Consider the following 56,975-nt stretch of genomic DNA (forward strand, 5'->3'; position numbering starts at 1 on the left):
CATCGTCATCGGCTGGATCACGGGCGCCGTGTCCGGTCGCGACGCGACCTCCCTGATCAAGGAGACCGACCCGCGACGCAACTTCGTCGAGGCGTCGAAGAGCTAGACGCACCCACGGACGCACGGGAGGCGCGGTGCCAGCTGGCACCGCGCCTCCCGTGCGTACGTGCTGCGTTCGCACCGTGCTGTGTTCACGATCTGGTGCGGTGTTGCGTGTTCGGTGCGCGCTTGCAGCGCCGCACGGAGCGCGGAACCTCGCACGGGTTGGGGAGGTGTGCGCGGAGGACGCCCTGAGCGCAGCGATGGCGGCACTCGCCGGGAAGACACAACAGAAAATGCCCCCCGACCGAAAGGTCAGGGGGCACGCATTTCCTGTGTCCGAGAGGGGACTTGAACCCCTACGCCCTAATACGGGCACTAGCACCTCAAGCTAGCGCGTCTACCAATTCCGCCACCCGGACAGGGTGTCTGGTGTCTGTTTCCCGGGGCGAACCCGGCGTTCCTGCCGAGAGAAGACACTAGCACGGGTCTGAACGCGCGATGAACACGGGAGCGCATCCCGGGCGAGTCCTCGGTGTGCCGTCCCGGCGTCGGGGTCGGTGTCGACCGATACCGTGGAGCCATGACGAACCCGGAGCCGTCCGAGCACCAGTCCGTGTCCGAGCTCGAGGCGACCGCGGCGATCGCCCGCGACCTCATCCGCATCGACACGACGAACTGGGGCGAGGGGAAGTCGCGCGGCGAGGCCGAGGCGGCCCACTACGTCGAGGACAGGCTCCGAGCGCTGGGTCTCGAGCCGCAGTTGTTCGAGTCGGAGCCGGACCGGGTGAGCGTGGTTGCGCGTGTCCCCGGGCGGAACCGTGACAAGCCGGCGCTCGTGGTGCACGGGCACCTCGACGTGGTGCCGGCGGATCCGGCGAACTGGTCGGTCGACCCGTTCGGCGGCGTCGTCAAGGACGGTTCGCTGTGGGGCCGCGGTGCCGTGGACATGAAGAACATGGACGCGATGATGCTGACGTCGCTGGCCGACGTCATCGAGCAGCACGGTGCGCCCGAGCGTGACCTGGTCATCGCGTACTTCGCCGACGAAGAGGCCGGGGGAGTCCTGGGTTCGCACCACGTGGTCGACCAGCATCCGGAGGTCTTCGCGGGAGCGTCGGCGGCGATCAGCGAGGTCGGCGGGTACTCGATCACGCTCGGTGACCGTCGCGCCTACCTGCTGCAGACCGGCGAGAAGGCGCTCATGTGGGTGAAGCTGATCGCGCGCGGTACCGCTGCCCACGGCTCGCACGTGATCCGCGACAACGCCGTCACGAAGCTCGCAGCGGCGGTCGCCCGGATCGGCAGCGAGGAGTGGCCCGTTCGGCTCTCGGCCACGACGGACGCGATGGTCGCCGAGGTGGCGCGGTTCCTCGGCGTCGACCCGACGGTGACCGGTCCGGACGAGGTCGCGCTGGCCACCGGGTCGGCGTCGCGGTTCATCCACGCCGCGCTGCACACCACGTCGAACCCGACGGTGCTGACCGCGGGCTACAAGCACAACGTCATCCCCGACACCGCCGAGGCGCTGGTCGACATCCGTTGCCTGCCGGGCGATGAGGAGTCCGTGCTGGAACGGGTGCGGGAGCTCGCCGGACCCGAGGTCGAGGTGGTCATGTCGTTCCGCGACATCGGCCTCGAGCAGGACTTCGGCGGCCCCCTGGTCGACGCGGTCCGCGATGTCCTGGGGCGGCACGACCCGGGCGCCCCGGTCCTGCCGTACCTGCTGTCCGGCGGCACCGACAACAAGGCGCTCTCGACGCTCGGCATCGCCGGGTACGGGTTCGTGCCGTTGCAGCTGCCCGCCGGTGTGGACTTCCCGGCGATGTTCCACGGGGTCGACGAGCGGGTGCCGCTCGACTCGCTCGCGTTCGGCCGGCGGGTGCTGGGCGACCTGCTCGCGACGTACTGATATTGTTCGTGGTCGCCGTCGTGGCGGTGCCCTGACCGACCTCCCCCCGAAAGGCCCGTGCGATGCACATCCTCGAGGCGATCTTCCTCGGCTTCGTCCAGGGGCTCACCGAGTTCCTGCCCGTGTCCTCCAGCGCGCACCTGCGCATCGTCGGGCTGTTCCTGCCCGACGCGAAGGACCCGGGTGCGGCCTTCACCGCCGTGACGCAGCTCGGCACCGAGACCGCGGTGCTCATCTACTTCTGGAAGGACATCACCCGGATCATCGGGCGGTGGTTCCGGTCGGTGGTCAAGCGTGACGTGCCGAAGGGCGACCCCGACGTCCGCGTCGGCTGGCTGGTGATCCTCGGAACGATCCCGATCGGGGTCGCCGGGCTCCTGCTCAAGGACTCCATCGAGACGACGTTCCGGTCGCTCTGGATCGTCGCGATCGTCCTCATCGTGTTCGGTGTCGTCCTCGGGGTGCTCGACCGGGTCGGCCGCAAGGAGCGCCGGATCGAGCAGATGACGTTCCGCGGCGGTCTGCTCATCGGCCTGGCGCAGATGCTCGCCCTGGTGCCCGGGGTGTCCCGTTCCGGTGCGACGGTGTCGATGGGGCTCGCCCTCGGCTACACCCGTCCGGCGGCCGCTCGGTTCGCGTTCCTGCTGGCGATCCCGGCGGTGTTCCTGTCCGGGTTCTACGAGGCCGCGACGAGCCTCGGTGACCACGGATCGCCGTTCGGACTCGCCGACACGCTCATCGCCACGGTCGTCGCGTTCGTGGTCGGGTTCGTCGTGATCGCAGCGTTCATGAACTACATCAGCAAGCGCAGCTTCATGCCCTTCGTCGTTTACCGGATCGCACTCGGTATCGTGCTCATCGTGTTGTTGTCGCTCGGAGTGATCCAGCCGTGAGGGCCTGGCAGGCCCCATCCGTCCCCGACGTCCCCGGCGCCGCGCCCCGACCGGTCGTCCACGACACCGCCACAGGCAAGCCGGTGGACCCCGCCCGCGACGAGGACCGTGCCGCGCTGTACGTCTGCGGCATCACACCGTACGACGCCACGCACCTCGGTCACGCGGCGACGTACCTGGCGTTCGACACCCTCGGCCGCGCCTGGCGCGACGCCGGGCTCGACGTCGAGTACGCGCAGAACGTCACCGACGTCGACGACCCGCTGCTCGAGCGCGCCGCTCGCGACGGGATCGACTGGCGCGAGCTCGCTGCGTCCCAGGTCGACCTGTTCCGTCGCGACATGGAGTCGCTGCGGATCCTGCCGCCGGACGACTTCGTGGCCGTGACCGACGAGGTCGAGCGGGTCGCCGAGGCCGTGTCGTTCCTGCAGGAGACCGGCTACGCGTACGAGGTCCCGACCGACGACGCCGAGGGCGACGACCTGTACTTCGACGTCAGCCGGCCCACCGACGCGTGGACCCTCGGCGACGAGAGCGGCCTCGACCGCGAGACCATGCTGACCCTCGCCGCCGAACGCGGCGGTGACCCCGACCGTCCGGGCAAGCGCGACCCGCTCGACCCGTTGCTGTGGCGCGCCGCGCGGGACGGCGAGCCGGCCTGGGACACCGAGATCGGCCCCGGACGCCCCGGCTGGCACATCGAGTGCAGCGTCATCGCCGGCGACCGCCTCGGTCTGCCGATCAGCGTGCAGGGCGGCGGGAGCGACCTCGTGTTCCCGCACCACGAGATGAGTGCCGGGCACGCTGCGGCCCTCGCCCACCAGCCCCTCGCGAACGCGTTCGTGCACACCGGGATGATCGCCTACCAGGGCACGAAGATCTCGAAGTCGCTCGGCAACCTGGTCACCGTGCGTGGCCTGCTCGACGATGGCGCCGACCCCCGGGCGATCCGACTCGCGCTGCTGTCGCACAAGTACTCCGACGACTGGGAGTGGTTCGCCACCGAGCTGACGAGTGCCGAGACGCGGCTCGCGGGCTGGGACGCCTGGGCCTCCGGAGCATCGGCCGGGCACGCCGACGACGCGGCCGACGTCGCCACGCGCATCCGTGCGCGGGTGTCGGACGACCTCGACACGCCGGGGGCGGTCGCAGCGGTGGACACGGCGATCGCGGGCGGCACGGCGTGCACTCCCGAGCTCGTCGACCTGATCGACGCGCTGCTCGGCATCCGCCTGGCCTGAGCTCGGTCGCGACCTGTCGCGTGCGTGCCGCCGAGGGGTCAGGAACCGTCGCCGAGGCGGGCCGCAGCCGACAGTTCGCGACCAGTCGCCGGAGGTGAGTGGTGTGTCGTGACCGTTCGCGGCCGCCGGACGGGAGGCTCGTGGCGGGTCAGCCCCGTGCCTCCCGTCCGCGGAGTGGTCGCGACGCGTCGCGTGCGCGCCGCCGAGGGGTCAGGAACCGTCCCCCAGGCGGGCCGCAGCCGACAGTTCGCGACCACCCGGCGGACGCGAGCGGCGTGTCGTGACCGCACACCCCACGACGGACAGGAGGCACGGTGCCAGCCGGCACCGTGCCTCCTGTCCGTCAGTGGGTGACGGCTACTGCTGGGGTCGCCAGGGCCCCTCGCCACCGGCGGTGCCGCCGTCCTTGCCGTCCTTGCGCTCCCGGCGACGGAGGTACTGCTCGAACTCCTGCGCGATGGCGTCGCCGGAGGCCTCGGGGGAGTCGACGGTGTCGCGTGCCTGCTCGAGCTGCCCGATGTACGACGCCATGTCCTCGTCGTCGGCGGCGAGGGCGTCGATGCCCTCCTCCCACTCGGTGGCGTCGTCGAGTAGCGACCCGCGGGGCACCGTGACGTCCGTGAGCTCCTCGATCTTGTCGAGCAGCGAGAGCGTGGCCTTCGGCGAGGGGGAGTTGTGCACGTAGTGCGGCACGGACGCCCAGAGCGAGAGCGTGGTCAGCCCCGCCTTGTCCATCGCGTCGGCGAGGACACCGAGGATGCCGGTCGGCCCCTCGTACGAGGACTTGTCGACGTCGAAGGCAGCGCGGACGCCGGCGTTCTCACTCGACACAAAGACCGAGATCGGTCGGGTGTGCGGGACGTCGGCGAGCATGGCGCCGACGAAGACGACGGCGTCGATCGAGTAGACGTCCGCCAGGTCGATGATCTCCGAGCAGAAGCCACGCCAGGTGCGCGAGGGCTCGGGGCCGACCAGCACGAACACGTCGCGGTCGGTGGGGGAGCCGGTGGCGCCGATGACCGGACGCCCTTCGGCTCCGGGGCCGTGCAGCACGATCCGGGGCCACTGCACGCCGCGGTTGCCGTCGTCGTCGGTGCCGACGGTGGGCCGGTTGAACTGGTAGTCGACGTACCGCTCGCCGTCGAGCTCGCGGAGTTCGTCGAGGCCGAGCGACTCGACGATGCGACGCGCCAGACCGCTCGCGGCCTCGCCGGCGTCGTTCCAGCCCTCGAAGGCGACGACGAGCAAGCGGCCGTCGCTGAAGGGGGAGTGCTGTGGCACGGAGCGGACCTCCTGGTGGTGGAGCGGAGCGGGGCGGGAGCGATGCCCCCGGCCGGACACGATTCAGGCATCCACTGTAGGCCCAGGGGGTGCCGGCGGACGTGCGCGTCCGCGCCCAGCGGAACGGCCCCGGTAGACTCGTCGCCCGTGACCGCGCATCCTCCTGCCCTCGTCCCGCCCGCAGCCGTGCTGTGGGACATGGACGGCACGATCATCGACACCGAGCCGATCTGGCAGCGGTCCCAGGTGGACCTGACGACCCGGTACGGCGCCGAGTGGACGGAAGCGGACGGCCTGTCCCTGGTGGGCAGCGGCCTCGAGCGCTCTGGCGAGCTCCTGCGCGCCAAGGGCGTCGACATGGAGGTCGAGGAGATCATCCAGTGGATGACCGACTACGTGATGGAGCACCTGCGCGACGGCGAGCTGCCGTGGCGTCCGGGTGCCCGTGAGCTCATCGAGGAGCTGCACGCCCGCGGCATCCCCACCGCGCTGGTGACGATGTCCCGGCGCAAGATGGCGCTCGTCGCCGCCGAGGCCCTGGGCGAGCGCGGCTTCCGCGTCGTCGTGGCCGGTGACGACGTCGACCGCCCGAAGCCGTTCCCGGACGCCTACCTGTCCGCCGCCGCGCAGCTCGGCGTCGAGCCCACCGCGTGCGTTGCGATCGAGGACTCCGCCACCGGAGTCGCGTCGGCCGTCGCCTCCGGCGCCGTCACGGTCGCCGTCGAGCACATCGTCCCGCTGTCCGAGATCGCCGGCGGCGACGTGCACCTGACCACCCTGGCGGGCGTCGACGTCGACCGGCTGGTCGAGTTGACGACGCCGGCACTGGCCGCACGGGCTGGAGGCGCGGTGCCGGACCCGGCGCACGCTGCGGACACCGAAGGGGTCACCCGATGAGCCACACCGACGACGCACGCGACTTAGCGGACGCGAGCAGCGCCTCCAGTCCGACCGCGGACCCGACCGCAGCCCTCCCGCACACCGCGGGCGGGGCACCACACACGCCGCCGCGCGGCCCGTTCCGGGCCGGCGACCGCGTGCAGCTCACCGGTCCGAAGGGCAAGCTCACGACGCTGTCCCTCGAGACCGCCGGTGAGTACCACACGCACCGCGGGGTGCTCCGGCACGACGACGTCATCGGCCAGCCCGACGGCTCGGTCATCCGGGCGAGCACCGGCGACGAGTACCTCGCGCTCCGTCCGCTGCTCAACGACTACGTGATGTCGATGCCGCGTGGTGCGGCGATCGTCTACCCGAAGGACGCGGCGCAGATCGTGGCCTTCGCGGACGTCTTCCCCGGGGCCCGCGTGGTCGAGGCCGGTGTCGGCTCGGGGGCGCTGTCGCTGTTCCTGCTCCGCGCGATCGGCCCGACCGGGCAGCTGCAGTCGTTCGAGCGCCGCGAGGAGTTCGCCGCGATCGCCAAGGGCAACGTCGGCACCTTCCTGGGTGCTGTCCCGGACAACTGGTCCGTCACCGTCGGTGACCTGGTCGAGTCGCTGCCCGACGCGACCGAGCCGCAGAGCGTCGACCGCGTCGTGCTCGACATGCTCGCGCCGTGGGAGTGCGTGGACGCCGCAGCCGACGCCCTCGTGCCCGGCGGACTCATCGTCTGCTACGTCGCGACCGTCACGCAGCTGTCCCGCACGGCCGAGGCGCTGCGCGACACCGGACGCTTCACCGACCCGATGCCGAGCGAGACCCTGGTGCGCACCTGGCACGTCGAGGGGCTCGCCGTCCGCCCGGACCACCGCATGGTCGGGCACACCGGGTTCCTGATCACGGCACGACGCCTGGCCGACGGCACGGTCCTGCCGAACCTGAAGCGCCGAGCGGGCAAGGCCGAGTTCTCGGACGAGGACATCGAGGCGTGGACCCCGGGAGCCGTGGGCGAGCGGGCGACGAGCGACAAGAAGCTCCGCAAGGTGGCCCGGCAGTCGGCGGCGCAGGCGCGCAAGGTCGCGGCGGCCGAGGCATCGTCGGCGGTGGTTCCGTCGGATGCCGCCGTGGCTCCGTCGGGGGCCGACGGGGTTCCGTCGGATGCCGCTGGGGCTCCGTCCGGGGCCGCCGAGGACGAACGGTAGGCTGACGGCGTGCCCGTCCTGCATCGAACGGAAAGAGGGTCCGTGCGCACCATCCCCGCACTCCTGGTCACCATCGGTCTCGCGGTGTCCCTCACCGCCTGCGCCTCGAACGGTGCCGGCACCACGCCCGCGAGCTGTGCCGCTCCCGGTGCCGCTTCCGAAGCGGTGACCGCCACCGGCAAGTTCGGCTCGGAGCCGAAGGTCACCGTGCCGAAGGGCCTCACCACCAAGGGCACCCAGGTGTCCGTGCTGAAGCAGGGCACCGGTCGCACCATCGACGACGGCACCCCCGTCCTGGTCGAGTACACCCTGGTCGACGGTTCCACCGGCCAGGTCGCCCAGACGAGCGGCTACTCGGGCCAGACCGCGCCGATCACCGCGGGCGCGAGCAACTACGGGGCCCTCGGCGACTCGCTGCAGTGCGCCCACGTCGGCGACCGCCTGGCGGTGGCCCTGCCGAAGAGCGCCCTGAGCAGCACCGGCGGCGCCGCTGGTACCGACTCGTCCAAGAAGACCGAGGACGCCGTGATCGCCGTCATCGACGTCAAGCGGGCGTTCGACGCCCGAGCCACCGGCACCCCGCAGCTCGCCGGCGACAAGATGCCCGCCGTCGTGCTCGCACCGTCCGGTGCCCCCGGCATCACGATCCCGTCGTGGAGTGCCCCGAAGTCGAACGAGACGCACCTGCTCCGCAAGGGCGACGGCCGCGAGCTCACCGCGAAGGACACCGCGGTCATCAAGTACACCGCCGTCACCTGGGGTGCCGACCCGTCCGTCGTCGGCTCCAGCTGGACCGACGGTTCCGGCGCGCAGGCGGTCCCGCTCACCAAGGGCCAGGTCGACGAGGGCGTCCGGAACGCGATCGTCGGGCACCGCGTCGGTGACCAGGTCCTGGCGATCGTCAACCAGCAGGGGACCGCGAACGCCTACGTGATCGACGTCCTCGGAGCGATCTCGAACTGACCTCCTCCGACCGTCCACGGACCGCGGCGCGGGTGCACTCCGGTGCACCCGCGCTGCCGTAGGATCGGCTCGTGCCAGCGACCCGTGTGCCCCGTGTGCCCGCCGAGGAGCGGCTGTTCAGCCTCGTGCTCGCGCTGCTCTCGACGGAGTCCGGGCTGACCAAGGCCGAGATCCTGGCCAACGTGCAGGGGTACCGGCAGCGGTTCTCGACCGGTGGCGACAACGCCTCGCTCGAGCGTCAGTTCGAACGCGACAAGGACGACGTCCGCGAGCTCGGCATCCCGCTCGAGACCATCGAGACGCCGGGTGCCGCGGGCAACAACCAGACGCTCCGCTACCGGATCCCGAAGGGCGAGTACGACCTGCCCGTCGACGTCCGGTTCACCCCGGACGAATCCGCGCTGCTGTCCCTGGCCGCGATGGCGTGGCGCGAGGGCGCACTGTCCGCCGACTCCCGCCGCGGCCTGCTGAAGGTGCGCTCGGCGGGTGCCGAGGACGACGACGGTGCCCTGCAGCTCGGGGTCGACGCCTACGCCCCGCGGCTCCGCGCCCGGGACGCCTCGTTCGAACCGCTCCGCTCCGCGCTCGACCGCGGCGCAGCCGTCCGCTTCGACTACATCACGCCCGGGCAGCACGAAGCCCGCCGGCGTGAGGTCGCCCCGCTCGCCCTCGTGCAGCACGGCGGTCGGTGGATGCTCGCCGCCCACGAGTTCGCGACCGACTCCGACAAGAACTACCTGCTGTCCCGGATCGTCGGACCCGTCACCCAGTACGCGGTCGGACAGCACACCGCGCCCGTCGGCGCGGGGGAGCGCACCCTCGCCGAGCTCGAGCGGATCTGGGCCGAGCGCACCGCACGCATCGCCGTGGCACCCGGGTCCGACGCCGAACGCCGACTCACCCGTCGCCGCGACACCGAGACCGACGCCGACGGCGGGCTCGTGCTGCACCACGTCGACCCACAGATCCTGGCCGAGGAACTCGCAGCATTCGGTCCCGAGGTCCGGGTGCTCGAGCCGGCCGACCTGCGGGCACGGGTCGAAGAGCGCCTCCGCGCGCTCGTGCGCGACCACACCGCCGACGACCGTGCCGCAGCCCCCGGAGAGGACCCCGTTCGTGGCTGACGCCCAACCCCTGCAGGCGCAGGACAAGCTCGCCTTCCTGCTCGCCCTGGTGCCGTACCTGATCGACCGCGAGCGTGTCTCGGTGGCCGAGGCCGCTCGGCACTTCGGGGTGCCAGAAGCCCGCATCCGCCGCGCCGTCGAACTCATCGCGGTGTCGGGGGTCCCGGGCGAGACGATGCAGTACCAGCACGGTGACCTGTTCGACATCGCGTGGGACGACTTCGACCAGAACGACATGATCGTCCTGACCAACCTGGTGGCGATCGACGACTCGCCCCGCCTGTCCGCTCGCGAGGCCTCGGCACTCATCGCCGGCTTGCAGTACCTGTCCGCGCTGCCCGAGGCCGCAGACCGCGACGCCATCCGCGCCCTCATGGCCAAGCTGTCCCGCGGTGCCGGGGGAGCGGCGTCGACCGTCGCCGTCGGGCAGGACCTGCACGACGTCGCCCTCGCCACCATCCGCCGGGCCATGTCGGACGGCCGCGGTCTGGTCTTCGAGTACGCCGGACCGCGCACGCAGGGCAGCACCCGACGGGTCGACCCGCTCCGCGTCGAGTCGATCGACACCGACTGGTACCTGCGCGCGTGGGACCTCGACCGGCAGGCGCTCCGGACGTTCCGGCTCGACCGGATGTCCGAGGCCCGTGTCGACGACCGTCCCGCCGAGAAGACGATCGACCAGGTCGTCATCCCGGACACGCTCTTCCAGCAGGCCGCCGACGACGTCATCGTCACCGTGGAACTCGACTCCACGTCGCTGCCGTTGGTCGCCGACTTCCTGGCCGACACCGCCGACGCGCCCGACACCGACGGGCGTGTGCGCATCCGGCTCGCGGCGTCGCACGGGTTCGACGGGGTGGTCCGGCTCGTCGCGGGGTTGCCCGGCCGCGCGGTGGTGCTCGACCCGCCCGCTGCCCGTGACGCCGTGCGCGACTTCGCCGCCGCGGCCCTCGCCGCCGGCTGACGTCCGCCCCGGGGTCTCCGTCGGTCGCTTCTCGCCCGATCTCGCCAGGTGTGCCCGTTCCCGCTCGGTGGGCCGCGGGTGCCTGGTCGTTCCGGGCGTACCTGGTGCGTTGATCCGACCAGGTACGTCCGATCTCGCCAGGTACGCCCCGTTGCGCCCGCCCAACCGGCCACCCGCCGAACCCGCTCGGCCCGCCCGCACCCCCCGCACCCCGCCCACGCCGACCCCCGGCGGACTGTCGGTCCCGACCCCGTAAGATCGACCACATGGCTTCGACGACCGCGCGCGGGCGAGCGAAGCGGCAGGGGCGCCAGAAGACCGACGCCGAAGGCCGCATGTCGCTCGGGCAGCACCTCATCGAGCTGCGCAACCGCCTCTTCCGCGCAGTGGTGGCGATCGTCATCGGCGCGGTCGGTGGATGGTTCCTCACCCCGTGGGTGCTCGACTCGCTGCGGGCACCGGTGACCGAGCTCGCCAAGGTCGGCGGGCACACCGCCGAGCTGAACTTCCCGATGATCACCGGGGCGTTCGACCTCAAGCTGCAGATCGCGATCACCATCGGTGTCGTCATCGCGAGCCCCGTCTGGCTGTACCAGATCTGGGCGTTCATCGTGCCGGCGCTGATCCGGCGTGAGCGGCAGTACGTGTGGGGCTTCCTCGGCACCGCCATCCCGCTGTTCTTCGCCGGGTGCTACTTCGGGTGGTACATCCTGCCGCACGTGGTCGGCATCCTCGGCAGCTTCGTGTCCAGCCAGGACACCTCGATCGTCGATGCGAAGGCGTACTACGACTTCGTCATCAAGCTCATCGTCGCGGTGGGCATCGCCTTCGTCCTGCCGGTGTTCATCGTCCTGCTGAACTTCGTCGGCGTTCTGTCGGCCGCCGCGATCATCAAGAGCTGGCGCGTCGCGATCCTCTGCATCCTGGTCTTCTGCGCCATCGTGACCCCGAGCGCCGACGTCATCTCGATGTTCCTGCTCGCCGTCCCGATGGTGGTGCTCTACATCGCAGCGTGCTTCGTCGCCTGGATCCACGACCGCCGCGTGGCCAAGCGGCAGGCGAAGCTCGACGAGGAGTACGGCCTGTGAGCGGCACGAGCGCAGCCGAGCGCTTCGCCGCGGCCAAGGTGCGCAACCGGTCGCGCAACCTCGAGCTCTTCCGGACCGACCTGCGGTTCGACCTCGACCCGTTCCAGTTCGCGGCCTGTGACGCGCTCGACCAGGGCCGCAGCGTGCTGGTCGCCGCCCCGACCGGTGCAGGCAAGACGATCATCGCCGAGTTCGCCATCTGGCTCGCCATGCGGCAGCCGACGGCGAAGGTGTTCTACACGACCCCGATGAAGGCGCTCAGCAACCAGAAGTACGCCGAGCTCGTCGACGTCTACGGCGAGTCCGAGGTCGGCCTGCTCACCGGCGACACCAACGTCAACCCCCGCGCCCGCGTCGTCGTGATGACGACCGAGGTGCTGCGGAACATGATCTACGCCGATTCGGACCTGCTCGACGACCTCGCCTGGGTGGTCCTCGACGAGGTGCACTACCTGGCCGACCGGTTCCGCGGTGCCGTGTGGGAAGAAGTGATCCTGCACCTGCCGACCGAGGTCCGCCTGGTCTCGCTCAGTGCCACGGTGTCCAACGCCGAGGAGTTCGGCGACTGGCTGCAGACCGTCCGTGGCGACACCGACGTCATCGTCTCCGAAGACCGCCCGGTCCCGCTCGAGCAGCACGTCCTGGTCGGCTCGAAGATGGTCGACCTGTTCGACTCGAGCGGCGCAGCGGCGACGAACCGTGTCAACCCCGAACTGCTCCGCATGGTCGGCGGCGGCGCACGGAGCGAGCGGAACGGCGGCGGACACCGCGGTCGTCGTGGTCGCGGGGGCTACCCCGAGCGCCGTGGGCCGCGCACCGAGAAGGTGCACCGCGAGCAGATCGCGCACATGCTCGACGAGCGGATGCTGCTGCCCGCGATCTTCTTCGTGTTCAGCCGCAACGGTTGCGACCAAGGCGTCCGGAACGTCCTGCGGTCAGGGCTGTCGCTGACGACGGTGCCGGAGCGCAACGAGATCCGTGAGACCGCGGAGTACCACTGCCGCACCCTGCCGGACGAGGACCTCGCAGTGCTCGGCTACTGGGAGTTCCTGGAAGGCCTCGAGCGCGGGGTCGCGGCGCACCACGCCGGCATGCTCCCCGCATTCAAGGAGGTCGTGGAGAACCTCTTCCAGCGCAAGCTGCTGAAGGTCGTCTTCGCCACCGAGACCCTGGCGCTCGGCGTGAACATGCCGGCGCGCACCGTCGTGCTCGAGAAGCTCGAGAAGTTCAACGGCGAAGCGCGTGTGCCGATCACCCCGGGGGAGTACACCCAGCTCACCGGTCGTGCCGGTCGTCGCGGGATCGACGTCGAGGGGCACTCGGTCATCCAGTGGACCGACGGACTCGACCCGCAGGCCGTGGCGTCGCTGGCCAGCCGTCGCACGTACCCGCTCAACTCGTCGTTCAAGCCGACCTACAACATGGCGGTCAACCTGATCGACCAGTTCGGCCGGCAGCGCACGCGCGAGGTCCTCGAGACGTCGTTCGCCCAGTTCCAGGCCGACCGGTCGGTGGTCGACCTCGCCCGCAAGGTCCGCTCGCAGCAGGAGTCGCTCGACGGCTACCAGCAGGCGATGCAGTGCCACCTCGGCGACTTCACCGAGTACTCGGCGCTCCGCCGAGAGCTCTCGGACCTCGAGCGCACGAACGTCCCTGGGGGTCGAGAGGCATCGCACGGCGCCCGCCAGGAACGCCAGGCCGCGATCACCGCGGTCCGCCGTCAGCTGCAGCGCCACCCCTGTCACACCTGCCCGGAACGCGAGGCCCACGCCCGCTGGTCCGAGCGCTGGTGGAAGCTCAAGCGCGCCAACGACAAGCTCGTCCAGCAGATCCGGTCCCGCACGGGCGCCGTCGCGACGACGTTCGACCGGGTCACCGAGGTCCTGCTCGAGCTCGGCTACCTGGTGGACGGCGGCAACGGTGAAGCCACCGTGGCAGCCGGCGGCCGTCGTCTGCAGCGGATCTACGGCGACCGCGACCTGCTCGTGGCCGAGTGCCTCGAGGCGGGTGTCTGGAAGGACCTCACCCCGGCGCAGCTCGCCGCCATGGCCGCGACGATCATCTACCAGCCCCGTCGCGAGGACGCGCCCGGCACCGAGCACGCGCTGCCCCGTGGTGCGTTCCGCCCGGCGCTCGACGAGACCCTGACGATCTGGTCACGCCTCGACGACATCGAGCGTGCGGCACGTCTGGCCGGCTCGCAGCCGCCCACCCCGGCGATGGCGGTCGGCATGTTCCGCTGGGCCTCGGGCTCGGCGCTCGACGACGTCCTCCGGACCCTCGACCTGCCCGCCGGCGACTTCGTGCGCTGGTCGAAGCAAGTCATCGACCTGCTCGACCAGATCCGGAACGCCGGCGACGACGACCTGGCCCAGACCGCGAGACGTGCGACGGACGCGGTCCGCCGCGGCATCGTCGCCTACGCAGCGGTCTGACAGGAGGCACGGTGCGGGTTCCGGAGACGACTGTGCGCGGGCTGCCCACGCGCGTCGGCCGCGGGGCGGCCGCGATCGGCCCGTTCGCCGCGTTGCCGCTGGGCACCGCGCTACCACTGGCCGTCATCGGCGGGATCCTGTTCGCCCTCGCGTTCCCGTCGCCCGGGTGGTGGTTCCTGGCCTACCCGGCGCTCGCCTGCATGCTGCTCGCGGTGATGGGGCAGCGTGCACGGCGCGCGGCGTGGATCGGCTACCTCGCCGGTGCGGCGTTCTGGATCCCCGCGATCTCGTGGGCCGGCCGCTACCTGGGCCCGGTCCCGTGGTTCGCGCTGGCGCTGTTGGAGGCCGCGTTCTTCGCCCTCGGCAGCGTGGCCATCGCCCTGGCGTACCGCTGGGTCGCGCGCGTGGTGCCGTCGACCGCCGGACGCGTGTGGGGCCTCCCGGCCGTCGTCGCCGCACTCTGGACCGGACGCGAGTGGTTCTCGGGGAGCTGGCCGTACGGCGGATTCGCCTGGGGGCGGGTCGGGCTGTCGCAGTCGCAGGGGCCGTTCGCGCACCTGGCCGCGTACGTCGGCGTCCTCGGACTCACCTTCGTCGTCGTGTACTGCGTCGCGGTCGTCGTGTCGCTCGCGCTCGTGGCGCCCCGCGCGCCGGGCGTCACCCTCCGCCTGCCCGTGCGGGTGGCGACGGCGGGCCTGCTCGTCGCGGCGGTCCTGGCGGTGCCGGCGTGGCCGACGGCGACGAGCGGCACCATCCGGGTCGAGTCGGTGCAGGGCAACGGACCGGCTGGCTACTTCGACCGCGCGCAGCCAGGCGACGTCCTGGCGGCGCAGGTCGCGGCGACGGACGTGGACGCGAAGGGTGTGGACCTGGTCGTCTGGCCCGAGGCAGGTGCGGAGTACGACCCGCGCCAGCAGCCCGTCATCGCCTCGGCGCTCGACTCCGTGGTCGACTCGCTCCACGCTCCGATCGTCGCGGGCGCCATCACGCAGACGCCGTCGGGGGTCCTGCACAACACGTCGTTCGTGTGGACCGCGGACGGTTGGCAGTCCTCGTACGACAAGAAGCGCCCGGTGCCGTTCGGTGAGTACGTGCCCGATCGCTGGTTCTTCTCGAAGCTCGCGCCGTCGCTCATCGGTCTGCTGCAGCGCGACTACACGCCGGGGACGAAGCCGAACGTGCTGTCCGTGGCGGGGGTCCGTGCCGGCATCTCGATCTGCTTCGACATCGTCGACGACTCTCTGACCGCCGACATGGTGCGCGGGGGAGCGCAGGTGATCCTCGCGCAGACGAACAACGCCGACTTCTCCGGCACCGACGAGAACCTGCAGCAGCTCGAGATCGCGCGGATGCGGGCCATCGAGACCGGACGCTCGCTCGTGAACATCTCGACCGTCGGAGCGTCGCAGGTCATCGACCCGAGCGGCCGCACGATCGACCGGGTTCCTGAGTACACCGCGACCTCGATGGTGACCGACGTGCCGCTCGGGACGTCCACCACCCCGGCATCGATCCTGTCCGGGTCGATCACACTCCTGCTCGCCCTCGGCGGGCTGCTCGTGCTCCTGGCCTGCGCCCCCTGGGGTCGTCGCGCTCGCTCCTGATCCGACCCGCCGCGCCCAGCCACTGGGAACGGACTGTGAATGCGCCGGTACGGGATTGATGGGGCGTGGGACAGTGTTGTGGAGGGCAGACGAGCGAGAGGAGCACACACATGGCTGATCGGAGTCTCCGCGGCATGCGGCTCGGGAGTCAGAGTCTCCAGAGCGAAGAGGGCGTCGAGCTCTCGGATCGCAAGCGCGCGGTCTACCAGACGGATTCGGGTGAGACGTTCGACATCGTCTTCTCGGCTGATGCGGACGTCCCCCAGACCTGGTCGGAGCCCCGCTCCGGCCGCGAGGGCCGACTGCTCGGCGACGACGGGATCCCCGTCGAGGTCGCCGAAGAGGACGTGAAGGCACCCCGCACCCACTGGGACATGCTGCTCGAGCGCCGCTCGCGCGAGGAACTCGAGGAGCTCCTCGAAGAGCGCCTGCAGGTCCTCCGCGCACGACGCGGCGCCTGACACCCCACGCACGAACGACGACGCCCGCCCCGGTTCCCCGGGGCGGGCGTCGTCGTTCGTTCGTGCCGACGTGTCAGCGCCGACCGGAGCCGTCGCTCGTCCGGTGACCGGAAGCGTCGTCGCCCGGCGTCGTCGGAGTGTCCTCGACCTGCTCGGCGGTCGCGTCATCGGCGGCCGCGATGTGGGCGTCGACGCTGCGGTTCGACTCGGCCAGACGCGCGTCGAGCTCGGACTCGGGGACGATGTCGGCGGCGGTGGCGTCCGCGCGCGGCATCGTCGTGTCGGCGGATCCGCCCGCGGCGGTGTTCGCCAGGCTCTCGTTCGCGAGCTTCGAGATACGGGACAGGAAGTCCGCGCCACCGGCAGCACCGGCGACCGGTCCGGCGCCGCCACCACCGCGGCTGGCGCTGAAGCCCTTGGCGATGCCGGACAGGGCCTCGGTGAACTCGCTCGGGATCATCCAGAGCTTGTTCGACGTGCCCTCCGCGATCTTCGGCAGGGTCTGCAGGTACTGGTAGGACAGCAGCTTCTCGTCGGGGTCACCGGTGTGGATCGCCTCGAACACGGTCGCGATGGCCTGGGCTTCACCTTCGGCACGCAGGACCTGCGCCTTGGCGTCACCCTCGGCCGCCAGGATCGCGGCCTGCCGCTGACCCTCGGCCTCGAGGATCTGGGACTGCTTGGTGCCCTCGGCCTGCAGGATCGCGGCACGACGGCTGCGCTCGGCACGGAGCTGCTGTTCCATGGCGTCCTGGATGGACACGGGCGGCTCGATCGCCTTGAGCTCGACTCGGCCGACGCGGATGCCCCACTTGCCGGTCGCTTCGTCGAGGACGACGCGCAGCTGGCCGTTGATGTTGTCGCGGCTGGTCAGGGCCTCTTCGAGGTTCAGGCCACCGACCACGTTGCGGAGCGTCGTGGTGGTGAGCTGCTCGACGGCGCCGAGGTAGTTCGCGATCTCGTAGGTCGCCGCACGGGCGTCGGTCACCTGGAAGTAGACGACCGTGTCGATCGAGACCACCAGGTTGTCCTCGGTGATCACGGGCTGCGGCGGGAACGAGACGACCTGCTCGCGCATGTCGAGCAGCGGCCGCAGACGGTCGATGAACGGCACGAGGAGGTTCAACCCCGGGTTGAGGGTCTTGTGGTACTTGCCGAGACGTTCGACGACGCCCGCGGTGGCCTGGGGGACGATGCGGATCGCCTTCGCCAGGACGACGATCACGAAGATGACGACGACGAGGATGAGGACGAGCAGTGCGATCGTCCCCGGGGAGATGCTGGTCACGAGGTGGCCCTTTCTGCGAGGCGTACGACCGCGGTCGACCCCTCGATCGACTCGACGACCACAGGGGTCCCGAGTGGCGGTGTGCGGTCGACGGAGTCCGCGGCGAACCGCGCGCTCCAGGTCTCGCCGTTGGCCAGGCGGACCTGGCCAGGGCTGGAAGCGGTGAAGGCGACCGCGACCGTGCCGGCGAGCCCGATGAGGCCCTCGACGTTGGTGCGGTGCGGGTCGGCGCCACGGCCGAGGGCGACGAGCAGTCGCGGTCGGACGAGCGACAGCAGCACCAGGGCGGCCACCGCGGCGACGATGGCGGACAGCCACCACGGTGCGCCCAGGAGCGCGGCGACCAACCCGCCGGTGGCGCCCGCCGCGAGCATGATGAAGATGAAGTCGAGAGTGAAGATCTCGACCACGCCGAGGAGCAACACCAGGCCGATCCAGACGATGCTCTGGATCCAATCGATTCCGTTCACGCGATCTCCCTCCCTCGGTCGCGCGCGGCGGCTCGCTGCGTCGCGACAGCCGGTACAACTCCGTTCAACATATCAAGGACGTCCGACGACCGTGCAGGCGATTGGTAGGCTCGGTGCGCCCGACCGGCCGGAACCAGACCTGGAGAACACGACTGTGAGCAACCCCCTCGCCCCCGGATCCCTCACCGACAAGCGCGCCGTCGTCACCGGTTCGTCCCGTGGCATCGGCGCCGACACCGTCGGGTACCTGGCCGAGGCCGGCGCGAAGGTCGTCGTGAACTACCGCAACAAGGCCAGGCGGGCCGAGCAGATCGCCGAGAAGATCGTCGAGTCCGGTGGCTCCGCCCTGGCCGTCGGCGCCGACCTCACCGAGCACGACTCCGTGCAGGCCCTGGTCGACACGGTCGTGCGGGAGTGGGGCGGCATCGACCTGCTCGTGCTCAACGCTTCGGGCGGCATGGAGTCCGGTGTCGGCGAGGACTACGCGCTCCGCCTGAACCGCGACGCCCAGGTCGACATGCTGCAGACCGCCGTGCCGCACATGCCTGCCGGGTCGCGCGTGGTCTTCGTCACGAGCCACCAGGCGCACTTCGTCGAGACCGCCGAGACGATGGACGAGTACGTCCCGGTCGCCAAGAGCAAGCGTGCCGGGGAACTCGCCCTCCGTGCGCTCATCCCGCAGCTCGAGGCCGCGGGCATCGAGTTCGTCGTCGTCTCCGGCGACATGATCGAGGGCACGATCACCGCGACGCTCCTGAACCGCCTGAACCCCGGCGCGATCGAGGGCCGTCGGCAAGAGGTCGGCAAGCTCTACAGCGTGTCCGAGTTCGCGGCCGAGATCGCCCTGGCCGCCGTCGAGCCGATCCCCGCCGACCACACCAAGCTGGTCGGCGACGTCAGCGGGTTCGTCGACTAACGTCGGGCGGGTGACCGCCAAGCCCGGCCTGCGCCGCACCTCCCGCATCCTGCTGCTCGACCCCCGTGGTCGCGTGTTCCTGATGGACACGAAGTCGCCCTCGTCCGACGGCGCGCACCGCTGGATCACGCCGGGTGGTGGCGTCGACCCGGGGGAGTCCCACCGCGACGCCGCGATCCGCGAGCTGCGCGAGGAGACCGGGATCGTCATCGACGAACCCGGCGAACCGGTCTGGTCGTGGGACTTCACCGTCGAGTGGGACCTCGCTGACCACGACCGTGGGCACGCCGAGTTCTACGTCGTCCGCACGCCGGGCTTCGAGTTGTCCGACGCCGAGTGGACCGACGACGAACGCGTCGACATCCTCGCCTCGCGCTGGTGGACGGCGGACGAGCTCGACGCGACCGACGAGGCGTTCGAACCCGCAGAGCTGCCGGACCTGGTGCGCCGTCACGGCGCCTGAGCACCCCACCACGGCCTGACGGCCGACCCATCAGCGGACGGGAGGCCCGTGGCGGCCCCGCCACGGGCCTCCCGTCGGTACGCTGACCCGCATGGACACCGATCCGGTCGACGACGACCCCGCCGGTGCCGTCGTGCACCCTGCCGACCGGCACGACCGGATCCGCGTGCGCGGAGCGCGCGCCAACAACCTGCGCGACGTCGACGTGGACCTGCCGAAGCGCCGGCTCACGGTGTTCACCGGGGTCTCCGGCTCGGGCAAGAGCTCGCTCGTGTTCGGCACCGTCGCCGCCGAGTCGCAGCGGATGATCAACGAGACCTACAGCGCGTTCGTGCAGGGGTTCATGCCGTCGCTCGCGCGTCCCGACGTCGACCTGCTCGACGGACTGACCACCGCGATCGTCGTCGACCAGGAGCGCATCGGCGCCGACCCGCGCTCCACCGTCGGCACCGCGACGGACGCGAACGCGATGCTGCGCGTGCTGTTCAGCCGACTCGGTCAGCCGCACGTCGGCGGACCGAACGCGTTCTCGTTCAACCTCGCCACCGTGACGGCCGGGGGAGCGATCACGGTGCAGAAGGGTGCGGACGCGAAGGCCCAGAAGGTCTCGTTCACGCGGCTCGGCGGCATGTGCGCGGACTGCGAGGGTCGGGGCCTGGTGAACGACATCGACCTGACGCAGCTGTTCGACGAGACGAAGTCGCTCGGGGACGGCGCGCTCACGATCCCCGGGTACGGGACCGACGGGTGGAACGTGCGGCTGTACGCCGAGTCGGGCTACTTCGACCGGGACACCCCGATCCGCGACTTCACCGAGCAGGAGCGGCAGGACTTCCTGTACCGCGAGCCGACGAAGCAGAAGATCGCCGGCATCAACATGACCTACGAGGGGCTCGTGCACCGGGTCCGCAGATCGTTCCTGCAGAAGGACCGCGAGTCGATGCAGCCGCACATCCGGGCCTTCGTCGACCGTGCGGTGACCTTCACGACGTGTCCGGCCTGCGACGGCACCCGGTTGAACGACACCGCCCGCTCGTCGAAGCTCGCGGGCCGCAGCATCGCCGACGTCTGCGCGATGCAGGTCACCGACACCGTCACCTGGCTGCGGGGTCTGGACGACCCGGGGGTCGGGCCGTTGCTCGAGGGGCTCCGTGACCTGCTCGAGTCCTTCGTCGAGATCGGACTCGGCTACCTGTCGCTCGACCGTCCGACCGGCACGTTGTCCGGGGGAGAAGGGCAGCGCGTGAAGATGGTGAAGCACCTCGGCTCCTCGCTCAGCGACGTCACGTACGTCTTCGACGAGCCGAGCACGGGGCTGCACCCGCACGACATCGAGCGGATGAACGAGCTGCTCGTCCGGTTGCGCGACAAGGGCAACACCGTCCTGGTCGTCGAGCACAAGCCCGAGGTCATCGCGATCGCCGACCACGTCGTCGACCTCGGACCCGGTGCCGGTTCCGGCGGTGGGACGCTCTGCTACCAGGGGTCCGTCGACGGGCTGCGCGCCAGCGGGACCGTGACCGGTCAGCACCTGGACGACCGCGTCACCGTGAAGTCCGACGTCCGTCGTCCGGACGGAGCGATCGCGATCCGCGGCGCGTCGGCCCACAACCTGCACGACGTCGACGTGGACGTCCCCACCGGGGTGCTCACCGTCGTCACGGGGGTCGCCGGTTCCGGCAAGAGCACGCTCATCCACGGGTCGCTGGCCCGACGCGACGACGTGGTCGCCATCGACCAGAGCGGTATCCGTGGGTCACGGCGGAGCAACCCCGCGACCTACACCGGCCTGCTCGAACCGATCCGCAAGGCGTTCGCGAAGGCCAACGGCGTCAAGCCCGCACTGTTCAGCGCCAACTCCGAGGGCGCCTGCCCGGCGTGCAACGGTGCCGGTGTCGTGTACACCGACCTCGGCATGATGGCGGGCGTCGCGAGCCCCTGCGTCGAGTGCGACGGCAAGCGGTTCGACCAGGCCGTGCTCGGCTACCACCTGGGCGGGAAGGACATCAGCGAGGTGCTCGGCATGTCCGTCGCCGACGCGTTGGCGTTCTTCGCGGCGGGGGAGTCCGCACTGCCGGCGGCCCACACGATCCTCGCCCGGCTCGCAGACGTGGGGCTCGGTTACCTGACGATCGGACAGCCGCTCACCACGTTGTCCGGGGGAGAGCGGCAGCGGCTCAAGCTCGCGACGCACCTCGGTGACCGGGGCGGCGTGGTGGTGCTCGACGAGCCGACCGCGGGCCTGCACCTGGCCGACGTCGAGCAGCTGCTCGGCCTGCTCGACCGGCTCGTCGACGCCGGCCGGACGGTCGTCGTGATCGAGCACCACCAGGCCGTGATGGCGCACGCTGACTGGATCATCGACCTCGGGCCGGGCGCCGGGCACGACGGCGGGCGCATCGTGTTCGAGGGGACGCCCGCTGCACTCGTGGCTGCCCGGTCGACGCTGACCGGGCAGCACATGGCGGCGTACGTCGGAGCCTGAGCCGGGGGACAGGCTCGGACGGTGAATCTGGGCACCAGCCGTGTGCGAGGACTACTGTTCTGACCGACGCTCACGATCGGCTACCTGGCCTGGATCAGCGTCCTGACCAGAAGGAGCTCCACCATGTCCAACCCCGGCAACGCACCCGCGACCAACAGCGGCAACGGAATCGCCGTCGGTTCGCTCGTCCTCGGCATCGTCGGCGTCGTCTTCTCGTTCCTCTTCGTGTGGGTCGGACTCATCGCCAGCATCATCGGCCTGGTCCTGGGCTTCGTCGCCCGTCGTCGCAACGCGGGTACCCGAGGCATGGTGCTCGCCGGCATCATCCTGAGTGTCATCGGCCTCGTGCTCTCGATCATCTTCATCATCGTCGCTCTGACGATCGTCGTTCCCGCGATGAACAACTGAGGCTGATCGCCGCATGACAGCGGGCGCGTGGCGGAGTCGCCACGCGCCCGCTGTCGATCTCCGGCGCCGCTGGTACGTGTCCAGGAACCCGGGCGTACCGTCCGGCGCATGAGCTACAGCCAGCCTGACCCAGCCGAAGAGACCACCCAGAGCGAGTCGCCGGAGCAGCCCGACACCGACCAGGCAAACCTGGAGGAACAGGGCGGCGAGCCGGCAGCGCTCGAGATCGACGCCGACGACGTCCCGACGAAGCCCGCCGACTGACGCCGTCGTCATCCAGTGAGCAGAAGAGGTCGAGTCCGGAGAACGGACCCGACCTTTTCTGCTTACTCAGCGCCGATCGGGTGTCCATGCGCGCGCCGATAATGCATATTATGTCAACTCAGGTGGACCGGACTCCAGAACGCCCCGCCTCCACCGGTCACAGTTCCCGACAGACGGATGCGGCAAGGACCAGCATGTTGACCTTCGCATCCGGGTCGTCACCGGCGTAGCTGACGTACACGGTCGGCGAGGTCCGGCCTCCTGAGAACTGCACCTGGGTCCACGTGCTCCGGCCCCGGTCGTCGCCACGGCGGCTGATGTCGTACCGCGTCCAAACCCGCTCGGCGTTGTCGAGCACTGTCCGTGGCGTCACTGCAGACGTGCTCGACAGGTTCACTTCCCGGCGGATCCCAGCATCACCGGTGGTGAAGCCGAGGACGTCGGTGTTCGAGCAGACGGAGTCGCCGGTCAGTTCCCCGAACGGCGCAGGCCGGGACTCCCCCTCGTCGTAGTAGTCCTTCCACTGCGACAAGCCACCGTTCGCCTCCATGAACGCGTTCACGACAGCGACGGTCCGTTCGTCCTGCTGGGTGGCGACGGCATCGGACGCGATGTACGGCCGGTGGCCTTGGCAGGCGGCAACGATGAGCACGAACACCGTCATGAAGACCGTACCGATCACCAGGTTCTTCACGGTCCGTCGACGACGAGCGGCGCGTCCCTCGAGCGTGTCGTCTTCCATGGCGCCCCTTCCCCCGCGGTTCAGCATGCCAGACAGGACGCGGGGCCGGCGCACCGTCAGAACGTCGCGACGGTCATCCCCGGAGAAGTGGCTGGCCGGTCCATCGCGACGAGCGCCTCGGGCAGGTCGTCGAAGCCGATGGTGCGGCCGATCGTCTCCTCCGGCCGGAGCCGCCCACTGACGACGGCGTCGAGCATCGCGCCGTACTCCCCGACCGCTGCGCCGTGACTGCCGAGCAGTTCGAGCTCGTCGGCGATGACCCGTCCCATCGGGATCGCCGGCGTTGCTTCGTCGTCGAGCAGCAGCCCGACCTGCACGTGTCGGCCGCGCGGACGCAGGGATGCAACCGCCGCGACCGAGGTGGCACGGCTGCCGTAGGCGTCGATCGACAGGTGCGCTCCCCCGGCGGTGCGGGAGCGAACCGTGGTCACCGCACCGGCGTCCATCAGCACCGTGTCGGCACCCAGTGCTGCGGCCCGTTCGAGCGCCGCCGCGGAGACGTCCACGGCGAGCACGTGCGCGCCGGCGGCCACGGCGACCATGATCGCCGACAGCCCGACTCCCCCGCAGCCGTAGACCACGACCCACTCCCCTGCGCTCACCCGCCCGCGGGCGTGCAGGGCGTGGAACGCGGTGCCGAAGCGGCAGCCCAGTGCCGCTGCCACCGTGAACTCCACGGCATCGGGCAGGGCGACGAGGTTCAGATCGGCGTGCGGGACCACCAGTGACTCCGCGTAGGACCCCTGCAGGTCGAAGCCGGGCTGCTGCTGGGCGGTGCACACCTGGGTCGCGCCGTCGAGGCACTCGGCGCAGGTGCCGCAGGCGAACACGAACGGGGCCGTGACCCGGTCGCCGACGGCGAAGCGCTGCACGTCGGTGCCGATCGACGCGACGACGCCGGCGAACTCGTGGCCGGGCACGTGCGGCAGCCGGACCGAGTCGTCGTGGCCCTTCCACGCGTGCCAGTCACTTCGGCAGACACCGGTGGCAGCCACCCGCACGACGACACCGTGGTCCGGGGCGACGGGCTCCGGCAGGTCGACGATCGAGGGGACGGAACCGAACTGGGCGTACTGGACGGCGCGCATGCCGCCATCCTGACAGACGGCGTCGAAGGACGACGGAGCCCCGACCCCGGAGGTCAGGACTCCGCCGCATCGTCGTGCTGCCGGTGACGGATCAGCGCTGTCGCCGCTGGTTCCGGTTCGTTCCGAGCATCGCGGCCCCGAGCGCCAGCAGCAGGAGTGCGACGCCGAGGACGAGCGGCGTCCCCGACGTGCCGGTGAAGGCGAGCCCCTGGACGCCCCCGCGCGCTCCGGGCGACGGCGCCACAGTCGGAACGGCCGTCGATCCGGACCCGCCCCCGGGCCCGGAGCCGGGGCCCGTGCCGGCGCCGGGAACCGTTCCGGGGTCGGGCCCGGGTTCCGGTTCGGGATCCGACGGCGAGTCACCGAGCAGCAGCCCGGCATCGACGGTGCGGTCGCGGGTGATCGATTCCTTCGCGCCTTCGTCGGAGCGTTCCCACGCGATCGAGACCGCGGGCGTCTCGCCGTCCTGGCCGGCGTCCGAGTCGATGGTGCCGTCGGTGCCGACGTGCTCCTTCGTGAACCGACGGCCGTCCGGAGCCGTGAAGGCCACGACGTAGTCCCCCGGGCGGAGTCCGTCGAAGGAGTACTCCCCATCGGGTCCGGACCTGGTCGCGCGTGCGACGTCGGTTCCGCGGTCGTCGACGCCGGACAGTCGGATCGGCACGCCGTCGATGCCCGGTTCGTCGGAACCCTGGAGGCCGTCGTCGTTGCTGTCCGTCCACACCCGGTTTCCGATGCTGCCGGCGACCACCCGCACGGTGGCGCGGTTCGACAGCGCGGCGAGTTCGAGGTTCGAGGCGCGGAGCCCGAAGCGGTTCGTGTAGGTGTCGCCGTCCCGCTCCCCGTGGGTCCGCAGCACGACGTGGTGTCGGACCGTCTGTCCAGGCGCGACACCGCCGGTCCGTTCGATCCGCACGGCGGTGACGTCGGCGAGTTCCGCGGATCCGCACGCGGGGTCGCCGAGGTCTGCCGCCGCGCACCAGAGCGTGCTGCCGCCCGGCTGGTTGGACGCTGCCGTGCCGTCGAGCGAGATCGAGGCCGGATCGCTGGTGGTGTAGCGCACGGTCTCACCGGCGCCGGGCGCGACGTCGACGCGGTCGGCCAGCGAGACGGTCCCGTGGAAGGCGGAGCCCTGGGGGTCGCCTCGGTGCGGCAGGACGTCGATGACGTCGAGCCCGCTGATGCTCCGGGCGTCGCGGTTCGTGTAGAGCAGGTCCCACTCGAGCTGGTCCCCCGTCGCGACGACCGGTTCGGTCGCCACCTTCTCCACGCCGACACCGACTGCGGCGACGACCTGCACCGCTCGTTGGGTGTCGCGGCGGAACGCTTCGGAGCGGTCCGTCGGCGAGGCGATGGTCGCGTAGTTCTGCACCGGTCCGGCAGGCGCGAGACTCGACACCTGCAGCTCGTAGGTGATCGGCGGGATCCTCGTGTTCGGCTGCAGGCCGTCGAGCGTCCACGTGAGGCGCTGGCGGAGGTTGCCGGCGTTGTCCGTGATCGTGTCGAGCTCGGCCGGCCTGGACGCACTCTCGGGGATGTAGTCGGTGTGCATCGGCAGCACGTCGCGGACCGTCACGGTGGTCGCTTGCCCACCGGAGTGGCCGTTGGTGAGTGTCGGGTAGAGGGCGTACTCGAGGGTGCTCCCGGACCCGACGAAGCTCGTCTTGTCCGGTGTGTCCTCCGCGGTCGTGCCCGGGTCGACGATCTTCTTCCTGATGCGTGCCAGGTTCTCCGTGATCACGACGCTGTCGGCCATCGCTCCGGCACCGTTCTCCGGCCGGGCCGTGTCGTGGGTCCAGACGTCGGTGTGTTCGCCGAGCAGGGCGTGTCCGAAGTCGTACGCGCGGGTCCCCGAGGGTGCGTCGGCCACTGCGACGTACGTGTGCAGCACCGCTCTCGCCCCACCGTCGACGTCGCCGAGCGCGCGCACGGCGCCGACCGCGGCGCGACCGCCCGGAACCTCGTCTGGGCTGGCGAACCACGGTCCGTCGTCATCGCCGCACGTGTGGTCCTGCCCGGCCGCGGGGTTCGTCATGTCGTAGGCCGCGTACTCGATGCGCGGCCTGCTCAACCCGCTGGTCCACGCCGTCGCACCCGGGGTGCCCCCGCGGGTGAGGCGCTGGGTCCCGCGATCGAAGGTGTCGCAGAGGATCGTGCCGGTCCAGCGGCTGTACCCGTCGTTGAGGACGGTGACGTCGCTCCGCAGGACCTGCCCCTGCGTCACCCACGGATCGCCCGCGCGGGCGGAACCCTCGACGGTGGTCCCGGCGCTGTCGATCACGCGCCAGAGTCGCTTGCCGGCGGTGCCGGACCCGAGACCCACCAGGTTGCGCGACGTGCTGTTGTCGGCGAGGGGCTCCTCGCTGCCGGGGTAGTTCTGTGCGCCACTCGCCGACGTGGTCTGCAGGGCCGAGTACCGGTTGGTCGACAGGACCGAGCCCGGCGGGTAGGGCAGCCAGAGGCTCAGGTAGCCCGAGACGAAGTACGCCCTGGTGCCACCCGTGACCGGGCCGCCGCTGAGCGACTGGGTGGGGATGCGGTCCGGGTCGGTGACGGTGTCCGTGATCGTCACGTCGACGTCCGCGCCGGGCGAGGACTGCGTGCAGACGATGGTCCCCGAGTCGACCACGTTGCGCGGCCCGCCACCCCGTCCGCCCGGCAGGCCGTCGAAGCGCCAGGCGTTCGTTGCGTTCACGCCGCAGGCAGGCGCGGTCCCGTTCCACAGCACGGCGGTCGACGGCAGGTCGCCGAGGATCTCGGACACGTCGTCGGTGAAGGCCATCGGGCCGGCGCTCGCTTCGAACCCGAGCAGGCCCTGTCCGGCGACGACGGGCTCCCAGTTGACCGCGATCGGGTAGACGAGACGCAGGCCTCGCTCGCCGTCGGGACCGATGACGTCAGGGGTGAGCGAGGACCCGACGACGTCCTTGCTCAGGTTGTAGCGCGCGGCTGCCGAGACCGTCACGGTCGGCGCGACTGCCGTCACGACGCCGTTGTCCGCGTTGTCCGCCGTGGCTTCGACCGTGACCTCGATCTCGTCGCCGTGCCGCATGGTGCCGGAGACGTCGAGCACGACGGGGACCTCGACGAGGTTGCCCTCGGTCAGGTCACCGACCGAGCAGGTGAGTCGCTGCCCGTCGATGCGCGATGCGGCCCCGGTGCACGGCTTCGGCAGCCCCGCCCAGGTCGTGCCGGCCGGAGCGGTCACGACGAACCGTTGGTTGACGCTGTCGCCGTCGTTCACGCTCATCTCGACGCTGTACGTGATCGCGTCGAGTGTCCGCACGATGCCGTTCGTTCCGCTCGAGTCGCCCCCGGGCCGGTCGTCCGGGGTGAACGGGCCGTTGCCGTCCTTGGCGACCTTCGCAGCGAGACCGACCGTCCCTGCCGGACGGACGGTCGACGTCGCAGGGTCCGTCGTGGCCGTGCCCACCGCTCCCCCGGCCGGGGTCGCGCCCGCGGGGGCGGCGGCGGTGAGCGGGAGCGTCAGCGACAACGCCGTGGCGACGACAGTTCGGATCGGGATGCGTGTTCGCATGGGACTCCTCGTGCGGGCGGGTGCAGGGTGCACCCACTGCCCAGGAGTGTAGGAATCCATCTGGAATGCTGCAATGAATATTTCGTATTCGCTCTGACGCCACGCCTCGGTCGGCATCGAGGACCGGTGCACCGGATCCCGATCGGACGTCGCCCCCCCGGCCGCGTCTCCGGTTGACTGGGACGATGACGGATCTGCGCTTCTCCACCGACCCTGCCGACCTCGACGTGGACCGCGTGCACCGCTGGCTCAGCGAGGAGTCGTACTGGGCGCGCGGGCGCGACCGGGCGACCCAGGACGCGATCATCGCCGGTTCCCGGAACTTCGGCGTCTACGACGCGGTGACCGGCGAGCAGCTCGGCTACGCGCGGGTGGTCACCGACGGTGTCACGTTCGGCTGGCTCTCGGACGTCTTCGTCGCCCCAGGGGCCCGGGGTCGGGGTGTCGGGGTCGCCCTGGTGCGCGGGGTGACCGAGGCGGTCGAGGCCCTCGGACTGAAGCGCTTCGCCCTGTTCACCGCGGACGCCCACGGCCTGTACGAGCGGTTCGGGTTCCGGCCGCTGCCCGATCCGGAGGGGTGGATGATGCGGCCCGGCCCGGGCTTCGGCGACGACGTGCACGACTGACGGAGCGCCGCCCTCAGTACTCGATGCGTCCCTCGCGGTTGTGGAACTCCCCCGTCGGCCCCTCAGTGCCGATCGTCGCGAGCGCGACCGTGGCGTCGGTGCCCTCGGTGATCGTCTGGTGCCCGCCGAACCCGTTGAACGCCGTCGCGGTGTAGCCCGGGTCGCTCGCGTTCACCCGGAACCCGGGCAGGTTCTTCGCGTACTGCACGGTCAACGCGATCACGGCCGCCTTCGACGCCGCGTACGGCACGGCCGGCACTCCGTACTCGTCGTGCCCGGGCGTGGTGAGCCAGCGTGGGAAGCCGACCCCCGACGCGACGTTCACGATGACGGGTGCTGCCGAGCGTCGCAGCAGGGGCAGCGCGGCCTGGGTCACCCGGACGATGCCGGTGACGTTGGTGTCGAGGACGGTCGCCATCGCGTCCGCGTCGAGGTCGTCGACCCCGAACGAGTCGCCGAGGATCCCGGCGTTGTTCACCAGCACGTCCAAGGACGGGATCGTGGCGATCGCCGCGTCGATGCTGGGCTGGTCGGTCACGTCCAGCTGCACGACGTGGGCGCCGAGCGCCCGGGCGTCGTCGCCGCTGGCCGGGTCGCGCATGCCGGCGTGGACGGTGTGGCCGGCTTCGATCAGTCGGCGTGCGGTCTCGAGTCCGAGGCTGCGGTTGGCCCCGGTGATCAGTGTCGTCGTCATGTGCCCAGCCTGCCCCCGCCGGCCCGGCTCCCCCAGGCACGGTGCGACGGTGGGACCGGCAGTACCAGGACGGACTGGAGGCGCGGGGCGATGATGGTGGACATGAGCGAGTTCGCGAACGTGTTGCGTTCCTGGCGTGACCGGGTGCGTCCCGAGGCGATCGGCCTGCCGGCCGGCCCCGGCAGACGGACCCCGGGCCTCCGCCGCGAGGAACTCGCCGCCCTGGCGGGCGTGAGCGTGGACTACGTCGTCCGCCTCGAGCAAGGCCGGGCGACGAACCCGTCGCCGCAGCTGCTCGCATCGCTCGCGACGGCGCTCCGGCTGTCGTCCGAGGAGCGGGACCACCTGTGCCGGGTGGCCGGCGTCGCCCCGCCGTCCCGTCAGGTGGTGCCGCGGCACGTCACGCCCGGCGTGCAGCGTCTGGTGGACCGACTCGGCGACGTGCCGCTCGCGGTGTTCACGGCGACGCACGACATCGTGCTCTGGAACGACCTGTGGGCCGCGGTGAACGGCGATCCGACGCGGTACGTCGGCCTCGACCGCAACCTGGTCTGGCGGCACTTCACCAAGGCGCGCGACGGGGTGGACTGGGACGAGGAGCACCAGGAGGAGTTCTCGAGCGACCTCGCCGCCGATCTGCGGCAGGCGTACGGGCGCTACCCCGGCGACCGTGACCTGGCTGCACTCGTCGACCGGCTGCTGCGGGAGTCGCCGGAGTTCGCCCGCCGGTGGGAGACCGGCCGGATCGCCGAGCACCGTGCGAGCCGCAAGGTCGTGCACACGCCGGTCGGTCCGGTGGAGATCGACTGCGACGTGCTGACCGTGCCGGGTGGCGACCTGCGCATCGTCGTCTACACGGTCGTACCGGGCTCCGAGTCGGCGGCGAAGCTCGACCTGCTCCGGGTCACCGGCCTGCAGGAGCTCACGCCGCGGTGAACACCAGCGACGCGTTCTGACCGCCGAACCCGAACGAGTTGTTCAACGCCGCACCGAGCGGAGCCGTCCGCGCGGTGCCGGAGACGACGTCGAGGTCCACCGCGGGGTCGAGCTGGTCGAGGTTCAGGGTCGGCGGCACGGTCCCGGTCTCGAGTGCCCGCAGGGTCAGGACCGCCTCGACCGCCCCGGCCGCGCCGAACATGTGCCCGATCGCGCTCTTCGGTGCGGTGACCAGCGCTCCGGTGCCCACCGCACGGCTGATCGCGGTCGCCTCGCCGACGTCGCCGACCGGGGTGCCGGTCGCGTGCGCGTTCACGTGGTCGATGTCGCCCCCGGTGAGTCCCGCCATCCGGATCGCGGACCGCATGGCCCGTTCCTGCTCGCTGCCGTCGGTGCGCGGCGCGGTGATGTGGTGCGCGTCCGAGGTGATCCCCCACCCGGCGAGCGTGCCGTGCGACCGCTGCCCGCGTGCGGCGGCGTGGTCGGCACGCTCGAGCACGACGATGCCGGCGCCCTCGCCGAGGACGAAGCCGCGGCGGTCGGCGTCGAACGGCCTGGACAGGGTCGTCGGGTCGTCGCCGTCGGGTTTCGCGAGCGCCTGCGACTGCGCGAACGACGCCATGGTCACCGGGCTCACCGCGGCCTCGGTGCCGCCCGTGATGACGACGTCGGCCTCACCGGTCACGATGAGTCGCGCGGCGGTCGCGATGGCCTCGGCACCGGAGGCGCACGCCGACACCGTCGTGTATGCACCGCCCCGCGCCCCGTACGCGATGCTGATCTGCGCCGCGGCGCCGTTCGCCATGAGCATCGGCACCGTGCGCGGGGAGACCCGTCGGGCACCGGATGCTCCGAGCACGTCGTGCGCGTCGAGGAGCGTCTCCACGCCCCCGATCCCGGTGCCGATCACCACGGCGAGGCGGTCGCCCTCGACCGCGGGGGCACCCGCGTCCGTCCATGCTTCCTCCGCGGCGACGAGCGCGAGCTGCTGACTGCGGTCGAGGCGGTTCGCGCGGACCCGGCCCAGTGCCCCGTCGGCGTCGAGTGCCGCCTCGGCACCGACCCGGATCGGCACCTGTCCCCAGAGCGCTCCGTCGCGGTGCAGGGAGCGGACGCCGGAGCGACCGGCCACCAGGGCGTCCCAGAGCGGTGCGACGCCGTGGCCGAAGGGTGAGACCGTGCCGTAGCCGGTGATGACGATGTCCACGGGAACTCCTCTTGTACGTTGAACAAGTTGAGTTGTACCACGTACAATTCGGACATGGCAACCACGGTGGACGGCTCCGGCACGGCACGCGGCGCGGCGACGCGGGCGAGGATCCTCGCGGCGACGGCCGGACTGCTCAGCGCGGGCGCACGCACCGTCACCGTCAGCGAGGTCGCTCGGGCCGCGGGCGTGTACCCGAACCAGATCACGCACCACTACGGCTCGAAGGACCGCCTGGTGCTCGACGCCGCGTTCGCGCTGTTCCTCCGCGACACGACTCGGCTGCAGGTGGCCGGTCGTCGCGCTCGGTCGTCGGAGTCGTTCCGCCAGGTCCTCGCCCGCACCGCCCTCGCGATGCCGTCGACACCCCTCGTGGTCCGCGCGCTGGCGGCTGCGGGTGACGACACCGCCCAGCGGGAGCGCGTCCGACTGCTGCTCGCGGTGCTGTTCCGGCAGTCCGAACGCTACCTGGAGCGCGTCGTCGCCGACCAGGGATGGACGAGCCCCGGCGGCGTCGCCCGTGACGCCCGCACGTTCTGGAGCGCCGTGTTCGGTGCCACCCTGCTCGCCGACGCCGGGGTCACCGGCGGTCCCTCGGACCTCGACCTGGCGGGCACGGTCTCGATCCGGTGACCGGGGCGCGCACCGCCGCCGGGGACTCCCCCGGCGGCGGTGTCACTCGCCGAAGCCGGACCGGACCAGTTCGACCAGGGCGTCGACCGCGGCCTGCGCGTCCTGACCGGTCGCGTCGATCGACACCGTCGCGCCCTTCGGCAGCGCCAGGGCCATGATCGCGAGCAGGCTCTTCGCGTCCACACCGTTGACGTGCACGCTCGCGTCGTACTTCGCCGCCGTCTTGACGAACTCCGCGGCGGGCCGGGCGTGCAGCCCGGTCTCGTTCACCAGCTCGACCGACGCGCTGACGCGGTCTGCGCCGGCTGCGTCGCCGACGGGACCTGCCCCGTCGGCCGGCCCCGTGCCTCCAGGCTGGTCACCGGACGGACGGGAGGCGGTGCTCGCGTCCGCCTCGGAACCCGCGGCTGACGCCGCAGCGGCCAGGACCGCGTCGGCGTCCCCGCCCGTCTGGGCGGCGACCGCCGCGGCGACCGTGCCCTCGACCAGCGGGGCCGGCGACACGTGCACCCGTGCGCGGACGTCGTCGTCGAGGAAGTCGAGCGCGGTGTCGGTCGTCAGGTAGGCGGAGCCGAGGTCGCACAGCACCACGACGCCGTCGGCCCCGGCGAGTTCCTCGATGCCGGCGGTGATCGCCTCGAACGAGGTGCCGATGCCGCCGTCGTCGGTGCCGCCCGCGGCGACGAGTGGCACGTCCGCGGCCATCTGCCGGGCGAGCTCGACGGTGCCCGTCGCGATCGCAGCGCTGTGCGAGACGACGAGGATGCCGACGGTCACGCGGCGTCCACAGCTGCGCGCAGGATGTACGCGGTCGACTGCGCACCGGGGTCTCGGTACCCGATCGCGCGGTCGCCGAGGTAGCTCGCGCGGCCCTTGTGCGCCACGAGCGGCTCGGTGTCGGCGGCCCCCTGCGCTGCGGCGTCGGCTGCGGCGGCGAGCACGGCCTCCGGGTCGGCGCCGGCGCCGGCAGCCGCTGCGGCGGCGTCGACCGCGGGGCTCCACGCGTCGACCATCGTCTTGTCGCCGACGGCGGCCTTGCCGCGGGACACCACACCGTCACGCGCGGCGGTCAGGACCGCGACCAGCGTGTCCGCGTCGAGCTCGGACGCGTCCCCTGCAGCCTGCGCGGCCTTCAGATAGGCGGTGCCGAACAGCGGACCGGCCGCGCCGCCCACCGTCGAGATGAGCTTCGTCGCGACGGCCTTGAGGACGGCGCCCGGGGTGTCGAAGGAGCCGGCGTCGACGGATTCGAGCACGGCGCGGAAGCCTCGGTCGAGGTTCTCGCCGTGGTCACCGTCCCCGATCTCGCGGTCGAGCGTGACCAGCTCGGCACGGTGTTCGTCGATCGTCGCGGCGGTGCGACGGACCCAGTCGATGGCCCATGCGGTGTCGAGCGCCAATGCAGTTCCCTTCGTGTGTCCGGCCCGGTGGGGTCCGGTGTCGTGGTCCGGTGGTCGAGCGTCCGTTGCGGTTGCGGTTGCGGTTGCGGTCGCAGGCGCGGTCGCTCAGCGTCCCCAGCGCAGGGCCGGGGTCTCCACCGGGGCGTCCCAGAGGGCCGTGAGTTCGTCGTCGAGCACCGTGACGGTGAGCGAGAACCCCTGCATCTCGAGGGACGTGACGTAGTCGCCGACCAAACTACGCGTGACCCGGTAGCCGCGGTCGGAGAGCACCTCGGCGGCGCGTCGATAGGCGATGTACAGCTCGGAGAGCGGTGTGCCGCCCATGCCGTTGACCAGCAGCAGCAGTGCCGATCCGGCCGGGGCGTCCAGGTCCGTCAGGATCGGTTCGAGCACGCGGTCGACCAGCTGGTCCGCCGGCGCCATCGCGATCCGCTCGCGGCCCGGCTCGCCGTGGATGCCGATGCCGAGCTCGACCTCGTCGTCAGCGAGTACGAAGGACGGCTCCCCCGCGTGCGGGACGGTGCCCGAGGCGAGCGCGAGCCCCATCGAGCGCGTGACGTCGTTGACGTGCCGGGCCACGGCGGCGACCGCGTCCAGATCGTCCCCGCGTTCCGCGGCGGCACCGGCGCACTTCTCCACCACGACGGTCCCGGCGACACCGCGACGACCGGCGGTGAACAGGGAGTCCTGCACGGCGACGTCGTCGTCCACCACAACGGACTCGACCCGGACGTCGTCCATCGCGGCCAGCTCTGCGGCGGTCTCGAAGTTCAGCACGTCGCCGGTGTAGTTCTTCACGATGTGCAGCACGCCGGCACCGCCGTCGACGGCCTTCGTCGCGGCGACGATCGGGTCGGGGGTCGGGCTCGTGAACACCGGACCGGGGACGGCGGCGTCGAGCATGCCGTACCCGACGAAGCCGGCGTGCAGTGGCTCGTGCCCGCTGCCACCACCGCTGACGATGCCGACCTTGCCGGCCACGGGGGCGTCGGCGCGGTGCAGGTGGATCGGGTCCTCGACCAGCACGACGTGTCCGGCGTGTGCCCGGGCGAACCCCCGGACGGTCTCCTCGACCACGGCCTGCGGGTCGTTGATGAGCTTCTTCATGCGGTGCCTCCACGGGTACGGGGTCGAGCCGTGGCGGTCACACCGCGCGTCGTCGACCGGAGTGCGCCCAATCTACATCGGCGGCACGGCCAGCCGTCCGGCGGGGATGCACGTTCGTGCAGCACACCGAGGACGCGTCACCGGCTCCGGATCGTGCTGGGGACACTCGCCCTGCACGTTCGTGCACGATCCCGCTCTCCGCTCACGAATTCACCACCCGGCCGTGAGCGTCGTCACTATGGTTGGCCTCAATCACTCAACGGGGAGTGCGGCGCACCACGGCCGGACCCCCACCTCACGCACTGGAGGTCACCGATGGACGACATCGGCGTCAAGTTCCTGTCCGAGCTCGTCGGTACGGCGATGCTCATCATCCTGGGTGGCGGCGTCGTCGCCGCCGTCTCGCTGGCGAAGTCCAAGGGCTTCGGAGCCGGCTTCCTCATGGTCACGATCGGCTGGGGCTTCGCGGTCTTCGCCGGTGCCACCGTGGCCTACAAGTCCGGTGGCCAGCTCAACCCGGCCGTCAGCCTCGCGCAGGCGATCCTCGGCAAGATCACCGTCGGCGAGATGTTCCTCTTCTGGATCGCCCAGGTGATCGGTGCGGTCATCGGTGCCGTCATCGTCTGGCTCGCGTACAAGCAGCACTTCGACGAGGAGCCCGACGCGGCCGCCAAGCTCGGGGTCTTCTCGACCGGCCCCGCGATCCGCTCGTACGGCTGGAACCTCGTCACCGAGATCATCGGCACCTTCGTCCTGGTCTTCGTCGTCCTCGCCTTCACCAACGGCGGGACCCCCACGGACCTCGGCGCCATCCCCGTCGCCTTCCTCGTGATCGCGATCGGTGTCAGCCTCGGTGGTCCCACCGGCTACGCCATCAACCCGGCCCGTGACCTCGGCCCGCGCATCGCGCACGCCTTCCTGCCCATCAAGGGCAAGGGCTCGAGCGACTGGGCCTACGCCTGGGTGCCGGTCGTCGGACCCCTGATCGGTGGCGCCCTCGCTGCCGGCCTGTCCGTCGCCCTGCTGCCCGTCGTCAGCTGACCCACCCCCACCCCGAAGGCGTGGGCGGCCGTTCCGCACGACCGACCACGCACCCGCACCGAACACACCCGTAAGGAGCACCAATGGCCGACTACATCGTCGCCATCGACCAGGGCACGACCTCGACCCGAGCAATCGTGTTCGACCACTCCGGTTCGATCATCTCGACCGGGCAGAAGGAACACGAGCAGATCTTCCCGCGCGCCGGGTGGGTCGAGCACGACCCCGCCGAGATCTGGGACAACACCCGCGAGGTGATCGGTCAGGCACTGTCGCGTGCCGACATCACGCGCCACGACGTCGCAGCCGTCGGCATCACCAACCAGCGCGAGACCGCCGTCGTCTGGGACAAGACCACCGGCAAGCCGATCTACAACGCGATCGTCTGGCAGGACACCCGCACGCAGGCCCTCGTCGACAAGCTCGCCGACGGCGACACGGACAAGTACAAGGCCATCGTCGGCCTGCCGCTCGCGACCTACTTCGCCGGCACCAAGATCATGTGGATCCTCGAGAACGTCGAGGGTGCGCGTGAGAAGGCCGAGGCGGGCGACCTGCTCTTCGGCACCACCGACACCTGGGTCCTCTGGAACCTGACCGGTGGCGTCGACGGCGGCGTGCACAAGACCGACGTCACGAACGCGTCCCGCACGCTGTTCATGGACCTCGAGACGCTCCAGTGGCGCGACGACATCCTCGCCGACTTCGGTGTGCCGAAGTCGATGCTCCCCGAGATCGTCAGCTCCTCCGAGGTCTACGGCCACGTCGAGTCCTCGAGCCTGCTGCGCGAGGTCCCGATCGCCGGCATCCTCGGCGACCAGCAGGCCGCGACCTTCGGCCAGGCCGCGTTCGACCAGGGCGAGTCGAAGAACACCTACGGCACCGGCAACTTCCTGATCTTCAACACCGGTACCGAGATCGTCCGCTCCGAGAACGGCCTGCTCACCACCGTCGGCTACAAGCTCGGCGACCAGGAGACGCACTACGCCCTCGAGGGCTCGATCGCCGTCACGGGCTCGCTCATCCAGTGGCTCCGCGACAACCTCGGCCTGATCGGCAGCGCCCCGGAGGTCGAGGCGCTGGCCAAGACCGTCGAGGACAACGGCGGCGTGTACTTCGTGCCCGCGTTCTCCGGGCTCTTCGCGCCGTACTGGCGTCCCGATGCCCGCGGCGCGATCGTCGGCCTGACCCGCTTCGTCAACAAGGGCCACATCGCGCGTGCTGCCCTCGAGGCGACGGCGCTGCAGACCCGCGAGGTGCTCGACGCGGTCAACGCCGACTCCGGTGTGGACCTGACCGAGCTCAAGGTCGACGGCGGCATGACCGCGAACAGCGAGCTCATGCAGTTCCAGGCCGACATGCTCAACGTGCCGGTCGTCCGCCCGGTCGTCGCGGAGACGACGGCGCTCGGTGCGGCCTACGCCGCCGGTCTCGCGGTCGGGTTCTGGGCCAACCTCGACGAGCTCCGTGCCAACTGGCAGGAGGACAAGCGCTGGGAGCCGCAGCTCGACGCCGCCGAGCGCGAGCGGACGCTCCGCCTGTGGAAGAAGGCCGTCACGAAGACCTTCGACTGGGTCGACGAGGACGTGCAGTAACACCGCACGCGCACGCTGACCGCGTGCACTGATCGCACCGACGGGAGGCCCGGTGCCGGTTCCAGGAACCGGCACCGGGCCTCCAGTGCGTTGCGTCTCCTGCGGGTCGGTCGCGGTCGGCCCGTCGGCCCGTCGGCGCGTCGTCGGGTCGTTGGGGGCTGCCGGTACGGCACGGTGCGGGTTTGTCCACCGGGTGCAGCGGTGACCGCCGGGTGCGCGCTCGTGGCGCAGCACCGAGCCGTCAGGCTCGCACCGGCTGGCGCACCGCGCACGGTGCGGCTCTCGCGGAAGCTGCACGGGATCGCGGACCGCGCACGGTGCGGACTGGAGGCGCGGGGCTGGCTCACCACGGCCCTCCGGCCCGGCGTGGGGTTGCCGGTACGGCACGGTGCGGGTTTGCTCACCGGGTGCAGCGGTGACCGTCAGGTGCGCGCTCGTGGCGCAGCACCGAGCCGTCAGGCTCGCACCGGGTGACGCACCGCGCACGGTGCGGCTCTCGCGGAAGCTGCACGGGATCGCGGACCGCGCACGGTGCGGACTGGAGGCGCGGGGCGGGCACACCACGGCCCTCCGGTCCGGCGTGGGGTTGCCGGCACGGCACGGTGCTGGTTTGTTCACCGGGTGCAGCGGTGACCGCCGGGTGCGCGCTCGTGGCGCAGCACCGAGCCGTCAGGCTCGCACCGGCTGGCGCACCGCGCACGGTGCGCGGGGGCGGGGGCGGCGTGGACTACGCTGCGGGAGCTGCGCCGACCCAATCAGCCAGTTTGCGCGCACCGGCGCCGGAGTCGATCGCCTCGGCGGCGACGACGAGCTGCTCGCGGAAGCGCTGCAGGATCGGGCGGTCGGCCTCGTTCGGGTCCTGTGCCAGTCGGAACGAGACGAGCCCGGCCGCGGCGTTCAGCAGGACGATGTCGCGGACGGGTCCGGTCTCCCCCGCCAGCAGTCGGTGGACGACGGCGGCGTTGTGCTCGGGGTCGCCACCGAGCAGGTCCTCCGTCCGGGCGCGGGCGATGCCGAGGTCCCGTGGGTCGAGGTCGTGTTCGGTCACACGGCCGCCGGTGACCTCCCAGATGTGGCTGTGCCCGGTGGTGGTCAGCTCGTCGAGTCCGTCGTCGCCTCGGAACACGAGTGCGGTCGCCCCGCGCGTCTGGAACACGCCCGTGATGATCGGCACGAGTTCGAGCTGGGCGACGCCGACGGCGTTGGCCTCGCACCGTGCGGGGTTGACGAGCGGACCGAGGAAGTTGAACACCGTCGGGACGCCGATCTCCCGCCGCACGGGGCCTGCGTGGGCGAAACCGGGGTGGAACGCGTTGGCGAAGGCGAAGGTCAGCCCGACACGCCGGAACGTGTCCGCGACACGCGCGGCGTCCATCGTGAGATCGAGTCCGAGGGCGGCGAGCACGTCGCTCGACCCGGACTTCGACGAGCTGGCCTTGTTGCCGTGCTTGACGACGGGGACCCCGGCAGCGGCGATCACGATCGCCGCCATCGTCGAGACGTTCACGGTGCCGACCACGTCGCCGCCGGTACCGACGATGTCGAGCGCCATCGGGTCGACGTCGAGCGGAACCGCGGCGTCGAGGATCGCGTCACGGAATCCGACGACCTCGTCGACGGTCTCGCCCTTCGCGCGGAGCGTCACGGCGAAGGCCGCGATCTGGGCCTGGGTGGCACGCCCGTGGACGATCTCCTCCATGGCCCATGTGGATTGCCTGATCGTCAGGTCCTCGCGCGCCATGAGCGCGCTGATCACTGCTGGCCAAGAAAGTGCGTCAGGCATGGATCGATCGTAGTGAATTCGAGAGACCCGCCAGTCTCCTGCGAAAACACTGTCGGGGGTTTCGGCCATAATGGAGGACGTGACTAGCACCTCTCTCTCCAGATCAGCCAGCGGTCCGGCCCTCAACAGGCCGAACGCCGTGGCCGTGGGGACGATCGTGTGGCTGGGCAGCGAGGTCATGTTCTTCGCCGGCCTGTTCGCGATCTACTTCACGCTCCGCAGCACGTCCCCTGAGCTCTGGGCGACCGAGACCACGAAGCTCGAGGTGCCCTTCGCCTCCGTGAACACGATCATCCTGGTGCTGTCCAGCTTCGCCTGCCAGTTCGCCGTGTTCGCCGCGGAGCGCTTCCAGGTGCACCGGACGAGCTGGAACCCGCGCCACTGGGGCATGACGGAGTGGTTCTTCGTCACCTACGCGATGGGTGCGATCTTCGTCTGCGGCCAGATCTTCGAATACGCCAACCTGTGGCACGAGGGCGTCACGCTCTCCTCCAGCGCGTACGGCTCGGCGTTCTACATGACCACCGGGTTCCACGGCCTCCACGTGACCGGTGGCCTCATCGCCTTCCTGCTGACGCTCGGCCGCGGCTTCGCCGCCAAGAACTTCGGCCACAAGGAAGCGACCACCGCCATCGTCGTGTCGTACTACTGGCACTTCGTCGACGTCGTGTGGATCTTCCTCTTCGCCGTCATCTACCTTCTCAAGTAGGAACTGGACACCCCCCAGCACATGTTCAACAGAACCAAGTCCAAGAAGGGCCGCCGTTCACCGATGGCGACCGTGTCGCTCATCGTCGTTGGTCTCATGACCACCGGTGGCGCGTACGCACTGTTCAGCTCCACGGCGAACGCCGACGACAGCACGAGCACCCTCGCCACCTCGAGCCAGTCGCAGGTGAACGAGGGCGAGAAGCTCTTCGCGTCGAACTGCGCCACCTGCCACGGTCTCTCCGCGCAGGGCACGAGCGAGGGTCCGTCCCTCATCGGTGTCGGCGCCGCGTCGGTCGACTTCCAGGTCGGCACCGGCCGCATGCCGATGGCCGCACAGGGTCCGCAGGCAGAAGAGAAGCCCGCGCAGTTCACGGACGAGCAGGTCGACGCGCTCGCGCAGTACGTCGCTTCCCTCGGCCCCGGCCCGTCGGTCCCGTCCACCGAACTCACCAACGGTGAGGACGGCGACGCCGCCGAAGGTGCCGAGCTGTTCCGCATCAACTGCGCCATGTGCCACAACGTGGCCGGCGCCGGCGGTGCCCTGACCGAGGGCAAGTACGCCCCGAACCTCGAGACGGTCTCCGGCAAGCACATCTACGAGGCCATGCTCACCGGCCCGCAGAACATGCCGGTCTTCAACGACCTGAACCTGACGCCGGAGCAGAAGGCCGACATCATCACGTACCTCAAGTACGTGCAGGACAACAAGTCCCCCGGTGGCTTCGCACTCGGCTCCCTGGGGCCGGTCGCCGAGGGTCTGTTCATCTGGATCTTCGGACTCGGGGCGGTCGTCGCGATGACCGTCTGGCTGACCGCGAAGTCCAACTGATCGTCCGTGTCGAACGACACTGAAGGGAACACCATGGCAGAGCACGACGACGAGACGCTGAACTCGTCCTCGGCTGTCGAGAAGCACGGCACGACCACCTCCCCCGGGATCGCGGTCCTCCCCGTCGACCCGTTCGAGAACCCGGGCGAGCCGCCGCACCGTCCGCGTCGCACCGACGTCGACCCGAAGAAGCAGCGTCTGGCCGAGCGCCAGGTCGCCGCCTACTTCTACCTGTCGATCGTCGGCAGCGTCCTGTCGATCGCCGCGTACATCGCCTTCCCGATCGACCCGAGCGACTTCGGGACGGTCCGCACCGCGAACCTCTTCCTTGGCCTGTCGATCGCCCTCGCGCTCCTCGCCCTCGGTCTCGGTGCCGTCTACTGGTCGAAGTCGCTCGTCGTCGACCGTGAGATCACGGAGCTCCGCCACGGCACCCGCGGCACCGACGAGACCCGCGCCAAGGCGGTCGAGGCGTTCCAGCTCGCCGACAAGGAGTCGGGCTTCAGCCGTCGCAAGCTGATCCGCAACTCGATGATCGGTGCTCTGGCCGCGTTCCCGCTCCCCGGCATCGTCCTGGTCCGTGACCTCGCTCCGGCCGAGGACCCGAACGAGCTGCTCCGTCACACCTTCTGGAAGCAGGGCCTGCGCCTGACGAAGGACCCGACGGGTCTTCCGATCAAGGCCTCCGACGTCACCATCGGTTCGGTGTTCCACGTCATCCCCGAGGGCATGCTCGAGTCCGAGCACATGCTCGAGGAGAAGGCGAAGGCCTCCGTCCTCCTGATGCGTCTCGACCCGAAGGACCTCAACCCGTCCAAGGGCCACGAGAACTGGGGCTACGACGGCATCGTCGCGTACTCCAAGATCTGCACCCACGTCGGGTGCCCTGTCGCGCTCTACGAACAGCAGACGCACCACCTGCTGTGCCCGTGCCACCAGTCCACCTTCGATGTCTCGAACAACTGCGAGGTCATCTTCGGTCCGGCAGCACGCCCCCTCCCCCAACTTCCTATCGCGATCGACGACGACGGCTACCTGGTTGCCCAGAGCGACTTCCACGAGCCGGTCGGACCGTCCTTCTGGGAGCGTGAACGCTGATGACCAGCACCACCACCACCGCACCGAACACGTCGACGAACAAGCCGGCACCGGAGCGCGGATCCCGCATCATCGGCGGGGTCTCGAACTACATCGACGAGCGCACCAGCATCTCGGGCCTCGTCAAGGAAGTCGGCCGGAAGATCTTCCCGGACCACTGGAGCTTCATGCTCGGCGAGGTGGCGCTGTACAGCTTCGTCGTCGTGCTGCTCTCCGGGACCTTCCTGACGTTCTTCTTCCAGGCGTCCATGACCGAGGTCATCTACAACGGCTCGTACGTCCCGCTCAAGGGTGTTGCGATGTCGACGGCGCTGCAGTCCACGCTCGACATCTCGTTCGACATCCGTGGCGGGCTCTTCGTCCGTCAGGTCCACCACTGGGCAGCCCTGCTGTTCGTGGCGTCGATCATGCTGCACATGGCCCGCGTGTTCTTCACCGGTGCCTTCCGCAAGCCGCGTGAGCTCAACTGGGTCTTCGGCTTCCTGCTCTGGGTCCTCGCCATGGCCGAGGGCTTCACCGGATACTCGCTCCCCGACGACCTGCTCTCCGGAAACGGCCTGCGGATCATCGTCGGCATGATCGAGGGTGTCCCGGTCATCGGCGTGTGGATCGCCTACCTGCTCTTCGGTGGCGAGTTCCCGGGTACCGACATCGTCGGCCGCCTGTACACGCTGCACATCCTGCTGCTGCCGGCGATCCTCGTCGCGGTGCTCGGTGTCCACCTCGTGCTCGTCGTGATCAACAAGCACACCCAGTTCGCCGGTCCGGGCAAGACCAACGAGAACGTCGTCGGCGTCCCGATCCTCCCGGCGTTCGCCGCGAAGGCCGGTGGCTTCTTCTTCATCGTCGCGGGCATCCTGGCCCTCATCGCGTCGCTGTTCACGATCAACCCGATCTGGAACTACGGCCCGTACGACCCCTCCCCGGTGTCCGCCGGTACCCAGCCCGACTGGTACATCGGCTTCGCCGACGGCGCGCTGCGTCTGGTGCCGCCGCACTGGGAGGTCGTGTGGTTCGGCTACACGGTGTCGTTCAACATCCTGGCGCCGATCGCGGTCCTGGTGCTGCTCATCCTGGCGATCCTGCTCTACCCCTTCATCGAGGCGTGGGTCACGGGCGACAAGCGTGAGCACCACATCCTCGATCGTCCGCGCAACGCCCCGACGCGCACCGCGTTCGGTGCCGCTGGCATCACGCTCTACGCGAGCCTCTGGGCAGCAGCCTCGTCGGACATCATCGCGACGCACTTCCTGGTGTCGATCGAACACGTGATCCACGTGATCCAGGCGACGACGGTCCTCGGTCCGTTCATCGCCTTCTGGATCACGAAGCGTGTCTGCCTCGCCCTCCAGAAGAAGGACCGCGAGATCGTCCTGCACGGGTACGAGTCGGGCCGCATCGTCCGACTCCCCCACGGTGAGTACATCGAGGTGCACGAGCAGCTCGACGAGTACGAGCGGTGGAAGCTCCTGCAGTTCAACGAGTACAAGCCGCTGATGATCCGCCCGAACGCCAAGGGCAAGATCACGGGTCTGCAGAAGGTCCGCGCCGGCGTCTCCCGCTTCTTCTTCGAGGACCGCATCGAGCCGGTCTCGAAGGCCGAGCTCGAGGCAGCGCACGCCGCGCACCACGGCCCGAACCTCGAGGGTGGCCACCAGGCTCCCCAGGTCGGCCCCGGGGATCACTGATCCGAGGCACACGAAGCAACCCCCGTCACCAAGTGGCGGGGGTTTCTTCGTGCACAGGGCAACACGCCGCCCCCAGTTCACGGCTGGTTCACCGTCACGTGCTGGACTCGTCCAGGACGGTGTGGCAACGTGTTGCACCACGCATCCGCCAACGGAATGAGACCCCGATGGACAGCCGGACGGCCGAACACCCCAGGCCGAACCACTTCCTCCTCCACCTCAGCGACACGCACCTCGTATCCGGGGATCGTGATCTCTACGGCGATGTCGACTCCGCCGCGCGGCTCACGCAGATCGTCGCGGACATCGAAGCCTCGGGCACGCGTCCCGAAGCGATCGTCGTCACCGGCGACGTGGCCGACAAGGGCGAGCCGGGTGCGTACGCCCGCGTCCGCGCGATACTGGAGCCGGCGGCCGAGCGCATCGGTGCGCAGGTGATCTGGGCGATGGGCAACCACGACGAGCGCGGCGCTTTCCGCCGGGAGCTCTTCGGCCTGCAGCCCACCGACCGCCCGGTCGACTTCGTGTACGACGTCAACGGTCTCCGTGTGATCACCCTCGACACGAGTGTGCCCGGTCACCACCACGGCGAGGTCTCCCCCGAGCAGCTCGACTGGCTCGCCGAGGTCCTGTCCGAGGCGGCACCGCACGGCACCATCCTGGCGATGCACCACCCGCCCGTGCCGAGCGTGCAGGACCTCACCGTCCTCGTCGAACTGCGCGACCAGCAGGCCCTGGCCGAGGTCGTCGAGGGCAGTGACGTCCTCGCCATCATCGCCGGGCACCTGCACTACTCGACCAGCGCCGTATTCGCCGGCATCCCGGTGTCCGTCGCCAGTGCGACCTGCTACACGCAGGACCTCACGGAGTACCAGGGCGGCACCCGCGGCCGGGACGGCGCGCAGTCGTTCAACCTCGTGCACGTGTACGGCCACAACGTCGTCCACTCCGTCGTGCCGATCGGGCACTACGCCACCGTCGGGCAGCCCGTCTCCGCTCTCGAGACCGAGGCGAAGCTCGCGGCACACGGCGTGACGATCCCCGCAGCCGTGGAGCCCGCACCGGTCACCTCGAGCATCCCGGTCTTCACGCTCGACTCGGTGCCCGTCTCCCCCGTGCACCGGTAGCACTCCGCACTTCGCGTGCAGAAGAGGTCGGGTCCGTCACGCGGACCCGACCTCTTCTGCTCACGAAGCGGGGTGGGCGTGGGCGGTCATGACTCCCCGCGGGTGGTGCGTCGCGTGGTCACGTTCCGTCGTCTGGCGGCCCGGCAAGCGACGGGTCGTGACCGGTGGGCGGGCGGCCGACGGGGTCTCCTGACCGCGCGCGGGCACGCACGTCCGGACGGCACGCCGGACGGACTGGAGGCCCGTGGCGGGCGCGCCACGGGCCTCCAGGCTCGCGGGTGGTCGCGACCCACCGCACGTGGTGCGTCGCGGGGTCACGTTCCGTCGCGTGGTGATCCCGCAAGCGACGGTTCGTGACCGCTGGGCGGGCGGCCGACGGGGTGTCCTGACCGCGCGCCACGGACGGACTGGAGGCCCGTGGCGGACGCGCCACGGGCCTCCAGCCTTGCGGGATGGTCGCGACCCACCGCACGTGGTGCGTCGCGTGGTCACGTTCCGTCGGCTGCCGACCGCGAGGCCGACGGCTTGTGACCAGTCGGCGCGCAGGTCGCGGGGTGTCGTGACCGGTCGGCGTGCGGCTGCGGCCGACACGCGTGGCCGGGTTCCGGCTCCGGGCTCGCAGGCTCGCCCGGAGCGCCCCAGCAGGCCGCTGGCGCGTCCTACGCGCACCGTGGGACCCGGCTCGCAGGCTCGCCCGGAGCGCCCCAGCAGGCCGCTGGCGCGTCCTACGCGCTGGGGCGCTCCCAGGGCGCGGGGAACGGGAAGTACCGCTCCAGGAAGTCCGTCACGCGCTGCGTGCGCTCCTCGTCGCTGACCTCCGGGAAGCTGCCGTCGTTGAGGCAGAAGAAGTCCACGTTCCGCTTCTTCAGCAGGTCGTCGAGCGCCTTGAGTCCGGAGACCATGGTCGTGTCGATGTACCCGACGGAGGAGTTCTCCTGGATGATCGCCCGGCCGGTGAGCAGCGAGTAGTAGTGGTAGAGCGAGTTCGTCACCGAGATGTTGTCGGCGGCGCGGAAGCGTGACGCTGCAGTGGCCGCGAACTCGTCGGCGAACTCGTGCTCCATCTCGGTCATGATCGACGCACGCAGGGGCGTCGGCGCGTGCTCGAGGTGGCGGGTCGTCACCGCGCCGAAGCGCTGCTGCAGGAGGCCGCGGTTGACCCGGGCGGAGTTCTCGAAGCCGCTGCGTGCCGGGTTGTTGGAACCGAGGCCGATCCGGGTCGACGCGAGGATGAACTTCGTGACCGACCCCGGGCTGTAGAACACCGAGGGGTCGACCAGCCGGCCGAAGAACATGTCGTCGTTCGAGTAGATGAAGTGCTCGCTGATGCCCGGGATGTGGTGCAGCTGCGACTCGACGGCCTGCGAGTTGTGCGTCGGCAGCACGGACGGGTCGGCGAAGAACTCCTCGCTGCGGACGATCCGGACCTTCGGGTGGTCGGCGAGCCAGTGCGGCGCAGGCGAGTCCGTGGCGATGTAGATCTGGCGGATCCACGGCGCGAAGGTATGGACCGAGCGCAGCGCGTACTTCAGTTCGTCGATCTGGCGGAAGCGGGCGGGAGCGTCGTCGCCCTCGCCCAGGACGGCGTTCGACTGTGCAGCCTGGCGGGCGCGCTGGTACTCGATGGCGTTGCCGTCGACCCACGAGAAGACGATGTCGATCGGGAACCGGATGTCCGAGACGTGGTCGTCGAACATGTGCTCGACGGTGCGCCAGGTGCGGCCGTAGCGCTCGATGTCGACGAGGACGAACTCGTCGATCGGCAGGCTGCGACGCATCAGGGCGTTCTCGACGGGTGCGAGGACCTCGGTGTCGGTGACGCGCCAGAACTCGAGCTGGACGCTGGTCTCGGCGCCGTAGCGCAGGCGTCCGAGGGGCTCGAGGCGCGGGCGGAACACACGGAGCACGGGTTCCTCGACGGAGCCGAGTCCGTCGTCCTGCACGAGCACTGCCGGCTTGCCCGGGGGCTTCGCGTAGAACGGCTCGTTGACGGCGGCCGACATCACGGCGCTCTCGGCTCGCTGGCGGTCACGCTCGTCCAGGGCGATCACCGGACGCTGGTCGTTCCCGCGGATGAGGAGGTGGTCGACGTCAGCCGCGGTGAGTGCGTCGTCGAGGAACAGCAGGTCCTCGATCATCGACTGCTGCGGCGTGAGGTGTCCGTTGATCAGGGTCAGTCGTCCCTTGCGGACGACGACGTCGGATCGGTCGAGACCGCCGGAGGACGGTCGAGGGTTCAGCAGAGGACTCTCGGTCACCGGCTCGGTCTCGTCGTTCATCCATGCCCTTCGGGTCGTGCGGCCGGGTCCTGTACCCGACCTGCCGATCCTACCGTCCGTCGGTCTCGCGGGGCACCTTGACCACGATGCCCACCACGATGAACAGCGCGGCGGCCACCAGCTGCAGGCCCGCCCACACCTGCCCCGGGATCGGCACCGTGACGAGCGGGTTCCAGCAGACCGCGACGGCGACCATGAGCAGCGCGGCCCACCAGACCTTCCCCCGCACCGTGAAGACGAGCACGATCAACGCGAGGACGGTGACGCCCCAGCGGGCGAAGACGAACCCCGACGAGTCCACGATGGCGACGCACGCCAGGAGCACGATCGCAGCGATCAACCCGGGCGCCAGCGCCGGCCGGGTGAACGGCGGCGTCTCGCGTGCGCGGGCGGCCGGTGCGGCGGCCGCGGGTCGCGAGGATCCCGCGGGCACGCCGTGTTGCGACGACCCCACCGGGGGCCGCCCCTTGCGTGCGGCCATCAGTCCGAGTCGCCGTCGATGGTGATCGCCTGGATCGACCGCGACATCGGCGGCAGCTCACGGACCCGCTCGAGGGCCGGCACGAGTTCACCGACGAACGCGCGGTAGCCGTCCTCGGTCAGGTGCAGGCCGTCCTCGGTGAAGCGGGCGTCCAGGTGGTCGCCGTCTGCCAGGGCGGGCCAGGCGTCGAGGTACTGGGCGTGGCAGGTGGCGACGAACTGGCGCAGGTGCCGGTTCGCCTGCTCGATCTTCGCGGCGTACTCGGACTGCCGCGGCAGGATCGAGACGAGCAGCAGGCGGACACCCGGCAGTTCACGGCGGAGCGTGACGAGCGCGGTCTCGACGTTGCGGACCACGTGCTCGGCGCTGGCGCGGTGGCCGCCGAAGTCGTTCGTGCCGATGAGCAGCACGATCACCTCGGGCTGCTCGGCGACGACGGCGTCGAGTCGCGTCAGCACGCCGTCGGTCGTGTCGCCACCGATGCCCTGGTTCAGCGTGTGCTCGTCGGGGAGCCAGGTGTCCCAGTCGCCCTGTTCGGTGATGCTGTCCCCCAGGAAGAGGACGGGGCTGCGGTCGTCGGTCATGCTGCCTCCTCGTGCGCCGGCTCGGGGGTCCCGGTCTGCTGCGTCCGGTTGCGCTGCGTGGACTCGGTCTGGTCGGACTCCCGCTCGGCGGCGGCGGTGATGCGCTCGACCATACCGGGGAAGATGATGCCGTGGAACGGCAGGATGCCGTACCAGTACAGGCGTCCGGCGAGTCCCTGCGGGAAGTAGATCGCCCGCTGGCGGTAGTCGCTGCCGCCTTCGGGGTTCGGCGTGACGGTCATCTCGAGCCACGCGCGGCCCGGCGACTTGAACTCGGCACGGAGCCGCAGGTACCGGCCGCGCTCGAGCCGTTCGACGCGCCACCAGTCGAGCGCGTCGCCCTGCTCGAGGCGCTGTTGGTCGCGACGGCCACGGTTCAGTCCGACGCCACCGGCGATCTTGTCCATCCAGCCGCGGGCGACCCAGGCGAGCGGGAACGAGTACCAGCCGTTGTCGCCACCGATCGACTCGACGACACGCCAGACGTCCGCGGCGGAGGCACTCGAGTGCCGCTTGCGGTCGTCGACGTAGACGGTGTGCCCGGCCCAGTCGGGGTCGTTCGGCATCGGGTCGGCGGAGGCGCTGGAGAGCGTCGCGCTCCGCCAGCTGGTCTGCACCTGGCCGGTGCGCATCTTGTTGAGCGCGAGGCGGACGGCCCGACGGTACGAGGTGAGCCCGCCCTCGGGCTTCGGTACGACGTCGTCGATGTCGTGCTCGCGCTGGACGCACTCGAACTGCAGCGACTCGATGATGGGCGTCGCGAGCTTGCGCGGGATCGGGGTGACGACGTTGAACCAGTGCGCGGCGAGCCGCGGGGTGAGCACCGGCAGCACGGTGATCGGGCGCTGCGGCAGCTTCGCCTCGACCGCGTAGCCGTTCAGCATCTGGCCGTACCGCAGGACGTCGGGGCCACCGATGTCGAAGGTGCGGTTGACGTCGGCGGGGACGTCCAGGGCGGCCACCAGGTAGTAGAGGACGTCGCGCACCGCGATCGGCTGGATGCGGTTGCGGACCCAGCGCGGCGCAGGCATCCACGGCAGGACGTCGGTGAGGTGCCGGATCATCTCGAACGAGGTGCTGCCCGAGCCGATCACGACGCCGGCCTGGTACGCCACGGTGGGCACACCGGAGCCGAGGAGGATCTCCCCCACCTCCTTGCGGCTGCGGAGGTGCTTGGACAGCTCGCCGTCGGGGTGCAGCCCGCCCAGGTAGACGAACCGGCTGACCCCCGCCGTCTTCGCCTCGTGCGCCATGGTCTCGGCGGCCTCGTGTTCGGCCGACTCGAAGTCGCCGTCGGCGCCCATCGCGTGGGCCAGGTAGTAGACCGCCTCGACCCCGTCGACGGCGGCGCGGACCGCGTCGGCGTCCTGGAGGTCGCCTTCCGCGACGTCCACGTCGCTGCTCCACGGGACGTCCTGGAGCTTCCGGGGGTTGCGCACGAACACCCGGACGGAGTGGCCGGCTTCGAGGAGACGAGGGACGAGACGACCACCGATGTACCCGGTGGCGCCGGTGACGAGGACCTGCATGCCCTGCACGCTACGCGGCACGCCTGACGGGTAGGCTTGCCGGGTGGACAACGCAGCCTTCCCCGTCACCGCCGATGCCGTCCGCGGCCTCATCGACCACGCGATCCTGAAGCCCGAACTCACCCGCGCGGACGTCGACGCCCAGCTCGACGAAGCCGCCGCCCACCGCGTCTTCAGCGTCTGTGTCCGTCCGAGCGACGTTGCGCACGCCGTCGAGCGCCTGACGGGCACCGGCGTCGGTGTCGGCACCGTGATCGGGTTCCCGCACGGCACCACGTCGACCGCGGCGAAGGTCGCCGAGTCGCTGCAGGCCCTGGCCGACGGCGCCTTCGAGCTGGACATGGTGCAGAACATCGGCGCCGCGAAGTCGGGCGACTGGCAGCGCGTCGAGCAGGACGTCCGCGCGGTCGTCGACGCCGCCGGGGACACCGTCGTCAAGGTGATCCTCGAGACCGCCTTCCTGACCGACGACGAGATCGTCGCTGCCTCGCGTGCGGCGCAGACCGCCGGTGCCGCGTTCGTGAAGACCTCGACCGGGTTCGCCGGCGGCGGCGCGACCGCCGAGCACATCGCCCTGATGCGCCGCACGGTCGGTGCCGACACCGGCGTGAAGGCCTCCGGCGGCGTCCGCGGCCTCGACACCCTGCTCGAGATGGTCGAGGCGGGCGCGAATCGCATCGGCACGAGCGCCTCGGCCCGCATCCTCGACGAGGTCGCGCACCGCGCCGAGACGGGCGCCGCGTCGGCGCTCGGCGACGACACGACGTCCTACTGAGCGGACACGGCTGAGCCCACCCGGCTGAGTCCATCCCACCCAGCCCGACCCACCACGACCCACCACGACCAGGCCGGCGCCCACCGGACGCGACGACGCGTCGGTGACGCGCACCGGGCCTCCAGACCGCCGCATCGGAGCGCGCATGTCCAGCACCGCACCCCAGTCCCCCGCCCTCGCCCTGGCCGTCGACCTCGGCGGCACGAAGGTCGAGGCCGCGCTCGTCACCGACCAGGGGGTCGTGCTGCCCGCGACGCGGTTCCGCAGCCCCACGGGGCCGCAGCGCACCTCGGACGAGCTGCAGGCCGCCGTCGACGAGGTCGTCACGGCCGCGCTCGGCGCACTGCCCGCGGACACGACGCTCGTCGGCGTCGGCGTCGGCTCCGCCGGCCCGGTCGACGAGGAACACGGTCTGGTCTCGCCGCTCAACATGCCCGTGTGGCGGGGCCACCCGCTGCGCGACCGGATCGCGGCCCTCGTGCCGGAGAACGTGCCGGTGACGCTCCGCATGGACGGCCTGGCGATCACGCTCGCCGAGCACTGGGTCGGGGCTGCCCAGGGCTCCGACCACGTCATGGGCATGATCGTCTCCACCGGTGTCGGCGGCGGGCTCATCCTGCACGGCCGCACGGTCAGCGGCCCGACGGGGAACGCCGGGCACATCGGCCACGTCGAGTGTGGCGGCTACGACGACCCCTGCGCCTGCGGCGGGACCGGCTGCCTCGAGGCGATCGCCAGCGGCCCCAAGACCGTGGCCTGGGCCCGTCGGCAGGGCTTCGCGGGCACCACCGGCGAAGAGCTCTCGGCCGCGTACGCCGCCGGCGACGAGATCGCGGTCGCCGCGGTCAAGCGCAGCGGCCGAGCCCTGGGCCAGGCCATCGCCGCCGCCACCAGCCTGGTCGACCTCGAGGTCGTCGCGATCGGTGGCGGGTTCTCGCACGTCACGCCCGACCTGTTCGAGTACGCCCGGCAGGCCGTGGCGGAGCGTGTCGAGTTCGGCTTCGTCACGAAGGTGCGGATCGTGCCGACGGGACTGTCGCAGGACGGCCCGCTCATCGGCGCCGCGGCGCTCGTCCACCGCGCCGACGTCCTGCGCTGAGCGCGCACGCGCCGCGTCGCGGCCTCCCGGCAGGCTGCCGTCAGGTGGCAGCGTCGTCGACGCGCTTCGCGCTCTTGACGTGACCGGTGACCGCCTGGAGGCGCGGTGCGGGCCCGCCACGGGCCTCCCGGCCGGTCCGGGGCTTGTCCACAGGCCTGTCGGTCGCGACCGCAGGTCGGGCAGGATGTGCGGGTGCCCCGCCCGCGACTGCTGACCAGTGACGACTGGCCGGAACCCGAACTGCGGGCGGCGGTCCTGGCCGGCGAACTGGTCGCGGTCGGGCCGTGCTGGGCCTCCCCCGCCGAACCGCAGACGCCGTCGTTGCGTGCCGCCGCGGCTGGCTGGGTGCTGCGCGACGCACGCTTGATCGCCTGCACGCTGACCGCCGCGTGGATCTGGGGTGCGGTGTCCCGTCCGCCGGCGCCGCTCGAGGCGTGCATCCCGCCGCAGGTCCGCGTGCACGTCGGCCCGGAGGTGCGCCTGCGCGAGGTCCGGATCGACGTCGACGACACCGTCGTCCTGGCGCGGCTCCGGGTCGCGCTGCCGGCGCGGACCGCGATCGACCTGCTGCGGATGCCGGGGCCGACTGCGGGTGCGTTCGGCGCCGCTGAAGCGTCGGCCGTCCACGGGTTGCTCGCGATCGGAGCGGTCAGCGCCGCCGAGCTGCGGACACGCCTGACCGCTCTTGGCACGATCCCCATGGTGCGACAGGCCGAGCGGCGGTTGCGTGCGGTGCAGGACGGTGCCGGGGGTGCTGGGGGTGCTGTCCGGTAGTGCTTGTGGGTGGGGTCGTCGGTGGCGGGTGCAGGTGGTCAGGACACTCCGCTCACGTCCGCCGAGTGGACAAGGACTGTCGGTTGGCGGGGCCGCAATCGACGGTTCGTGACCGGTCGACGGTGCCCGCGCGACGAGTCGTGACCGGCGATGGGCGGAAGGAGCGGGTCGGGGCCGCCGCGCGCCTCCCGGTCCGGCGAATGCGGGCGGTCAGGACATCCCGCTCGCGTCCGCCGAGTGGTCTCGGACTGTCGGGTGGCAGGGTCGCAGTCGACGGTTCGTGACCGGTCGACGGTGCCCGCGCGACGAGTCGTGACCGGTCCGCGGGCGGGAGGCGCGGGGCGGGGCCGCCACGCGCCTCCGGTCCGGCGGGTGCGAGCGGTCAGGGCACCCCGCTCACGTCCGCCGAGTGGTCACGACCTGTCGGTCGGCGGGGCCGCAATCGACGAGTCGTGACCGTCCGAGAAACGGACCGGGAGGCGCTGGGCCCTGCTCCGGTACTAGCCGGCGCTGACGCGGTAGACGTCGTAGACGGCGTCGATGCGACGCACTGCGTTGAGCACACGGTCGAGGTGGATGGTGTCCCCCATCTCGAACACGAACCGGCTGAGCGCCAGGCGGTCGGACGAGGTCGACACCGTCGCGGACAGTATGTTCACGTGGTGATCCGTCAGCACTCGGGTGACGTCGCTGAGCAGGCCAGACCGATCGAGCGCCTCGATCTGGATCTGCACCAGGAACACCGACTTCGACGACGGGGCCCACTCGACCTCGATCATCCGGTCGGGCTCGTTCATGAGCGACTTCACGTTGGTGCACGACGACTGGTGCACGGAGACGCCCTGGCCACGGGTGATGAAGCCCACGATCTGGTCGCCCGGCACCGGGGTGCAGCACTTCGCGAGCTTGACGAGGATGTCGGGCGCCCCGCGGACCAGCACGCCGCTGTCGCTGGTGCGCAGCTGGCGACTGGTGACCTGGCGGGGGAACGCGAGCTCGGGTTCGTCGGCCTCGGTCTCGGTCTGGACGTTCCCGAGGACCTTCTCGATCACCGACTGGGTCGAGACGTGGCCCTCGCCGATGGCGGCGTACAGCGCGGAGACGTCCTCGTAGCGCATCGACGAGGCGACCTCGGCGATGCTGTCCTGGCTCATGATGCGCTGGAGCGGCAGGTTCTGCTTGCGCATCGCACGCGCGATGGCGTCGCGGCCCTGCTCGATCGCCTCTTCGCGGCGCTCCTTGGTGAACCACTGCTTGATCTTGTTGCGCGCGCGGGGGCTGCGGACGAACTGCAGCCAGTCCTGCGAGGGGCCGGAGTCGGGGTTCTTCGACGTGAAGATCTCGACCACGTCACCGCTGGAGAGCTGGCTCTCGAGCGGGACCAGGCGACCGTTGACCTTCGCACCCATCGTGCGGTGGCCGATCTCGGTGTGGACGGCGTAGGCGAAGTCGACCGGGGTGGCTCCGGCGGGCAGACCGATGACCTTGCCCTGCGGCGTGAAGACGTACGTCTCCTTGGCGCCGATCTCGTACCGGAGCGAATCGAGGAACTCGCCCGGATCGCTGGTCTCTGCCTGCCAGTCGGTGATGTGGGCGAGCCACGCCATGTCCTGGTCGTCCGTCGTGGACGAGGTGCCGGCGTCACGGCCGGCAGCGCGCTGCTTGTACTTCCAGTGGGCGGCGACACCGAACTCGGCACGCTGGTGCATCTCGTGCGTGCGGATCTGGATCTCGACCGCACGGCCCTGTGGTCCGAGCACCGTGGTGTGCAGCGACTGGTACAGGTTGAACTTGGGGGTCGCGATGTAGTCCTTGAAGCGACCGGGCAGCGGGGTCCACCGCGCGTGCACCGAGCCGAGCATGGCGTAACAGTCGCGGACGGTGGGCACGAGGACGCGGATGCCGACGAGGTCGTAGATCTCGTCGAACTCACGACCCCGCACGATCATCTTCTGGTAGATCGAGTAGTACTGCTTCGGCCGACCCATCACGTCACCACGGACCTTGGCGGCCTTCAGGTCCTTCTTGAGGGTGCCGATGACGTTCTGGACGAACTGCTCGCGCTTCGGTTGGCGTTCCTTGACCAGGCTGTCGATCTCGACGTAGAGCTTCGGGTGCAGGACCGCGAACGACAGGTCCTCGAGCTCGAGCTTGATCATCTGGATGCCGAGCCGGTGCGCGAGGGGCGCGTAGATCTCGAGCGTCTCCTTCGCCTTGCGCGTGGCAGACGCGGACTCGACGAAGCCCCAGGTGCGGGCGTTGTGCAGGCGGTCGGCGAGCTTGATGACGAGGACTCGGATGTCCTTCGACATCGCGATGACCATCTTGCGGACGGTCTCGGCCTGTGCGCTGTCGCCGTACTTGACCTTGTCGAGCTTGGTGACGCCGTCGACGAGCATCGCGATCTCGTCGCCGAAGTCCACCCGCAGCTGGTCGAGCTGGTAGTCGGTGTCCTCGACGGTGTCGTGCAGGAGCGCTGCAGCGATGGTGATCGTCCCGATGCCGAGGTCGGCCAGGATCTGCGCGACCGCGACGGGGTGCGTGATGTACGGCTCACCGGACTTGCGCTTCTGCCCGTCGTGCGCGCGCTCGGCGACCGAGTAGGCGCGCTCGATGAGGGTCACGTCGGCCTTGGGGTGGTGCGACCGGACCGTGCGGATCAGGGTGTCCACCGCACCGGCCGGCTGCGCGCGCGAGAACAGGCGTGGCAGCAGTGAGCGGAGGGAACCGAGGTTGCCGGTGGTGTTCGGACCGATCGGGCTCGCGGGCTGCGGGGCGGAGCCCGGGCGGCTCGGCGCGGACGGCTCTTCGCGGGTGTCCGTCATGATGCGCCTCCCAGGACTCGGTCCGAGAGCTCGATCCGAGCTCGATCCGACAAGACTACGCGTCCCCGGTCAGTGCCCGTGACGAGGTTCGCCCTGGGCGTCGCGCTCCACCGGTGCCCCCGCCTGCTCCCAGGCGAGCATGCCGCCGGACAGGTTGACGGCCGGGACACCCGACTGCTCGAGCGCCGCGACGATGCGCGAGGACCGGCCGCCGGAGTGGCAGACGATGATGGCCGGCTGGTCGCCGCCGTCGATCTCCTGCCAGCGGTCCACGAACTCGGACATCGGCACGAGCGTGGCCTGCGGAGCGTGGACCTCGTCCCACTCCCCCTGCTCACGCACGTCGTAGAGCCGGGCCCCGGCGTCGATGCGGCGCTGGGCCTCGGCGACGTCGATCTGCTGGATCTCGATGGGCATCAGGCGTTCGCCTCTGCCGCGTCGACCTCGCGCCGGCGCTTCTCGGCCGCCGCGGTCTTCTTGGCGTCGGACTCCTTGATCTTCGGCTCGTTCTCGCGCAGCTGCGCGTACATCGGCGACGCGATGAAGATCGTCGAGTAGGTGCCGACGATGATGCCGATGAACAGTGCGAGCGAGATGTCACGCAGGGTGCCGGCGCCGAGCACGTACGACCCGATGAAGAGGATCGCCGCCACCGGCAGCAGTGCCACGACCGAGGTGTTGATCGATCGGACGAGCGTCTGGTTGACCGCGAGGTTGACCGACTGCTTGAAGGTGCGGATCGACTCCTGCGCGGTGTTCTCGCGCACCTTGTCGAAGACCACCACGGTGTCGTAGAGCGAGTACCCGAGGATCGTCAGGAAGCCGATCACCGCCGCGGGCGTGACCTCGAGCCCGACGATGCCGTACACGCCCGCCGTGATGAGCAGGTCGTGCACCAGCGCCGCCATCGCAGAGAGTGACATCTTCCAGGTGCGGAAGTACAGCGTCATGAAGACCGCGGCGAGGGCCAGGAAGATCACCAGACCACGGATGGCCTGCGCGAGGACGTCGGCACCCCACGTCGCGCCGATGAAGGTCGCGGCGACCTGGCGCTCCGGGACGTCGTAGGCCTTGGCCAGGGCGTCCTGCACGTCGGTCGTCTGGGCGTCGGTGAGCTGCCCGGTCTGCACGCGGATGCCGTGCGTGCCGAGCTGCGAGACACGAGGGATGGTGTCGGCGACGACGCTCTCGACCGTGTCGGTCGCGATGCTCTGGTCGAGCGACTTGACGTCGGAGATCGTGAACTCCGAGCCGCCGGTGAACTCGATGCCGAGCTGGTACCCGCCACGCAGCCACGGCGTGACGAGCGAGATCACGATCATCGCCAGGGCGATGAGGTACCAGGTCTTCCGGCGCCCGATGATGTCGTACGACCGCTTCCCCGTGTAGAGGTCGCTGCCGAACTGGCTGAAGCTGGCCATCAGTCGTCCTTCCCGTCCGGCGTCGAGCCGTTGTCGCCGGAGGCCTGCTGGGCCTTCCGCTCCGCGATCGTCTGTCGGCGCTGCGCCTCACCGGCACTGCGCTGGCGCTTGCCGTCCACGACGGGTGCGCGGAACTGCGCACGCCCCCGGTAGACGGCACCGAGTGCTGCCGGGTCGAGCCCGCTGAACCGGTGGCCGTCCCCGAAGAACCGGGTCCGGGCGATGAGCTGCATCATCGGGTGGGTGAAGAGTGCGACCACCACGATGTCGATGAGGGTCGTGAGCAGCAGCGTGAACGCGAAGCCCTTCACGTCGGCGACCGCGAGCACGTACAGGGTGACGGCGGCGAGGAAGTTCACCGCGTCGGACGCCAGGATCGTGCGCAGCGCGCGCTTCCAGCCGGACTCGACCGCGCTCTCGAGGGCACGGCCGTCACGGAGTTCGTCACGGATGCGCTCGAAGTAGACGATGAACGAGTCCGCCGTGATGCCGATCGCGACGATCAGGCCCGCCACACCTGCCAACGACAGACGGTAGTCGACGCGCCACGACATGATCGCGATCACGAGGTACGTGATCACGGCGGCGATCCCGAGCGACAGCACGGTGACGAACGCAAGGGCGCGGTACTGGATCACGGAGTAGATGATCACGAGGATCAGGCCGATCAGACCGGCGACGAGACCACCGATGAGCTGCGCGGTACCGAGTGTCGCCGAGATGTTCTCGTTCGACTGCACCTGGAAGTTGATCGGCAGCGCACCGTACTTGAGCTGGTCGGCGAGGGTCTTGGCGGACTCGGCGGTGAAGTTGCCGCTGATCTGCGCCTTGCCGTTCGTGATCGCGGAGTTCGTCGTCGGTGCGGTGATGACTGAACCGTCGAGCACGATCGCGAACTGGTTCTGCGGCTGCTGGAGCGAGACGAGACGGTTGGTGACCGTCCGGAAGTCCTTCGAGCCCTCACCGTTGAAGGTCAGGTTGACGG

Annotated in this window: 50 protein-coding genes and 1 tRNA gene (1 of these 51 running past the window's edge); 30 read left to right on the top strand and 21 right to left on the bottom strand. The window is 70.6% G+C overall.

The genetic code is table 11. The features are described from left to right. Nucleotides 1–375: 375 nt before the first annotated feature. Nucleotides 376–461: transfer RNA gene (locus tag BOSE127_RS03705), tRNA-Leu, on the bottom strand. A 161-nt stretch (nt 462–622) separates the two neighbouring features. On the opposite strand from BOSE127_RS03705, the gene BOSE127_RS03710 reads away from it, so the two are divergent. The 3 genes from BOSE127_RS03710 (at nt 623) to mshC (ending at nt 4,085) form a co-directional block, all read left to right on the top strand. After that, a complete protein-coding gene (locus tag BOSE127_RS03710; RefSeq protein ID WP_017887303.1) occupies nt 623–1,951 on the top strand; it encodes a M20/M25/M40 family metallo-hydrolase in 1,329 nt (442 codons plus the stop codon). 62 nt (nt 1,952–2,013) lie between these two features. Next, on the top strand, nt 2,014–2,844 hold the full coding sequence (locus tag BOSE127_RS03715; protein ID WP_017887304.1) for an undecaprenyl-diphosphate phosphatase: 831 nt from the start codon (nt 2,014–2,016) through the stop codon (nt 2,842–2,844). Then, the gene (gene mshC / locus BOSE127_RS03720; protein ID WP_017887305.1) at nt 2,841–4,085 is read left to right on the top strand and encodes a cysteine--1-D-myo-inosityl 2-amino-2-deoxy-alpha-D-glucopyranoside ligase; all 1,245 of its coding nucleotides are present in this window, start codon (nt 2,841–2,843) and stop codon (nt 4,083–4,085) included. Before BOSE127_RS03715 ends, mshC begins: the two co-directional genes overlap by 4 nt. 357 nt (nt 4,086–4,442) lie before the next feature. On the opposite strand, the gene BOSE127_RS03725 is transcribed toward mshC, so the two are convergent. Next, entirely contained in the window at nt 4,443–5,366 is a 924-nt protein-coding gene (locus BOSE127_RS03725) for a proteasome assembly chaperone family protein (RefSeq protein ID WP_017887306.1), read from the bottom strand. Between the two features lie 147 nt (nt 5,367–5,513). Between BOSE127_RS03725 and BOSE127_RS03730 the strand changes: the two genes are divergently transcribed. From BOSE127_RS03730 to BOSE127_RS03770, 9 genes are all read left to right on the top strand, one after another. After that, nucleotides 5,514–6,263: an HAD family hydrolase gene (locus BOSE127_RS03730; RefSeq protein WP_159556241.1), complete on the top strand. Its 750-nt coding sequence runs from the start codon at nt 5,514–5,516 to the stop codon at nt 6,261–6,263. Beyond that, nucleotides 6,260–7,447 (top strand): tRNA (adenine-N1)-methyltransferase, encoded by a 1,188-nt coding sequence (locus BOSE127_RS03735; protein WP_159556243.1) that lies wholly within the window; start codon nt 6,260–6,262, stop codon nt 7,445–7,447. Before BOSE127_RS03730 ends, BOSE127_RS03735 begins: the two co-directional genes overlap by 4 nt. Before the next feature lie 42 nt (nt 7,448–7,489). Beyond that, a complete protein-coding gene (locus BOSE127_RS03740; RefSeq protein ID WP_052481627.1) occupies nt 7,490–8,410 on the top strand; it encodes an FKBP-type peptidyl-prolyl cis-trans isomerase in 921 nt (306 codons plus the stop codon). A 71-nt stretch (nt 8,411–8,481) separates the two neighbouring features. After that, nucleotides 8,482–9,534 (top strand): helix-turn-helix transcriptional regulator, encoded by a 1,053-nt coding sequence (locus BOSE127_RS03745; protein ID WP_159556245.1) that lies wholly within the window; start codon nt 8,482–8,484, stop codon nt 9,532–9,534. Continuing rightward, nucleotides 9,527–10,498: a helix-turn-helix transcriptional regulator gene (locus BOSE127_RS03750; protein ID WP_042537297.1), complete on the top strand. Its 972-nt coding sequence runs from the start codon at nt 9,527–9,529 to the stop codon at nt 10,496–10,498. Before BOSE127_RS03745 ends, BOSE127_RS03750 begins: the two co-directional genes overlap by 8 nt. Nucleotides 10,499–10,833: 335 nt before the next feature. Then, entirely contained in the window at nt 10,834–11,586 is a 753-nt protein-coding gene (tatC, locus tag BOSE127_RS03755; RefSeq protein ID WP_031259811.1) for a twin-arginine translocase subunit TatC, read from the top strand. After that, nucleotides 11,583–14,021: a DEAD/DEAH box helicase gene (locus tag BOSE127_RS03760; RefSeq protein WP_042537229.1), complete on the top strand. Its 2,439-nt coding sequence runs from the start codon at nt 11,583–11,585 to the stop codon at nt 14,019–14,021. Before tatC ends, BOSE127_RS03760 begins: the two co-directional genes overlap by 4 nt. A gap of 11 nt (nt 14,022–14,032) precedes the next feature. Beyond that, nucleotides 14,033–15,625, top strand: a complete 1,593-nt coding sequence (lnt, locus tag BOSE127_RS03765; protein WP_236559498.1) for an apolipoprotein N-acyltransferase — start codon at nt 14,033–14,035, stop codon at nt 15,623–15,625. 110 nt (nt 15,626–15,735) lie between these two features. Next, a complete protein-coding gene (locus tag BOSE127_RS03770; protein WP_027465636.1) occupies nt 15,736–16,086 on the top strand; it encodes an RNA polymerase-binding protein RbpA in 351 nt (116 codons plus the stop codon). A gap of 73 nt (nt 16,087–16,159) precedes the next feature. Here BOSE127_RS03770 and BOSE127_RS03775 read toward each other — a convergent pair whose 3' ends face one another. Both BOSE127_RS03775 and BOSE127_RS03780 read right to left on the bottom strand, forming a co-directional pair. Next, complete coding sequence (locus BOSE127_RS03775; protein ID WP_159556247.1) at nt 16,160–17,374, bottom strand: SPFH domain-containing protein; 1,215 nt, start codon at nt 17,372–17,374, stop codon at nt 16,160–16,162. After that, a complete protein-coding gene (locus BOSE127_RS03780) occupies nt 17,371–17,844 on the bottom strand; it encodes an NfeD family protein (protein ID WP_236559499.1) in 474 nt (157 codons plus the stop codon). The genes BOSE127_RS03775 and BOSE127_RS03780 overlap by 4 nt, the downstream gene beginning before the upstream one ends. Before the next feature lie 154 nt (nt 17,845–17,998). Between BOSE127_RS03780 and BOSE127_RS03785 the strand changes: the two genes are divergently transcribed. The 5 genes from BOSE127_RS03785 to BOSE127_RS03805 all read left to right on the top strand — a co-directional run bounded on the left by BOSE127_RS03785 (nt 17,999) and on the right by BOSE127_RS03805 (nt 22,380). Beyond that, nucleotides 17,999–18,760, top strand: a complete 762-nt coding sequence (locus tag BOSE127_RS03785) for an SDR family oxidoreductase (protein ID WP_159556249.1) — start codon at nt 17,999–18,001, stop codon at nt 18,758–18,760. A gap of 10 nt (nt 18,761–18,770) precedes the next feature. Beyond that, nucleotides 18,771–19,223, top strand: coding sequence for an NUDIX hydrolase (locus BOSE127_RS03790; protein WP_042537227.1), 453 nt, complete (start codon nt 18,771–18,773; stop codon nt 19,221–19,223). Nucleotides 19,224–19,314: 91 nt separating this feature from the next. Further along, on the top strand, nt 19,315–21,708 hold the full coding sequence (locus BOSE127_RS03795) for an ATP-binding cassette domain-containing protein (protein WP_159556251.1): 2,394 nt from the start codon (nt 19,315–19,317) through the stop codon (nt 21,706–21,708). A gap of 123 nt (nt 21,709–21,831) precedes the next feature. Next, nucleotides 21,832–22,116, top strand: a complete 285-nt coding sequence (locus BOSE127_RS03800) for a DUF4190 domain-containing protein (protein ID WP_017887321.1) — start codon at nt 21,832–21,834, stop codon at nt 22,114–22,116. Between the two features lie 108 nt (nt 22,117–22,224). Then, nucleotides 22,225–22,380: a hypothetical protein gene (locus BOSE127_RS03805; RefSeq protein ID WP_156463751.1), complete on the top strand. Its 156-nt coding sequence runs from the start codon at nt 22,225–22,227 to the stop codon at nt 22,378–22,380. A gap of 157 nt (nt 22,381–22,537) precedes the next feature. Here BOSE127_RS03805 and BOSE127_RS03810 read toward each other — a convergent pair whose 3' ends face one another. The 3 genes from BOSE127_RS03810 to BOSE127_RS03820 form a co-directional block, all read right to left on the bottom strand. Beyond that, a complete protein-coding gene (locus BOSE127_RS03810; protein ID WP_159556253.1) occupies nt 22,538–23,122 on the bottom strand; it encodes a hypothetical protein in 585 nt (194 codons plus the stop codon). A gap of 56 nt (nt 23,123–23,178) precedes the next feature. Beyond that, entirely contained in the window at nt 23,179–24,210 is a 1,032-nt protein-coding gene (locus BOSE127_RS03815) for an alcohol dehydrogenase catalytic domain-containing protein (protein ID WP_140448058.1), read from the bottom strand. A gap of 91 nt (nt 24,211–24,301) precedes the next feature. Beyond that, complete coding sequence (locus BOSE127_RS03820) at nt 24,302–27,748, bottom strand: SdrD B-like domain-containing protein (RefSeq protein WP_159556255.1); 3,447 nt, start codon at nt 27,746–27,748, stop codon at nt 24,302–24,304. 185 nt (nt 27,749–27,933) lie between these two features. On the opposite strand from BOSE127_RS03820, the gene BOSE127_RS03825 reads away from it, so the two are divergent. After that, entirely contained in the window at nt 27,934–28,374 is a 441-nt protein-coding gene (locus BOSE127_RS03825; protein ID WP_017887325.1) for a GNAT family N-acetyltransferase, read from the top strand. Between the two features lie 13 nt (nt 28,375–28,387). Here BOSE127_RS03825 and BOSE127_RS03830 read toward each other — a convergent pair whose 3' ends face one another. After that, on the bottom strand, nt 28,388–29,068 hold the full coding sequence (locus BOSE127_RS03830) for an SDR family NAD(P)-dependent oxidoreductase (RefSeq protein WP_056068666.1): 681 nt from the start codon (nt 29,066–29,068) through the stop codon (nt 28,388–28,390). A gap of 102 nt (nt 29,069–29,170) precedes the next feature. On the opposite strand from BOSE127_RS03830, the gene BOSE127_RS03835 reads away from it, so the two are divergent. After that, nucleotides 29,171–30,004, top strand: a complete 834-nt coding sequence (locus BOSE127_RS03835; RefSeq protein ID WP_201300428.1) for a helix-turn-helix domain-containing protein — start codon at nt 29,171–29,173, stop codon at nt 30,002–30,004. Here BOSE127_RS03835 and BOSE127_RS03840 read toward each other — a convergent pair. Continuing rightward, complete coding sequence (locus tag BOSE127_RS03840; RefSeq protein ID WP_159556259.1) at nt 29,991–31,211, bottom strand: beta-ketoacyl-[acyl-carrier-protein] synthase family protein; 1,221 nt, start codon at nt 31,209–31,211, stop codon at nt 29,991–29,993. The genes BOSE127_RS03835 and BOSE127_RS03840 overlap by 14 nt on opposite strands. A 54-nt stretch (nt 31,212–31,265) precedes the next feature. On the opposite strand from BOSE127_RS03840, the gene BOSE127_RS03845 reads away from it, so the two are divergent. Then, on the top strand, nt 31,266–31,844 hold the full coding sequence (locus BOSE127_RS03845) for a TetR/AcrR family transcriptional regulator C-terminal domain-containing protein (protein ID WP_042537217.1): 579 nt from the start codon (nt 31,266–31,268) through the stop codon (nt 31,842–31,844). Between the two features lie 42 nt (nt 31,845–31,886). Here BOSE127_RS03845 and dhaM read toward each other — a convergent pair whose 3' ends face one another. From dhaM to dhaK, 3 genes are all read right to left on the bottom strand, one after another. Continuing rightward, a complete protein-coding gene (gene dhaM, locus BOSE127_RS03850; RefSeq protein ID WP_017887330.1) occupies nt 31,887–32,621 on the bottom strand; it encodes a dihydroxyacetone kinase phosphoryl donor subunit DhaM in 735 nt (244 codons plus the stop codon). Beyond that, complete coding sequence (dhaL, locus tag BOSE127_RS03855; protein WP_017887331.1) at nt 32,618–33,244, bottom strand: dihydroxyacetone kinase subunit DhaL; 627 nt, start codon at nt 33,242–33,244, stop codon at nt 32,618–32,620. The genes dhaM and dhaL overlap by 4 nt, the downstream gene beginning before the upstream one ends. A gap of 105 nt (nt 33,245–33,349) precedes the next feature. Then, nucleotides 33,350–34,351 (bottom strand): dihydroxyacetone kinase subunit DhaK, encoded by a 1,002-nt coding sequence (dhaK, locus tag BOSE127_RS03860; RefSeq protein WP_071251603.1) that lies wholly within the window; start codon nt 34,349–34,351, stop codon nt 33,350–33,352. 315 nt (nt 34,352–34,666) lie between these two features. On the opposite strand from dhaK, the gene BOSE127_RS03865 reads away from it, so the two are divergent. Both BOSE127_RS03865 and glpK read left to right on the top strand, forming a co-directional pair. Next, entirely contained in the window at nt 34,667–35,392 is a 726-nt protein-coding gene (locus BOSE127_RS03865) for an MIP/aquaporin family protein (RefSeq protein WP_017887333.1), read from the top strand. A gap of 83 nt (nt 35,393–35,475) precedes the next feature. Continuing rightward, entirely contained in the window at nt 35,476–36,987 is a 1,512-nt protein-coding gene (gene glpK / locus BOSE127_RS03870) for a glycerol kinase GlpK (RefSeq protein WP_017887334.1), read from the top strand. Between the two features lie 727 nt (nt 36,988–37,714). Here the strand turns inward: glpK and trpD are convergent. After that, nucleotides 37,715–38,770 carry an anthranilate phosphoribosyltransferase gene (gene trpD, locus BOSE127_RS03875; protein ID WP_031259819.1) on the bottom strand — a complete coding sequence of 352 codons (1,056 nt, stop codon included), beginning with the start codon at nt 38,768–38,770 and terminating at the stop codon, nt 37,715–37,717. 70 nt (nt 38,771–38,840) lie between these two features. Here trpD and ctaE point away from each other — a divergent pair, with 70 nt between their 5' ends. The 5 genes from ctaE (at nt 38,841) to BOSE127_RS03900 (ending at nt 44,223) form a co-directional block, all read left to right on the top strand. After that, nucleotides 38,841–39,479: an aa3-type cytochrome oxidase subunit III gene (ctaE, locus tag BOSE127_RS03880; protein ID WP_031259820.1), complete on the top strand. Its 639-nt coding sequence runs from the start codon at nt 38,841–38,843 to the stop codon at nt 39,477–39,479. A 21-nt stretch (nt 39,480–39,500) separates the two neighbouring features. Beyond that, a complete protein-coding gene (qcrC, locus tag BOSE127_RS03885) occupies nt 39,501–40,310 on the top strand; it encodes a cytochrome bc1 complex diheme cytochrome c subunit (RefSeq protein WP_042537210.1) in 810 nt (269 codons plus the stop codon). Between the two features lie 33 nt (nt 40,311–40,343). Further along, nucleotides 40,344–41,408 carry a cytochrome bc1 complex Rieske iron-sulfur subunit gene (qcrA, locus tag BOSE127_RS03890; protein WP_017887338.1) on the top strand — a complete coding sequence of 355 codons (1,065 nt, stop codon included), beginning with the start codon at nt 40,344–40,346 and terminating at the stop codon, nt 41,406–41,408. Next, nucleotides 41,408–43,096: a cytochrome bc1 complex cytochrome b subunit gene (gene qcrB, locus BOSE127_RS03895; RefSeq protein ID WP_042537208.1), complete on the top strand. Its 1,689-nt coding sequence runs from the start codon at nt 41,408–41,410 to the stop codon at nt 43,094–43,096. The genes qcrA and qcrB overlap by 1 nt, the downstream gene beginning before the upstream one ends. A gap of 167 nt (nt 43,097–43,263) precedes the next feature. After that, nucleotides 43,264–44,223: a phosphodiesterase gene (locus BOSE127_RS03900; RefSeq protein ID WP_042537207.1), complete on the top strand. Its 960-nt coding sequence runs from the start codon at nt 43,264–43,266 to the stop codon at nt 44,221–44,223. A gap of 725 nt (nt 44,224–44,948) precedes the next feature. On the opposite strand, the gene BOSE127_RS03905 is transcribed toward BOSE127_RS03900, so the two are convergent. From BOSE127_RS03905 to BOSE127_RS03920, 4 genes are read right to left on the bottom strand one after another with little or no spacing between them, the layout of a single operon-like run. Next, entirely contained in the window at nt 44,949–46,502 is a 1,554-nt protein-coding gene (locus BOSE127_RS03905; RefSeq protein ID WP_017887341.1) for a stealth conserved region 3 domain-containing protein, read from the bottom strand. Nucleotides 46,503–46,551: 49 nt separating this feature from the next. Continuing rightward, entirely contained in the window at nt 46,552–46,935 is a 384-nt protein-coding gene (locus BOSE127_RS03910) for a DUF6804 family protein (protein WP_056069096.1), read from the bottom strand. A gap of 47 nt (nt 46,936–46,982) precedes the next feature. After that, nucleotides 46,983–47,567 (bottom strand): GDSL-type esterase/lipase family protein, encoded by a 585-nt coding sequence (locus BOSE127_RS03915; protein WP_017887343.1) that lies wholly within the window; start codon nt 47,565–47,567, stop codon nt 46,983–46,985. Next, nucleotides 47,564–49,096, bottom strand: a complete 1,533-nt coding sequence (locus BOSE127_RS03920; protein WP_031259825.1) for an SDR family oxidoreductase — start codon at nt 49,094–49,096, stop codon at nt 47,564–47,566. Before BOSE127_RS03920 ends, BOSE127_RS03915 begins: the two co-directional genes overlap by 4 nt. Nucleotides 49,097–49,139: 43 nt before the next feature. On the opposite strand from BOSE127_RS03920, the gene deoC reads away from it, so the two are divergent. The 3 genes from deoC to BOSE127_RS03935 all read left to right on the top strand — a co-directional run bounded on the left by deoC (nt 49,140) and on the right by BOSE127_RS03935 (nt 51,744). Next, a complete protein-coding gene (gene deoC / locus BOSE127_RS03925; protein WP_082046801.1) occupies nt 49,140–49,871 on the top strand; it encodes a deoxyribose-phosphate aldolase in 732 nt (243 codons plus the stop codon). 145 nt (nt 49,872–50,016) lie between these two features. Further along, a complete protein-coding gene (locus BOSE127_RS03930; RefSeq protein ID WP_071251793.1) occupies nt 50,017–50,970 on the top strand; it encodes an ROK family protein in 954 nt (317 codons plus the stop codon). A gap of 192 nt (nt 50,971–51,162) precedes the next feature. Then, nucleotides 51,163–51,744: a hypothetical protein gene (locus BOSE127_RS03935; protein WP_159556261.1), complete on the top strand. Its 582-nt coding sequence runs from the start codon at nt 51,163–51,165 to the stop codon at nt 51,742–51,744. A 500-nt stretch (nt 51,745–52,244) separates the two neighbouring features. On the opposite strand, the gene BOSE127_RS03940 is transcribed toward BOSE127_RS03935, so the two are convergent. From BOSE127_RS03940 to secD, 4 genes are all read right to left on the bottom strand, one after another. Next, a complete protein-coding gene (locus BOSE127_RS03940) occupies nt 52,245–54,569 on the bottom strand; it encodes a RelA/SpoT family protein (RefSeq protein WP_017887349.1) in 2,325 nt (774 codons plus the stop codon). Nucleotides 54,570–54,638: 69 nt separating this feature from the next. Beyond that, nucleotides 54,639–54,986: a rhodanese-like domain-containing protein gene (locus BOSE127_RS03945; protein ID WP_017887350.1), complete on the bottom strand. Its 348-nt coding sequence runs from the start codon at nt 54,984–54,986 to the stop codon at nt 54,639–54,641. Beyond that, the gene (secF, locus tag BOSE127_RS03950) at nt 54,986–55,990 is read right to left on the bottom strand and encodes a protein translocase subunit SecF (protein ID WP_017887351.1); all 1,005 of its coding nucleotides are present in this window, start codon (nt 55,988–55,990) and stop codon (nt 54,986–54,988) included. Before secF ends, BOSE127_RS03945 begins: the two co-directional genes overlap by 1 nt. Then, a protein-coding gene (gene secD / locus BOSE127_RS03955; RefSeq protein WP_017887352.1) for a protein translocase subunit SecD crosses the window boundary here: on the bottom strand, nt 55,990–56,975 show its 3' portion. 766 nt of this gene lie beyond the right edge of the window; only the last 986 of its 1,752 coding nucleotides appear in the window; the start codon falls outside the window, past its right edge — the gene reads right to left on this strand; the stop codon is at nt 55,990–55,992. Before secD ends, secF begins: the two co-directional genes overlap by 1 nt.

The sequence above is a fragment of the Curtobacterium sp. 8I-2 genome (assembly GCF_902506155.1).
In the GTDB taxonomy this organism is placed as follows: domain Bacteria; phylum Actinomycetota; class Actinomycetes; order Actinomycetales; family Microbacteriaceae; genus Curtobacterium; species Curtobacterium poinsettiae.

What these genes read in the sequence shown, in the direction of transcription:
- BOSE127_RS03710 (WP_017887303.1), top strand. Translation starts at nt 623, where the DNA reads ATGACGAACCCGGAGCCGTCCGAGCACCAGTCCGTGTCCGAGCTCGAG.
- BOSE127_RS03715 (WP_017887304.1), top strand. Translation starts at nt 2,014, where the DNA reads ATGCACATCCTCGAGGCGATCTTCCTCGGCTTCGTCCAGGGGCTCACC.
- BOSE127_RS03735 (WP_159556243.1), top strand. Translation starts at nt 6,260, where the DNA reads ATGAGCCACACCGACGACGCACGCGACTTAGCGGACGCGAGCAGCGCC.
- tatC (WP_031259811.1), top strand. Translation starts at nt 10,834, where the DNA reads ATGTCGCTCGGGCAGCACCTCATCGAGCTGCGCAACCGCCTCTTCCGC.
- BOSE127_RS03770 (WP_027465636.1), top strand. Translation starts at nt 15,736, where the DNA reads ATGGCTGATCGGAGTCTCCGCGGCATGCGGCTCGGGAGTCAGAGTCTC.
- BOSE127_RS03795 (WP_159556251.1), top strand. Translation starts at nt 19,315, where the DNA reads ATGGACACCGATCCGGTCGACGACGACCCCGCCGGTGCCGTCGTGCAC.
- BOSE127_RS03800 (WP_017887321.1), top strand. Translation starts at nt 21,832, where the DNA reads ATGTCCAACCCCGGCAACGCACCCGCGACCAACAGCGGCAACGGAATC.
- BOSE127_RS03805 (WP_156463751.1), top strand. Translation starts at nt 22,225, where the DNA reads ATGAGCTACAGCCAGCCTGACCCAGCCGAAGAGACCACCCAGAGCGAG.
- BOSE127_RS03810 (WP_159556253.1), bottom strand. Translation starts at nt 23,122, where the DNA reads ATGGAAGACGACACGCTCGAGGGACGCGCCGCTCGTCGTCGACGGACC.
- BOSE127_RS03815 (WP_140448058.1), bottom strand. Translation starts at nt 24,210, where the DNA reads ATGCGCGCCGTCCAGTACGCCCAGTTCGGTTCCGTCCCCTCGATCGTC.
- BOSE127_RS03820 (WP_159556255.1), bottom strand. Translation starts at nt 27,748, where the DNA reads ATGCGAACACGCATCCCGATCCGAACTGTCGTCGCCACGGCGTTGTCG.
- BOSE127_RS03825 (WP_017887325.1), top strand. Translation starts at nt 27,934, where the DNA reads ATGACGGATCTGCGCTTCTCCACCGACCCTGCCGACCTCGACGTGGAC.
- BOSE127_RS03830 (WP_056068666.1), bottom strand. Translation starts at nt 29,068, where the DNA reads ATGACGACGACACTGATCACCGGGGCCAACCGCAGCCTCGGACTCGAG.
- BOSE127_RS03835 (WP_201300428.1), top strand. Translation starts at nt 29,171, where the DNA reads ATGAGCGAGTTCGCGAACGTGTTGCGTTCCTGGCGTGACCGGGTGCGT.
- BOSE127_RS03845 (WP_042537217.1), top strand. Translation starts at nt 31,266, where the DNA reads ATGGCAACCACGGTGGACGGCTCCGGCACGGCACGCGGCGCGGCGACG.
- dhaK (WP_071251603.1), bottom strand. Translation starts at nt 34,351, where the DNA reads ATGAAGAAGCTCATCAACGACCCGCAGGCCGTGGTCGAGGAGACCGTC.
- BOSE127_RS03865 (WP_017887333.1), top strand. Translation starts at nt 34,667, where the DNA reads ATGGACGACATCGGCGTCAAGTTCCTGTCCGAGCTCGTCGGTACGGCG.
- glpK (WP_017887334.1), top strand. Translation starts at nt 35,476, where the DNA reads ATGGCCGACTACATCGTCGCCATCGACCAGGGCACGACCTCGACCCGA.
- trpD (WP_031259819.1), bottom strand. Translation starts at nt 38,770, where the DNA reads ATGCCTGACGCACTTTCTTGGCCAGCAGTGATCAGCGCGCTCATGGCG.
- ctaE (WP_031259820.1), top strand. Translation starts at nt 38,841, where the DNA reads ATGGAGGACGTGACTAGCACCTCTCTCTCCAGATCAGCCAGCGGTCCG.
- qcrC (WP_042537210.1), top strand. Translation starts at nt 39,501, where the DNA reads ATGTTCAACAGAACCAAGTCCAAGAAGGGCCGCCGTTCACCGATGGCG.
- qcrA (WP_017887338.1), top strand. Translation starts at nt 40,344, where the DNA reads ATGGCAGAGCACGACGACGAGACGCTGAACTCGTCCTCGGCTGTCGAG.
- qcrB (WP_042537208.1), top strand. Translation starts at nt 41,408, where the DNA reads ATGACCAGCACCACCACCACCGCACCGAACACGTCGACGAACAAGCCG.
- BOSE127_RS03900 (WP_042537207.1), top strand. Translation starts at nt 43,264, where the DNA reads ATGGACAGCCGGACGGCCGAACACCCCAGGCCGAACCACTTCCTCCTC.
- BOSE127_RS03905 (WP_017887341.1), bottom strand. Translation starts at nt 46,502, where the DNA reads ATGAACGACGAGACCGAGCCGGTGACCGAGAGTCCTCTGCTGAACCCT.
- BOSE127_RS03915 (WP_017887343.1), bottom strand. Translation starts at nt 47,567, where the DNA reads ATGACCGACGACCGCAGCCCCGTCCTCTTCCTGGGGGACAGCATCACC.
- BOSE127_RS03920 (WP_031259825.1), bottom strand. Translation starts at nt 49,096, where the DNA reads ATGCAGGTCCTCGTCACCGGCGCCACCGGGTACATCGGTGGTCGTCTC.
- BOSE127_RS03930 (WP_071251793.1), top strand. Translation starts at nt 50,017, where the DNA reads ATGTCCAGCACCGCACCCCAGTCCCCCGCCCTCGCCCTGGCCGTCGAC.
- BOSE127_RS03940 (WP_017887349.1), bottom strand. Translation starts at nt 54,569, where the DNA reads ATGACGGACACCCGCGAAGAGCCGTCCGCGCCGAGCCGCCCGGGCTCC.
- BOSE127_RS03945 (WP_017887350.1), bottom strand. Translation starts at nt 54,986, where the DNA reads ATGCCCATCGAGATCCAGCAGATCGACGTCGCCGAGGCCCAGCGCCGC.
- secF (WP_017887351.1), bottom strand. Translation starts at nt 55,990, where the DNA reads ATGGCCAGCTTCAGCCAGTTCGGCAGCGACCTCTACACGGGGAAGCGG.